This window comes from Bradyrhizobium sp. LjRoot220 (assembly GCF_964252915.1).
In the GTDB taxonomy this organism is placed as follows: domain Bacteria; phylum Pseudomonadota; class Alphaproteobacteria; order Rhizobiales; family Xanthobacteraceae; genus Bradyrhizobium.
In genome coordinates this window covers 52,780-110,450 of record NZ_CAXUPS020000010.1, presented here as the reverse complement: position 1 = coordinate 110,450, position 57,671 = coordinate 52,780, and the positions used below count along the sequence as shown (strand labels likewise).

Annotated in this window: 43 protein-coding genes, 1 tRNA gene and 2 pseudogenes (1 of these 46 running past the window's edge); 14 read left to right on the top strand and 32 right to left on the bottom strand. The window is 63.0% G+C overall.

Annotation, left to right across the window (positions count from 1 at the left end):
- Nucleotides 1-446 carry the 3' portion of a molybdenum cofactor guanylyltransferase MobA gene (gene mobA / locus ACSQ84_RS30895; protein WP_436215512.1) on the top strand. Its footprint begins 199 nt before the window's first position, so 446 of the gene's 645 nt are visible here — the last part of the coding sequence; its start codon lies beyond the left edge, outside the window; it ends in the stop codon at nt 444-446.
- 192 nt (nt 447-638) lie between these two features.
- The gene (locus ACSQ84_RS30890; protein WP_436215511.1) at nt 639-875 is read left to right on the top strand and encodes a hypothetical protein; all 237 of its coding nucleotides are present in this window, start codon (nt 639-641) and stop codon (nt 873-875) included.
- 39 nt (nt 876-914) lie between these two features.
- Here the strand turns inward: ACSQ84_RS30890 and ACSQ84_RS30885 are convergent, their stop codons facing one another.
- Both ACSQ84_RS30885 and ACSQ84_RS30880 read right to left on the bottom strand, forming a co-directional pair.
- Nucleotides 915-2,864, bottom strand: a complete 1,950-nt coding sequence (locus ACSQ84_RS30885) for a molybdopterin biosynthesis protein (protein WP_436215510.1) — start codon at nt 2,862-2,864, stop codon at nt 915-917.
- A 13-nt stretch (nt 2,865-2,877) separates the two neighbouring features.
- Nucleotides 2,878-3,984 carry a molybdopterin-binding protein gene (locus tag ACSQ84_RS30880; protein WP_436215621.1) on the bottom strand — a complete coding sequence of 369 codons (1,107 nt, stop codon included), beginning with the start codon at nt 3,982-3,984 and terminating at the stop codon, nt 2,878-2,880.
- A 210-nt stretch (nt 3,985-4,194) separates the two neighbouring features.
- Here ACSQ84_RS30880 and ACSQ84_RS30875 point away from each other — a divergent pair, with 210 nt between their 5' ends.
- Complete coding sequence (locus ACSQ84_RS30875; protein WP_436215509.1) at nt 4,195-5,397, top strand: ABC transporter substrate-binding protein; 1,203 nt, start codon at nt 4,195-4,197, stop codon at nt 5,395-5,397.
- Nucleotides 5,398-5,523: 126 nt separating this feature from the next.
- On the opposite strand, the gene ACSQ84_RS30870 is transcribed toward ACSQ84_RS30875, so the two are convergent.
- A complete protein-coding gene (locus ACSQ84_RS30870) occupies nt 5,524-6,489 on the bottom strand; it encodes a TAXI family TRAP transporter solute-binding subunit (RefSeq protein ID WP_436215508.1) in 966 nt (321 codons plus the stop codon).
- Between the two features lie 258 nt (nt 6,490-6,747).
- Between ACSQ84_RS30870 and ACSQ84_RS30865 the strand changes: the two genes are divergently transcribed.
- The 3 genes and pseudogenes from ACSQ84_RS30865 to ACSQ84_RS30855 form a co-directional block, all read left to right on the top strand.
- Nucleotides 6,748-6,823: transfer RNA gene (locus tag ACSQ84_RS30865), tRNA-Ile, on the top strand.
- 396 nt (nt 6,824-7,219) lie between these two features.
- A complete protein-coding gene (locus tag ACSQ84_RS30860) occupies nt 7,220-7,915 on the top strand; it encodes a hypothetical protein (RefSeq protein WP_436215507.1) in 696 nt (231 codons plus the stop codon).
- A gap of 334 nt (nt 7,916-8,249) precedes the next feature.
- Nucleotides 8,250-8,343 (top strand): annotated as a pseudogene (locus ACSQ84_RS30855) (cytochrome c); the annotation flags it as partial.
- Between the two features lie 198 nt (nt 8,344-8,541).
- Here the strand turns inward: ACSQ84_RS30855 and ACSQ84_RS30850 are convergent.
- The gene (locus ACSQ84_RS30850; protein ID WP_436215506.1) at nt 8,542-8,988 is read right to left on the bottom strand and encodes a hypothetical protein; all 447 of its coding nucleotides are present in this window, start codon (nt 8,986-8,988) and stop codon (nt 8,542-8,544) included.
- A gap of 154 nt (nt 8,989-9,142) precedes the next feature.
- On the opposite strand from ACSQ84_RS30850, the gene ACSQ84_RS30845 reads away from it, so the two are divergent.
- On the top strand, nt 9,143-10,921 hold the full coding sequence (locus ACSQ84_RS30845; protein WP_436215505.1) for a hypothetical protein: 1,779 nt from the start codon (nt 9,143-9,145) through the stop codon (nt 10,919-10,921).
- A gap of 66 nt (nt 10,922-10,987) precedes the next feature.
- Entirely contained in the window at nt 10,988-15,454 is a 4,467-nt protein-coding gene (locus ACSQ84_RS30840) for a cytochrome P450 (RefSeq protein WP_436215504.1), read from the top strand.
- Nucleotides 15,455-15,956: 502 nt separating this feature from the next.
- Here ACSQ84_RS30840 and ACSQ84_RS30835 read toward each other — a convergent pair.
- Entirely contained in the window at nt 15,957-17,159 is a 1,203-nt protein-coding gene (locus tag ACSQ84_RS30835; RefSeq protein ID WP_436215503.1) for an aspartate kinase, read from the bottom strand.
- Nucleotides 17,160-18,341, bottom strand: a complete 1,182-nt coding sequence (nagA, locus tag ACSQ84_RS30830; protein WP_436215502.1) for an N-acetylglucosamine-6-phosphate deacetylase — start codon at nt 18,339-18,341, stop codon at nt 17,160-17,162.
- Nucleotides 18,342-18,458: 117 nt separating this feature from the next.
- On the opposite strand from nagA, the gene ACSQ84_RS30825 reads away from it, so the two are divergent.
- Genes ACSQ84_RS30825 through ACSQ84_RS30815 form a run of 3 tightly spaced genes read left to right on the top strand, consistent with a single transcriptional unit; the run spans nt 18,459 to nt 21,356 of the window.
- Complete coding sequence (locus ACSQ84_RS30825; RefSeq protein ID WP_436215501.1) at nt 18,459-19,382, top strand: BadF/BadG/BcrA/BcrD ATPase family protein; 924 nt, start codon at nt 18,459-18,461, stop codon at nt 19,380-19,382.
- Between the two features lie 19 nt (nt 19,383-19,401).
- Nucleotides 19,402-20,346 carry an N-acetylmuramic acid 6-phosphate etherase gene (locus ACSQ84_RS30820; protein WP_436215620.1) on the top strand — a complete coding sequence of 315 codons (945 nt, stop codon included), beginning with the start codon at nt 19,402-19,404 and terminating at the stop codon, nt 20,344-20,346.
- A gap of 11 nt (nt 20,347-20,357) precedes the next feature.
- A complete protein-coding gene (locus ACSQ84_RS30815) occupies nt 20,358-21,356 on the top strand; it encodes an SIS domain-containing protein (RefSeq protein WP_436215500.1) in 999 nt (332 codons plus the stop codon).
- Between the two features lie 113 nt (nt 21,357-21,469).
- Here the strand turns inward: ACSQ84_RS30815 and ACSQ84_RS30810 are convergent, their stop codons facing one another.
- The 10 genes from ACSQ84_RS30810 to ald all read right to left on the bottom strand — a co-directional run bounded on the left by ACSQ84_RS30810 (nt 21,470) and on the right by ald (nt 35,128).
- Nucleotides 21,470-21,988 carry a PaaI family thioesterase gene (locus ACSQ84_RS30810; protein WP_436215499.1) on the bottom strand — a complete coding sequence of 173 codons (519 nt, stop codon included), beginning with the start codon at nt 21,986-21,988 and terminating at the stop codon, nt 21,470-21,472.
- 52 nt (nt 21,989-22,040) lie between these two features.
- Nucleotides 22,041-23,036, bottom strand: a complete 996-nt coding sequence (locus ACSQ84_RS30805; protein WP_436215498.1) for a heterodisulfide reductase-related iron-sulfur binding cluster — start codon at nt 23,034-23,036, stop codon at nt 22,041-22,043.
- Between the two features lie 55 nt (nt 23,037-23,091).
- The gene (locus ACSQ84_RS30800) at nt 23,092-23,418 is read right to left on the bottom strand and encodes a 4Fe-4S dicluster domain-containing protein (protein WP_436215497.1); all 327 of its coding nucleotides are present in this window, start codon (nt 23,416-23,418) and stop codon (nt 23,092-23,094) included.
- Nucleotides 23,419-23,754: 336 nt separating this feature from the next.
- Nucleotides 23,755-25,410 carry a long-chain-fatty-acid--CoA ligase gene (locus ACSQ84_RS30795; protein WP_436215496.1) on the bottom strand — a complete coding sequence of 552 codons (1,656 nt, stop codon included), beginning with the start codon at nt 25,408-25,410 and terminating at the stop codon, nt 23,755-23,757.
- 32 nt (nt 25,411-25,442) lie between these two features.
- A complete protein-coding gene (locus ACSQ84_RS30790) occupies nt 25,443-26,765 on the bottom strand; it encodes an aminotransferase class III-fold pyridoxal phosphate-dependent enzyme (RefSeq protein WP_436215495.1) in 1,323 nt (440 codons plus the stop codon).
- The gene (locus tag ACSQ84_RS30785; RefSeq protein WP_436215494.1) at nt 26,762-28,348 is read right to left on the bottom strand and encodes a hydantoinase B/oxoprolinase family protein; all 1,587 of its coding nucleotides are present in this window, start codon (nt 28,346-28,348) and stop codon (nt 26,762-26,764) included. The genes ACSQ84_RS30790 and ACSQ84_RS30785 overlap by 4 nt, the downstream gene beginning before the upstream one ends.
- A complete protein-coding gene (locus tag ACSQ84_RS30780) occupies nt 28,345-30,354 on the bottom strand; it encodes a hydantoinase/oxoprolinase family protein (protein WP_436215493.1) in 2,010 nt (669 codons plus the stop codon). Before ACSQ84_RS30780 ends, ACSQ84_RS30785 begins: the two co-directional genes overlap by 4 nt.
- Nucleotides 30,355-30,424: 70 nt before the next feature.
- The gene (locus ACSQ84_RS30775; protein WP_436215492.1) at nt 30,425-32,029 is read right to left on the bottom strand and encodes an ABC transporter substrate-binding protein; all 1,605 of its coding nucleotides are present in this window, start codon (nt 32,027-32,029) and stop codon (nt 30,425-30,427) included.
- Nucleotides 32,030-32,255: 226 nt separating this feature from the next.
- Nucleotides 32,256-33,764 carry a PLP-dependent aminotransferase family protein gene (locus ACSQ84_RS30770; RefSeq protein WP_436215491.1) on the bottom strand — a complete coding sequence of 503 codons (1,509 nt, stop codon included), beginning with the start codon at nt 33,762-33,764 and terminating at the stop codon, nt 32,256-32,258.
- A 251-nt stretch (nt 33,765-34,015) separates the two neighbouring features.
- Nucleotides 34,016-35,128, bottom strand: a complete 1,113-nt coding sequence (gene ald / locus ACSQ84_RS30765; RefSeq protein WP_436215490.1) for an alanine dehydrogenase — start codon at nt 35,126-35,128, stop codon at nt 34,016-34,018.
- 133 nt (nt 35,129-35,261) lie between these two features.
- Here ald and ACSQ84_RS30760 point away from each other — a divergent pair, with 133 nt between their 5' ends.
- Nucleotides 35,262-35,756: an Lrp/AsnC family transcriptional regulator gene (locus ACSQ84_RS30760; protein WP_436215619.1), complete on the top strand. Its 495-nt coding sequence runs from the start codon at nt 35,262-35,264 to the stop codon at nt 35,754-35,756.
- A gap of 141 nt (nt 35,757-35,897) precedes the next feature.
- Here the strand turns inward: ACSQ84_RS30760 and ACSQ84_RS30755 are convergent, their stop codons facing one another.
- The 10 genes from ACSQ84_RS30755 to ACSQ84_RS30710 all read right to left on the bottom strand — a co-directional run bounded on the left by ACSQ84_RS30755 (nt 35,898) and on the right by ACSQ84_RS30710 (nt 46,271).
- The gene (locus ACSQ84_RS30755; RefSeq protein ID WP_436215489.1) at nt 35,898-37,505 is read right to left on the bottom strand and encodes an MFS transporter; all 1,608 of its coding nucleotides are present in this window, start codon (nt 37,503-37,505) and stop codon (nt 35,898-35,900) included.
- A complete protein-coding gene (locus ACSQ84_RS30750) occupies nt 37,502-38,572 on the bottom strand; it encodes an HlyD family secretion protein (protein ID WP_436215488.1) in 1,071 nt (356 codons plus the stop codon). The genes ACSQ84_RS30755 and ACSQ84_RS30750 overlap by 4 nt, the downstream gene beginning before the upstream one ends.
- Nucleotides 38,550-39,332, bottom strand: a complete 783-nt coding sequence (locus tag ACSQ84_RS30745; RefSeq protein WP_436215487.1) for a 3-hydroxybutyrate dehydrogenase — start codon at nt 39,330-39,332, stop codon at nt 38,550-38,552. The genes ACSQ84_RS30750 and ACSQ84_RS30745 overlap by 23 nt, the downstream gene beginning before the upstream one ends.
- Before the next feature lie 43 nt (nt 39,333-39,375).
- Nucleotides 39,376-40,551, bottom strand: coding sequence for a DUF3734 domain-containing protein (locus ACSQ84_RS30740; protein ID WP_436215486.1), 1,176 nt, complete (start codon nt 40,549-40,551; stop codon nt 39,376-39,378).
- Between the two features lie 32 nt (nt 40,552-40,583).
- The gene (locus tag ACSQ84_RS30735) at nt 40,584-41,384 is read right to left on the bottom strand and encodes an acetoacetate decarboxylase (RefSeq protein ID WP_436215485.1); all 801 of its coding nucleotides are present in this window, start codon (nt 41,382-41,384) and stop codon (nt 40,584-40,586) included.
- A 101-nt stretch (nt 41,385-41,485) separates the two neighbouring features.
- Complete coding sequence (locus ACSQ84_RS30730) at nt 41,486-42,421, bottom strand: MBL fold metallo-hydrolase (protein WP_436215484.1); 936 nt, start codon at nt 42,419-42,421, stop codon at nt 41,486-41,488.
- Between the two features lie 126 nt (nt 42,422-42,547).
- On the bottom strand, nt 42,548-43,468 hold the full coding sequence (locus tag ACSQ84_RS30725; RefSeq protein ID WP_436215483.1) for an MBL fold metallo-hydrolase: 921 nt from the start codon (nt 43,466-43,468) through the stop codon (nt 42,548-42,550).
- A gap of 91 nt (nt 43,469-43,559) precedes the next feature.
- On the bottom strand, nt 43,560-44,777 hold the full coding sequence (locus ACSQ84_RS30720) for an NAD(P)/FAD-dependent oxidoreductase (protein WP_436215482.1): 1,218 nt from the start codon (nt 44,775-44,777) through the stop codon (nt 43,560-43,562).
- A 114-nt stretch (nt 44,778-44,891) separates the two neighbouring features.
- Nucleotides 44,892-45,212 carry a hypothetical protein gene (locus ACSQ84_RS30715; RefSeq protein WP_436215481.1) on the bottom strand — a complete coding sequence of 107 codons (321 nt, stop codon included), beginning with the start codon at nt 45,210-45,212 and terminating at the stop codon, nt 44,892-44,894.
- A gap of 105 nt (nt 45,213-45,317) precedes the next feature.
- Nucleotides 45,318-46,271 carry a helix-turn-helix domain-containing protein gene (locus ACSQ84_RS30710; RefSeq protein ID WP_436215480.1) on the bottom strand — a complete coding sequence of 318 codons (954 nt, stop codon included), beginning with the start codon at nt 46,269-46,271 and terminating at the stop codon, nt 45,318-45,320.
- A gap of 418 nt (nt 46,272-46,689) precedes the next feature.
- On the opposite strand from ACSQ84_RS30710, the gene ACSQ84_RS30705 reads away from it, so the two are divergent.
- Entirely contained in the window at nt 46,690-47,616 is a 927-nt protein-coding gene (locus tag ACSQ84_RS30705; RefSeq protein WP_436215479.1) for a helix-turn-helix domain-containing protein, read from the top strand.
- A gap of 14 nt (nt 47,617-47,630) precedes the next feature.
- Here ACSQ84_RS30705 and ACSQ84_RS30700 read toward each other — a convergent pair whose 3' ends face one another.
- Nucleotides 47,631-48,557, bottom strand: coding sequence for a catalase family peroxidase (locus ACSQ84_RS30700; protein WP_436215478.1), 927 nt, complete (start codon nt 48,555-48,557; stop codon nt 47,631-47,633).
- 610 nt (nt 48,558-49,167) lie between these two features.
- Here ACSQ84_RS30700 and ACSQ84_RS30695 point away from each other — a divergent pair.
- A pseudogene (locus ACSQ84_RS30695) lies at nt 49,168-49,281 on the top strand (helix-turn-helix domain-containing protein); the annotation flags it as partial.
- Nucleotides 49,282-49,397: 116 nt separating this feature from the next.
- On the opposite strand, the gene ACSQ84_RS30690 reads toward ACSQ84_RS30695, so the two are convergent.
- Genes ACSQ84_RS30690 through ACSQ84_RS30670 form a run of 5 tightly spaced genes read right to left on the bottom strand, consistent with a single transcriptional unit; the run spans nt 49,398 to nt 57,308 of the window.
- Nucleotides 49,398-50,765: a serpin family protein gene (locus tag ACSQ84_RS30690; RefSeq protein WP_436215477.1), complete on the bottom strand. Its 1,368-nt coding sequence runs from the start codon at nt 50,763-50,765 to the stop codon at nt 49,398-49,400.
- Nucleotides 50,762-52,285 carry a trypsin-like serine protease gene (locus ACSQ84_RS30685; protein ID WP_436215476.1) on the bottom strand — a complete coding sequence of 508 codons (1,524 nt, stop codon included), beginning with the start codon at nt 52,283-52,285 and terminating at the stop codon, nt 50,762-50,764. Before ACSQ84_RS30685 ends, ACSQ84_RS30690 begins: the two co-directional genes overlap by 4 nt.
- Before the next feature lie 23 nt (nt 52,286-52,308).
- A complete protein-coding gene (locus ACSQ84_RS30680) occupies nt 52,309-53,946 on the bottom strand; it encodes a caspase family protein (protein WP_436215475.1) in 1,638 nt (545 codons plus the stop codon).
- 34 nt (nt 53,947-53,980) lie between these two features.
- On the bottom strand, nt 53,981-54,982 hold the full coding sequence (locus tag ACSQ84_RS30675) for an OmpA family protein (RefSeq protein ID WP_436215474.1): 1,002 nt from the start codon (nt 54,980-54,982) through the stop codon (nt 53,981-53,983).
- Between the two features lie 34 nt (nt 54,983-55,016).
- Nucleotides 55,017-57,308 (bottom strand): DUF4384 domain-containing protein, encoded by a 2,292-nt coding sequence (locus ACSQ84_RS30670; RefSeq protein WP_436215473.1) that lies wholly within the window; start codon nt 57,306-57,308, stop codon nt 55,017-55,019.
- Nucleotides 57,309-57,671: the final 363 nt, after the last annotated feature.

The window sequence follows — 57,671 nt, the reverse complement described above, 5'->3', positions numbered from 1 at the left end:
TCGCGGCATTCGGGCTGCCTGTCATCGCCGACGGGGTCGCCGATTTTCCCGGACCGCTGGCCGGCATCCTGGCGGCGCTGGAGTGGGCCGCGGCCAACCGTCCGGAGGTCAGATGGGTGCTGAGCGCCGCGGCGGACTGCCCGTTCCTGCCGCGCGATCTCGTGGCGCGTCTCGTTGCGGCATTGCGCGACGAGAATGCGGAGCTTGCGGTCGCGGCCTCCGGCGGCCAGTCGCATCCGGTGATCGGGCTGTGGAGCGTGGCGTTGCGCGAACAACTCCGCCACGCGCTGGTCGTCGAGGACGTCAGGAAGATCGACCGCTTGACCGCGCGCTACCGCCTCGCCACCGTGACCTGGCCGGTCGGGCCGATCGACCCGTTCTTCAATGCCAACACCATGGATGATATTGCCGAGGCGGACCGTCTGGCCGCGCTGGATGGCGGGTAAACTCTCTCAGTTCGTCATTTCCGGGATGCGCCCCTTGGCGCAGGCCCGGAATCCATAACCACGATCGGGAGTATGGATTCCGGGCTCGCGCTCCGCGCGCCCCGGAATGACGGAGGGAGCCTTGAACCGGGTCGCCACCCACAACGACCACTGAACGCCAGGGGCCTGCCCGCATGGCGTTGAGACGCGGTCATGATTGAGCTTCTTTGGGGTACTTTTGTCTTCATCCTCCGGGCGATATATGTCGTCCTGGAAATCGTGGTGTTTGTCTCGGATATTCGCCAGCTTTGGCGATGGATGACCGGCAACTCGAGCACGGTCGAAGTACCGCCGGAACCGAAGATCATCTCCCCTGCGGCGCAGCGGGCGCTCGACGAAGCCAAGCAGCGCCGAAATCACGCCGCCAGCGGCACGGTCCAGGCGTCGTAGCCACAGACCCAGTCGGCATCGGTCTTTCCGCTGAGCATGTCAGGCCGGGCGAAATCCGGCTCGTTCCAACGCCGCGCGGCCCTCTTGCGACGCCAGCGCCTCGAGAAAGGCCTGCACCGCCGCCCGCTGTTTGCGCGCAGTCACCAGCGCGAAATCATAATGCTCTTCGGCAAAGGGAATGAAACCGAGGTCGGAGGCATGGGCCACCGGCGCGATGGTCATGCCCCAATCGGCGCGGTGCTGCGCCACGGCGGCCGCGACCGCGTTGTGCGAGCGCGGTTGATTCCAGTAACCGTCGGGCCTCGCGCCTGCGAGCAGCCGGTCGATCAGGATCCGCGTGCCGGCGCCCTGGTTGCGGTTGACCATGATGCAGGCGGGATCGGCGAGTGCCGCGCGCACCGCGGCCTCGGCGCTCAGGCCTTCGAAGCGCGTATCGCCCTTGCGGAACACGATGCCCTGCATCCGCCGCCAGCCCGGCACCAGTTCCAGTCCGGCGGTGAGATAGGGCGTGTTGTAAGTCTCGGTCTTGTCGTCGAACAGATGGATCGGCGCGAAATCGCATTCGCCGCGCTTCGCCGCGGCCAAGCCGCCGAGGCTGCCGATCGCGATCGACCGCACCGAAAGCCCCGCGCGCACCAGCGGCGCGGTGACCAGATCGAGCCCGGTGCAGTGGCTGCCGACGATGACCAAATCTGGCACCCGCACATGTGGCGTGAACAGCGTCACTTCGGTATCCGTGCCTGCCGGCATCTGGTCGGCCAGCGCGTCGATGCGCAGGAAACCGTCGGCCTGCGCGAACGAGGTGATCGCGCCCGAACCTTTGCCGGTGGGATAGGCGACCAGGCCGTCAACCCCCTCAATCAGCGACACCATCACGAATTCGGTGCGGCCAAGCTCGGAGGCAATCCGCACCGGGATTTTGGCGCTGACCTTGGCGTCCGAACGCGGCGGCAGGCCGGCCATGCGCCGCAGCACCGGCACGATCATGTCGTGGAAGGTGAACATCGCCGAGGTCGGGAATCCCGGCAGGATCACCACCGGCTTGCCGTAGCAGACCGCGAGGCACAGCGGCTTGCCCGGTTTGAGCGCGACGCCGTGCGCGATGATGCCAGGCTTGCCCAGTCGCGCGATGATGCGATGCGACACATCGCCGGCGCCTTTGGAAGTGCCGCCCGACAGCACCAGCATGTCGCTCGTTTCAAGCGCGTCGCGCATCGCGGCTTCGAGTTGGGCTTCATCATCGGGAATGGCGCCGAGAAACGCGGCCTCGCCGCCATTCTCCGTGATGGCCGCGGTGACGATGGCGCCATTGGTGTCGTAGATCGCGGCGGGGCGCAGCGGCGAACCCGGCTGCACAAGTTCGTCGCCGGTCGAGAGGATGGCAACGCGCGGCCGGCGCGCGACCGTGATCTGCGCGATGCCGCAGGCCGCCAGCATGCCGATCTCGCGCGAGCCGATAAGGGTGCCGGCGCGCAGCAGCGCCTCGCCGCGCGCGATGTCGGAGCCGGCGTAGGAGACGAATTGCCCGGGAGAGGCGGCGCGGCGGATTTCGATCGCGCGCGGTCCCGCCGGCTGGGTGTGCTCGACCATCACGATGGCATCGGCGCCGCGCGGCACCGGGCCTCCGGTCGCAATCGAAGTCGCGGTTCCCGACAGCACCGGCCGCATCGGCGCGGTGCCGCAGGCGATTACTTCATCATTCAGGATCACGCGCACCGGCGACGCTTCACCGGCGGACGCGAGATCGGCGGAGCGCACCGCAAAACCATCGACATTGGAACGGTCGAACGGCGGCACGTCGATCGGCGCGATCACGTCCTCGGCAAGTGCGCAGCCGAGTGCATTGGCGAGCGCGCGCGGCTCGCTTGGTACCGCGCGCGGGAACAGCGCGGCTTCAAACCGCACCAGCGCGTCCTCGCGCGACAGTATCGTCAGGAACTGGTCCTGATCGAGGGCGTCGCGGTTGTTTGGCGAGGGCGTCGAATTCATGCGGAGATCCCTGTCATTCCCGCAACATATAGCCATCGACCGCCGCGCCTGCAGCAAATCCTTCCGCGCCGCCGGGCACGGTTAACCAGGCCTCCGCGCGGGCGATCGCATCGAGCGACAGTTCCCCGACCGCCAGCGTCACCCAGGCGCCTTCTTGTCGCTCCAGCAGCACGACTTCCGCAATGCCAACGGCGGAGGCGATCTTCCGCGCCAGCGCCAGGGTGAGCGTCTTGCGCGGCCGGCGGCCCGACAGCCGATCCAGCACGGGCAGTGCCAGCGTCCACCACGCCGCGAACGCCTGATCCGGGGCGCCCGGCAGCACGACCACGGGGGTGTTGACGATGCGGCCCACTGCCGAGGTGCGGCCGGGCTGCACGGCAATGCCATGGACGAGCACCTCACCGCACCCGGCCAGCGCCGTCACCGCAGCATCAGTGCGGCCGACGCCACTGCCGCCGACCAGCAACAACAGGTCGCACGCGCCAGCATCGATCGCCGCGACAATCGACGCGGCGTCGCGCCCCGAGGCAGTAACGGACACCACATCGGCGCCGGCGGTGCGCGCGCTTTCCGCGATCAGGTCCGACGTCACCGAACCGCCGGGAATGTTGACGATGCGCAGGCGCGGCCGCCGCACGCGCAATCGTGTGATTCCCGCCGCCCGCGCGATCATGAGGTCACGCGCCAGCACGCGCCGCCCTGCCTCGACCACGCGGCTGCCCGCGGCGATGTCACCACCGGCCCGGCGAACGCCCTGCCCCGGAATCGCTTCCGCCAGCACCTGCGGCATCGGGTCCGATAGCTCGACGGAATCGGCATCGAGCACGCAATCGAAGCCATCCGGCATGGCGTCACCGGCTTCGACCCAGACCGGCAACCTCGCCAGCGGCAATGGCGAATAGGACGACGCGCCGACGAGATCGCGGGCACATAACGCAAAGCCATCACTGGCGGCGATGTCGTGCGGCGGCAGCGCACCTGATGGCGGCATGTCCGCGGCGATGCAACGCAGCGCATCGGCGAGCGGCAGTTCCGACGGCGTTACCGGCTCGACACCCTTCAACAGGGCGGCGAGCGCCACATCCAACGGCGTCAGCGAGGCCGGCAAGCGCTGGTTCAAGATCATCGGTCGCGTATGCCCTGAATCGAGCCGGAAATAAACAGAACCCGATACCGGCAGCGGCCGCCCCCTCTTTCGACCAAGTTGACGCCGGCCCAAATTAGTTGCAAATGGGACCAATTGGCGGAAGCAACCGCCTGCCGACACAACGGCCAATGTGCCGATCCACAAGGGAGAAACGGGATGTTCCCAGGGAATACGCAGTTATCCATGCATCTATCATTCCTCGGTGCGCTTGCGGCCGCGATGCTGGCGTCGTCGGCGGCGCTCGCACAAGTTTCCGATGATCTCGTCAAGATCGGCGTTCTCACCGACATGAACGGCCCGGCGGCGACGCCGACCGGCCAGGGCTCGGTCACGGCCGCGCAAATGGCGATCGACGATTTCGGCGGCAAGGTGCTGGGCAAGCCGATCAGCCTGATCGTCGGCGACCATCAGCTGAAGCCGGATATCGGCGGCAGCATCGCGCGGCGCTGGTACGATGTTGACCAGGTCGATCTGATCGTCGACGTGCCGGTATCGGCGGTCGGGCTGGCGGTGCAGAACATGGCCAACGAGAAGAAGAAGCTGTTCATCACGCATTCAACCCTCGCCGCGGATTTTCACGGCAAATTCTGCTCGCCTTACGCGATGCAGTGGGTGATCGACACCCGCTCGCTCGCGGCCGGCACCGCGCAGGCGGTGGTGAAGCGCGGCGGCGACAGCTGGTTCTTCATCACCGACGATTACGCGTTCGGCCACGCGCTCGAACGCGACGCCTCCGCCGTGGTCACGGCCAATGGCGGCAAGGTGCTGGGCTCGGTGCGGCCGCCGCTTGCGACCTCCGATCTGTCGTCCTTTGTGCTGCAGGCACAGGCGTCCAAGGCAAAGATCATCGGCATCGCCGCCGGTCCGCCGAACAACATGAACGAGATCAAGACCGCCTCGGAGTTCGGCGTCCTCAAGGGCGGCCAGCAGATGGCGGCCTTGCTGGCGCTGATCACCGACATTCATTCGCTTGGGTTGCCGGCGGCGCAGGGCCTGCTTTTGACGACGTCGTTCTACTGGGACATGGACGACAAGACCCGCGAATGGTCGAAGCGCTATTTCGCCAAGATGAACCGGATGCCGACGATGTGGCAGGCCGGCGTCTATTCATCGGTGATGTACTATCTCAACGCCATCAAGGAGACCGGCACCGACGAGCCGCTGAAAGTGGCGGCCAAGATGCGCGAAAAACCGATCGAGGATTTCTTCTCCCGCAACGGCAAGCTCCGCGAGGACAATCTGATGGTGCATGACCTCTGGCTGGTCGAGGTCAAGAAGCCGGAAGAATCGAAGTATCCGTGGGACTACTACAAGATTCTGGCCAAGATCCCCGGCGATGAAGCGTTCGGCCCGCCGGATAAGGCATGCTCGCTGGTGAAGAAGTGACTGCGTAGCAGTCATTCCGGGGCGCGAAGCGAACCCGCAATCTCGAGATTCCGGGTTCGCTTCGCGCCCCGGAATGACTCGTCACCTTGGAGACGCGCGCCGAGCGGCGCGCTGCTCAGGTGTGGGTCACTTCACCACCCCAACCTCGCGGAAATATTTCAGCACGCCCGGATGGATCAACTGCGGGTTGGGCGCGGCCGCGACCGTGTTCGCTGCCGTCGTCTCGCACGCCTGCGGCAACTTCTTGCACAACGCACCCTCCGCGCCGTGCAACGTCTTCGCCAGCCGGTACGCGACATCGTCGGGCAGGCTTTCGCGCGCGAGGACAAAACTCCACGAGCCGATCGAATCGATTGCCGCGGGCTGGTTCGGATAGCTGTTGGCGGGCACCGTCAGCGGCTTGAGAAAGCTGTGCTTGGCGCGAACTTTGGCGATCTCGCCGGCGTCGGGTGCAATAAAGCGCGCGCCGCCAGGGCTTTCAACCATGCTCTTGAATCCGGGCCAGCCGACGCCCGCGCCCCACAGCGCCGCGGCGCGGCCGTCCTGCACCATGGCCGGGCCGTCACCAGCGCGGTCGAGATAGATCGACTTGAAATCCTCGTCCTGCTTCAGCCCGATGCCGTCGAGCATGTAGCGCGACAGGATCGGCAGGCCCGATCCCCTGGCGCCGAACGCCACCGGCTGGCCGACGAGATCGCGAATCGTCTTGTAAGGGCTGTCCGCGCGCACCACGAACATGCCCGGGCTGGAATACATCGCGGTCAATATCTTCAGCTTGGTCGGCGCCCGCCCGATGCCCATGAAGGCCTCGTAGGAAGGCTCCCCCGCCACCAGCGCGATATCGAGCCCGCCTGTTTCGAGCAGCGGGATGTTCTCGTTGCTGCCCTTGGTGTTGCGCGGCTCGATCGACAGGGCCGGATCGGCGGCATTCATGATTTCCGCGAACGCATTGCCATAGACCGGGAAGCCGCCGCCCGGCGTCGCGGTTCCAAGGCTGACGGTTGTTTTGGGTATGGCCTTGCCTCCATCTTGCGCCGCAGCGCCGCCAGCAAACAGCAGAACGCCGGCGCAGACAATATGAGCGAGTTTCATGTTGGGCCTCAAGCGCTGCTCCGGGGAGCCGGTGTGCTCCGCGAAGGATGGCTAATCAACGCGTAGCGGAGGTTGTAGGCAAGCGTTGACTTTCATGAAATCTGGCAAGCTCGTCGCTGATGGGACCCGGGAAACGGTGTAAACTGGCGAGATCTGCTGGCGTTTCGGAGGATTAAGCTCGGCATTGCGGGATTGCGATCACCACTGTAAACGATGCCCGCACCGTTGCCGGCCGCCTCAAAACGGTCGCTCGCGGCGGGGCCTGTAGCTCAATGGTTAGAGCCGGCCGCTCATAACGGTCTGGTTGCAGGTTCGAGTCCTGCCGGGCCCACCACACGGATCAATGGCTTAGCTGCTTTCATTTCATAGCCTGTTGATCACCGCACCAGAAATGCCTCGCTTCGCTGCTCCAACCGACGCTTCAGCGGCTCGCAAGCTATTTCGCCAGCTTCGATCTGGCTACGGTTGCTCCGCATGATCGTAGATTCGGCGGCAATTTCGCATTAGGACTAAAGAGCAATCGGCTACATTCCCTGATCTGAACGGCCCTTCGACAGGTTGAGAGCCTTCGAACGGAACGTGCAGAACTGATCGCAAAAATTGCGCGCGCCGAATTTCCAAAGTTGAGACTAGACAAGTAGTCGCACTCCTAGAGGTTGCACCTAATGGCCGGCCAGTCTAGATTCACGAGTTCATTTCGGTCATCCATTCTTGTTTGAGAGAGTTTGCAATGAAGTTTGCAGTCTTGGTTCTCACTTTGATCGCCGCTACAACGGTTTCGTATTCGGCTCATTCGCAATCGACAACATCAGCGTTGACAGATCTGGAAATAGAAATGGTGCCGACTCAGCGCGACCCTTCGATCAACGCGGTCTATTTGAAGAATAAGAACACCGGGTCCAGCGTCATAGGCGCGCTTAGCGCGACTGGCGATAAGAATTTTCGCGTCGAAACGCTTCAGCGTGCAACATCGCGCAATGTCTTTCCTCAACAGTTCGAAGTCAGGGTTCCGCCAGGTCAAAAACAGTACATCGGCACCGATCGTATAAAGCACGCACTGCCGCAGCTCGGCATCGAACAAATCAAGGTCACCTACAACCTCGATGGGGCTAGATACGTAGCTACTGAGCCTTATCCGGTGCCCGCGCCAGGAGCGCTTTTTGATAACGTCTTCGCTTACGAAATCGCTTACAGCAACGGATATGTCACCATCCTTATTAATTTGAATCATGTTTTCGGCGTAGAGTATGATCTCGACCCCCTCCCGGGAAGCGTGCCGGACGCCGGGGTAAGACAGGGACTCATGCCGATGGAAAGCAAATTAGCCTATCAGGGGGGCGGTGAAATGCGACACCCCGCCTGGCGCGTGATCAATGCTCGCTTCTTTCTGGTCGATGATGCGAAGCTGCGCTTGCACGATTGGTAAAAACTTCGTTTGGGTCTGCGCCCCGCCAGCCCGCGCTGTGCAAACCGAGCCGAAACGGAATCGCGCGCGACGCCGACGCGCTTTATCCAAAACTCGCTGTCCGACCGTAAGGATCAAGCCAAAGGCGCGCGTCAAGTGCACGGCCCGCACGCCAGCTGGTACGTCATTCGGTGATGGTCTGGAGTGGAGCGGAGGCGAAGCTTCGCGAAGCCAACAGGCTGGAGAACAAGTGGAAAGTGGGGAGGACGACCAATGAGGATTGCCACCTGGCAGCCTCTTCGTAGTCAGGGTGCCCTCCAATTAGATAGAGCAAAAGCAAGACAGACCGAGATAGCTTCCAGGTCCTTCAAACCCAGAGAGAAAAGGTTTCGACCGTCATGCTCCGGATTGTGCCACCGGGCGAAACCGCGGCCGCTGCGACCAAGTAGTCTGGTCTGATCCAAAACAATACGCCGCATTGTCTAGCGTAAGTGGACGCCCGCGGGTGAACGATCAAATTGTTTGAAGGCTTCGACGCCCGGCCGCCACTTTCTGCCGGTCTACAGCGGAATGCCGTAGCTACTCAAACAAAAGGCAGGCGGAAAATCCGCCTGCCAAATGTCATCATAGCGTGTGCGGTACGAGCTTCAGGTTTTGGTGCAAGGGTAGATGAACTGCAGCGCTTCCAGGTTGGGTTCTGTGACCCCGATTACGTAACCTGGGCCCTCCCCATAATCTACCTGCGTCTTCGAGAAGAAGAATTTCAGCTCACGTTCGCCGGGACAGTTAAATTCCTTGAACGTATAGATGTAACAATCAACGGGGCATCCGATGTTCATCGGAAAGACTTTGGCATCCTTCTCGTAGTCAAGTTCAATCGTGACGACTTCCGGCGGGTCCGTGCCGTAAACTACCGTCTGAGTAACGATCGCCTTCTTTGGCGTCAGATCTGCAGCAATTTTCAAATGAAAGTCACCGTCGTCGATTTTGTAAATGTACTGCGCCGTCACACCGCCGAGTGCCTTTAGCTTTGTTTCCTTCGCCGCAGTAGCGACATACGAAATCATTTGCGCAAAAGTAGTATCGTGTTTCATGATCCCTCCAGATTGATCAACTTGACAGCAACATTCGCACCACCAAACCTGGCACGGCGCCCGTTCCCCAACCGCGACCCCAGCGTTCAGAAATCGAAAAAAAAGCGTGAAAGTTGCGTTTTGTCAGCTATCATCGGGAGGGGGATGGCTGCGAATGTTGACTTGGACGTCGAAATTCAAACTTCGCCTTCTTGGTCCGTTCAGTCTCGTGGACCCGGAAGGACGAAGGATCGCGATTCCGAGCCGTAAAGGCGCGGCGCTGCTTGCGCTGCTTGCGCTTTCCAAGGATGGCGAGCGGGCCCGGGGCTGGCTGCAGACCCAATTGTGGGGCAGCCGCGAGGCGAAAGAGGCCAATGGCAGCCTGCGGCGCGAATTGTCGGATCTGCGCAAGCGGCTCAACCGCCCGTCCTGGACGCCGCTCATCTGCGAGCGGGACCGGGTGCGGCTCGACCTCGACATCGTCAGCGTCGATATCCTCGAGCCGGACCAAGACATGCGCACGAGCGACTCCGGCCAGCCCGGCGAATTTCTCGAGGGCTTCGACATTCCCGGCGAGGAAGCCTTTGAAGAGTGGCTGCGTGACCAGCGCAGTCGCCTGGCCAGATCCGCGGTGAATCACGCCCTGACCGAAACAGCGCCGCCCCCGATCTCCGGTGCCGTTCCGGCTTCCGGTGCCGTCCCGGCCGCCGAACCCGGGTTCATGTGGCCGGTGGGCTCGAGCGATGGCCCCTCGCTGGCGGTCCTGCATTTTGCAAATCTGACAGGCAACCCCGACGAGGCCTATTTTGCCGAAGGCTTCAAGCAGGAATTGATCAACCGGCTGTCGCGCCTGCGATGGCTGGCGGTTGTCGCCGGCAACTCCGGCGGTCCGCGAGGCTCGACGATCTCCAGTCAGGAGGCCCGCGGGCTGGGTGCCAAGTATCTCGTCGACGGAACCGTCCGGACGGCCGGAGAGCTGACGCTGATCGATGTAACCCTTTACGAAGCGGTACGCCTCCAGGCGGCATGGTCCAAGCGACTGGAGATCCCGCGATCGGTGATCGGGACCGCTCTCGACGAATGCCTGCGAGAGCTGGTCGCCCATCTGGGCGCCAAGATCGACCATGGAGAACAGTCGAGCGCGCGGGAAAAGCGCGCATCGGACGCGAATGTCACCGATCTTCTTTGGCGGGGTCGCTGGCACCTGAACCGCCTGCAGCATGCCGATTCGGATCGGGCCCAAGAGCTGTTCGCCAGGGCCCTCGCGCTCGATCCGCACTCCCCTGAAGCCTTGATCAACGTCACCCACGGACTGGCCTGGGCGATCTGGACCGGACGGCAGCCGGCACAGCGGGTGCACGAAATGCGACGCCTGGCGCAGCAATCGATGCGCGCCGATCCATCCGATGGCCGGGCCTACTGGCTTGCGGGCACGGCGGAGACCTGGTTGCGGCACACGCAGCCCGCGCTCGACCTTCTGTTCCAGGCGGTAGACTTGACGCCAAGCCTGGCCATTGCGCATGCGCAGATCGGGTGCACCCTGAATCTGTCAGGCAGGCCCGAGCAGGCAGCCAAGCCGCTTCAGCTGGCCAGACGGCTCAGCCCGTTCGACGTGCATCTCTTCTTCGTCCTTGGCGAACTGGCGATGATGTGCAGCCTGCTTGGCGAGTACCGGGAGGCCATCGCCTACGCGGATCTGGCCATCGTGCGCCGGGAGCAATACTGGTACGCGCACATGATCAAGATCGATGCCCTTTTGCAGCTTGGCGACAGGCGGCAGGCGGCCGTGGCCTTTGAAGAGCTCAGAGCCATCAAGCCGGGCTTCGTCACCAGCTATATTGACTGGATACCATTTGAAGACGGCTCGCTGAACCGCCGGTTCGCCGAGTCGATTTCTGCGGCTGCGGCGGACCATTCCGGTACGGCAACTGCAGACGGTTTTTCACATCACTGATTGCGCTGGGGAACGATTTTAGAACGAGGGGAAATTATGCGAGACGCGAAGGCGCGAGGGGGGAACTTGGCCGGGTGGCCGCTCAGATACTTCAAAAAGATCAAAGCGGCCTGGACGCTCAAATATTTCGACAAGATCACCGCAGCCAAGGCCAGGCACAAGGACGACGATACGTCCGCGGAAGGGGCGTTCGATTTCAACGATCTCGGACCTGATCGATTTTGGTCGCCGCTTGCAAGACGCGTTTGGTTGCGGGTCGCACGGGTCGCCTTCGCGTTCTTTCGCGTATGCTGGCCGACTCCGAAATTCGGGCGGCTGGTCATTGTTACCCGCGACAAGGATGTACGCGACGTTCTTTGCAAGCCGCTTAGCTTCATCGTGCCGTACGGTCCGGAGATGGAGGAGCTTGGCGGAGGCAAATCAATATTCGTCCTCGGCCTCGAAGGCGACGAGCAGAAGAAGCAGCACGAACTCATTCGCGGCCTCATCCGCCCCGGCGACGCGGAATGGCTGATCCAGCGATCGCGGGAAATCGCCGATACGCTGCTCGATGCGTCGGAAGGGCGCATCGACGTCATGAAGGATCTCATTACGCGGGTCGCGTCCGAGACCTGCGTCGAATATTTCGGGCTCAGTGTCGACGATCCCGACGCTTTCGCCGAATGGGCGATGGCGATCTCGGCGTTGCTGTTCGCCGATCCGTTCGGCAAACCCGAGACCCGCAGGCTTGGTGTGGCCGGAGCGGCGCGCGTGCGCTCCGTGATCGATGCTGCCCGGGCCCGCCTCAGGGCGAAGCAACCAGTTGCGAAGCCAGAAGGCCTCGACACCACGATACTTGAAAGGCTGGTCGCCACCGGAACTTCAGACGAAGAAATTCGCGCGATCATGGTGGGCATGATCACGGGATTCATCCCGACGACGACCCTGGCAGCCGGCAACATCGTCGAGGAGCTGCTGCGTACAGGCGACGGACTTGGCAAGGCGATCGAGGCTGCGAAGGGAGCACGGGAGGATGAGGCGGCGCGCAAACGACTCGAGTCTCTGCTGTTCGAGGCGGCGCGGCTGAATCCGGCGCTCAATCCGGGGCAATGGCGCCACGCTTGCCGGCAAGATACCGCCGGGGTGGGATGGGGCGCGCGCGTCGTCCCCAAAGGCTCGGTCCTGATGGTTGCGACAGCCTCGGCTATGCGCGACCGCGGTCCTCCCAACTATGAACTCGTGTTCGGATCGGGCGTGCACGCCTGTCTCGGACAGGCGCTGGCGATGGCGCAGATCACCGAGATCTTCGCGGCCCTGTTCGCGAGGGAGCAGGTTCGCGTCAGTCGCCGCAAAGAGGGAAGCATCTTCAGAGCAAGCATCTTCAGGGTCGGCGTGTTTCCCCGCCGGCTCGACATGGAGTTCAATCCAGTCTCCGGACGTCGGACCCAGGGCATGGTCACGGTTCTGGCACCGCTCGGGGTGGATGCCGACCTGAAAGATTGGCGCGAGAAGATCACCGCGCTCGGCAATCCCGGCACGGCGACCGATCCTGACCTCAAAGCCCTGCTGATGAAGACGGGCGTAATCCATTTCGCTTCACTCAACGCCGTTGATCTCGGAGAGGCGGACGCACCCGACCCGCACCTGCTGCTGGAATTGAATGGCGACGGAGACGCCGATTCCCTCATCGAGGCGGTCCATCAACACGCAAGCGCGGCGTTGCTGCCGTTGTTTACGGCAGCGGCGGCGGGCAACAAAACTCTGGACCTGGGACGCCAAGGGCAATCGCTTGGCGCGCTCTTGCGAGACAGTGCGCGTGAGCTTCAGGCACGGCCATGGGGAACGACCGGACTGTGCTTCTACGGGCTGCCGGGACAATCCGCCGCCAGTATCGAACGGCAGGCCGACCTGGTAAACTTCTGCCGCGAAGCCATCGACGTCTTCGTCTCAAGTCACGCCGACTCCGGCAGCCGTGCCGCCGTCGTCCTGCAATTCGTTCGCCGCCTCATCCGTGGCGAGTACAAGGCTGGCGGCCCTGCAATGCAGGACCTCATGGATCGCGGTGCCAAGTTCCGCAAGGATCTGATGATCCCGAGCCGCCAGGAACCAGAGACAATCGCCTGGCAGGAACCGGCCAGTCGCATCTCCGCCATCCTCTCATCGCCGACGCTTTATCCGATCTACGGATGGCTGGCCCTGACTGCGTTGATCGTAAGCGTCCTGTGCTTCTATTGGTTCGGTTTTTCTCTTTCCTTCGCATGGGGCCATCTCGTAACGACCGTCGGACGGTGCCTCATCGCACTGGTGGCCGGATGCATCGGCACTGTTTCGCTGGTTGGTGTCGTCGTCGCCGGGTTCGCCGGACGCCTCTATCTGGCTGACAAACGCGACCGACCGGAGGATTTCGAACCTGACCTGGCCAAGGTTCGCGAGATTACGAAGCGCGAAAACAGCTCCGGCTTCGCCCAGAACCATTTCCTTTCGGTTTCGCAGCTCAAGCCAGGCGCTTTCCGGAAATTCACACTCGGTATCGCGCTATGGGGAATCGAACTCCTCGTCACCCGGGGCTTCCGTCCGGGCTTCATCCTCAACATGGGGACGATTCATTTCGCGCGCTGGTTCCGTCCACCTGGTTCGGACCGCCTCGTCTTTCTTTCCAACTATGATGGAAGTTGGGAAAGCTACCTCGAAGATTTCGTCACCAAGGCCCATTACGGGCAGAGCGCCGCCTGGAGCAACGCCATCGGCTTTCCCCGAACTCAATGGCTGGTCCAGGGCGGCGCGGAAGACGGCGATCGCTTCAAGCGTTGGGTGCGCCGCCAGCAGCAGCCGACCCAGTTCTGGTTCAACCGGTTTCCGCGCCTTACCGCAGAGCAGATGCGCAACAACGCGGTCACCTGCTGGGAGCTGGCACGGGCATCGACCGACTCGCAGGCGCGCGCATGGCTGAGCTATTTCGGCTCGATGCCAAAGACCGATGCGCAACTCGAAACCGAGGAGGCGCAAGCGATCGTGTTCCGCGGCTTCAAGCGTCTTCCATTCATGAAGTTCGTGGGTATCCACCTTCCCGACGACCTTGAAGCGTGTGCAGATTGGTTGGATTCGTTGGTGTCCAGATCTGTGTATGATCCTCCCACAGACAGTTTTGTGCCCAATCCTCTTGCAATCACTTTCGGCGACCGGCCGCTATCCGGCGATGAGGAGCAGTCAGCCAGCTGTGTCGCCTTCACTGCGGCGGGCTTGTCCCATCTTGGTCTTCCCAAAGCAGACCAGGGAAACTCGGTTGCAACGTTTCCCACCGTCTTCAATCTCGGAATGTCGTCCCGACAGCAAGCTCTCGGCGATTGCGGCAAATCCGCCCCATCGGAGTGGAGATGGTCGGACGCAGACGAGAGGAAGGCGATCCACGCCGTGCTGCTGCTCTACGGAGAAACCAAGGATCAATGCGACGCACTGCTCGAGAAGCATTACGCAACGTTGCAGAAGGCGGATTGTTCGGTTTGCGAACTCGACACGCAGCCCGCCCCCGACGGCATCGACTACGAGCACTTCGGTTTCCGCGATGGCATTTCGCAGCCGGTGATGCGCGGCACGCAGCGCTTTGCCCGGGGTGTCCAGCTTCGCGACATCGTGGAGCCAGGCGAAATCCTGCTGGGTTACAAGAGCAACCAGGGGTACTATCCACCAACTCCGGTGGTGCCCCGGGAATCCGATACCAAGAATCGGCTCGGCTCGGTTCCGGTTTCGGCGAAATCCCGCTTCTCGGCGTTTCAGGACCTTCGCCCCCAGGTGCGCGATTTCGGAAGAAACGGCAGCTTCCTCGCCATCCGACAATTCGAACAGCATGTCGATGCCTTCGATGAATACAGTGAGCGCTGTGCCGAACATCTGCGAGTCGAGGTGACGGGATTGCAGGGTTTGGTCGGCGGCGCCATCACGAGAAAATGGGTGCAAGCCAAAATGATGGGACGCTGGCATGACGGTACGCCGCTGATCGACCGCCCTGTCGCCAAAACAGAAGAAGCGGAAGGCTCGAGGGTCTGCAAAGCCGACCATGACGAGCCGAACAACGACATCGATTACGGGGTTGACGATCCCCAGGGTCTTTTTTGTCCCTTCGGCGCACATATCCGGCGGGTCAATCCCCGCGGCAGTCTGGCGCCAGGTGATGACTCGGAGCTGACCATCACCAACCGGCATCGGATTCTGCGGCGTGGCAGATCCTATCAGCGCGGCAACGAAAAGGGGCTTCTGTTTATCGGCCTGTGCGCGGACCTCGAGCGCCAGTTCGAATTCATCCAGCAGTCGTGGCTGGGCGCTCCCGGTTTCGCCGGACTTACCAGCGAGCCCGATCCAATCGTGTCGGTGAAGCCCACCGATTCATCCACGCGGTTCACGATCCCGACTTCCGCCGGAGCGCTTGCGCTGCCGGGCGGCGACAATTTCGTTACGGTTCACGGAGGAGGCTATTTCTTCCTTCCCAGCCGCTCTGCCTTGCTGTTCCTGTCCGAACTCACTCTGCGCCGGAGCGAGAACCGCCCGCCGCCGCTTTGACCGGGACTTCCATGCTTGCGAATTGCCGATGAAGCCGATCGTCAACTCAGCACAACCTGCCTCTGGATCAGTTTTGCGCGCCATCGGCAAATTGCGGTCATTGGCCGTTTGTCGAATACACGACGTTGGCAGCCGCCAAAACACACCCGAAGCCTCTGACGGTTTGGGTTGTACGATGCGGCTCCCCAACAAAAAATATCGAAAACAACCCCATGCACAGAAAGCAAGTGGTTGCCGGCGTTGATGTTTTGACGAGTCCGCGAGAAGAATTTGACACGTCGGGCAAATCAGTGGCACGAAACCATGATCACGCAATCTGCAAGGCCGCCCATGGCCCTGTTCGACGCAGGCCGCCGCGCTTCCATGGTCGCCGCTGCCGTCAGCTGCGCATCAAACCAGATTCGCGCCGTAACCATCCTTGGCAATTGCGCGCGAACCGGTTTCGACTTCGCTCGAAAACGCTCTAACGCAGGCGGAAGCGATACCTGACCGCGTCTCGAAGCTATGCTGGCTGGACGAGCGAATGCAACGCCTTAACCGCGGCCTCGCGATCCTCCACAGGTACAAACAGACTGACCGAATGCGACGACAACACGTAAGTGTCGGGGGCAATTCCGTGACGTCCGAGAATCTGCAGCGCCCTGAACGGCAATTCCGACGAAACGCCGCCGAAGCAGGTCAGACTGACCGAGCTCGAGGCCGCGCGCTGCCGGCGCAGATCCTCGCTTTGTTCCAGCGTGCGCAACAGGGCGTCGAGCCACTCTGAATCACAGGCCACGGTCATGCTGGTTTTTCCAACGGCGAAGCTGGAGGCGAGCAGTTGCGGCCACGACAGGCTGTTTTGCTTGAGATGCTGCGCGAACTTCTCGAAGCCCTGATTGAGATCTTTGGAGTCGATTTCCACATGCTCAATGCGCGCCAGCGAGTTGACGGCCAGAACTTTTCCGTTTTCCATACCTGCAACCTCTTTCATCACTTGCGTGCTGTTTTCAGTGCTGCCCCACTGCTTGAGAACCAGAGGCACATCCTGACTTTGCGCCAGCTCCAGGCTGCGAAAATGCAGGACCTTTGCACCCCAGAAGCACATTTCGGACAGCGATGCGAAGTCCACCTGCCGCAGCGGCTTTGCCTCCGGCACGATACGCGGATCGGCCGAACAAATTCCGTCGACATCCTTGATAATTTCACAGCGTTCGGCCTTCAGCGCCGCGGCCATCGCAACCGCCGTGGTGTCGCTGCCGCCGCGGCCGAGCGTGGTGATTTCCCTGGTCGCCGGGTTGACGCCCTGAAATCCTGCCAGCACCACGACGCGCCCGCGATCGAGTTCCTCACGCACGCGAATCGGCCTTACATCCAGAATGCGCGCGGAGGAATGCGAGTCGTCGGTCATCACGCCGGCTTGGCTGCCGGTGAAGCTGATCGCGGGCACGCCGAGATCGGCAAGCGCCATGCTCAACAGCGACATGCTGATGCGCTCACCGGTCGTCAGCAGCATGTCGAGTTCACGGCGATTGGGAGCCGGGCTTACCTCATAAGCCATCTGGATCAATTGGTCGGTGGTCTTGCCCATGGCGGAGACGATCGCCACCACGCGATGACCACGGCCATGCAGATCGGCGAGACTGCGCGCAACCGCGCGAATTTTCGCCGGCGTTTCAAGGCAGACACCGCCATATTTTTGCACGATGATGGGATGGTTGCGCATCTAACCCCGGTGAGAAGCCTCGCTCATCTCGTCCATCGAGCCGACACCGCCTATCCAGGTGCCGACGACTTCAAAGTTCGGATTAAAGGCGACAAGGTCCGCACGGTATCCGGGCGCGATCCGTCCAAGCTCGGACTCAAGGCCCAGAAATGCCGCCGGTGTCCGCGAGGCCATGATGAGGGCATCGACCAGCGAGCTTCCGAGCAGCGCAACAGCGTTGCGCACTGCCTCGATCATGGTGAGGTGAGCGCCCGCGAGCGTGCCATCGGGGCCGGTCAGGCGATTTTCGCGCAACGTGATCTGCCTTCCTTGCAGCACGAACTGCCGGTCGTTGGTTCCAACCAGTGGCATGGCATCGGTGACCAGCATCAATCGATCGCGTCCCTTGCAGCGGAAGGCAACACGCAAACCGGCGCGATCGACGTGAATGCCGTCGCAAATAATTCCCGCAAACAGCCGGTCATCGTCAAGGGCGGCGCCCACCAGGCCCGGCTCCCGGGCGTTCAATTGCGACATGGCGTTGAACAGATGGGTCACCCCCGAGACACCGCGATCGGCCGCCTGCCCGATTTCGACCGCGGTGGCATCGCTGTGGCCGGCCGCGATCCGCAATCCGGCACCGATCAATTCATCGATCATGGCTGCAGGCACGCATTCCGGGGCCAAGGTCACAATGGAGCGGCCGCGGTCGCCAAAACTTTTGATCGCGGCGAGATCGCGCCGATCGGGCACGCGTATCTCGGCTTCCGGATGAATGCCCTTGCGCGACCGGTTGAGGGCCGGCCCTTCCAGATGAAAGCCGAGAACGCCGGGAATCTGCAGACACGCCTGGGCGACTGCCGCCAATCGCTCGATGACGTCGCTACGATCGGTGATGATGGTCGGCAAGCAGCCCGTGGTGCCCGCCTTGCGGTGCGCCTCGACGATGCATCTTACGCCAGCCTCGCTTGGTTGGTCGTTGAGAAGAACGCCCCCGCCGCCGTTGACCTGAATGTCGATGAACCCGGGTGCGAGGATCGCGCCGGCCGGCACGTGGATTGAGGCGCGCGCCTCCGCCTGGCCGAAGGCGATGCTTTCAATCCGCCCCTGCGAGATCCTGACCGATCCCGGCCCGCGCATCTGGGCACCGTCAAAGATGTGCTGGGCGGCAATCGTGAGAGAGGAGGAACTGGCGTGGCCCATCAGTACCGATCCGAGAGTGGCAGTCACGAACTCGTGAGGCGATTGCCGAACAAGGCTTCATATCTACACCGGGGGTCTTTGGGAGGGACCCGGAGCGAAACCTTCACGTTAACTTCCATGGGAACAAAAGGTACCATGTATCTCGGCATTGATGGCGGCGGAACCCGCTGCCGCGCCCGGATCGAGGACGAAAACGGCGGGATTCTCGGTGCCGGACGCGCAGGGCCTGCGACAACGCGAATTGGCTTCGAGAAGGCCTGGCGGTCCATCATGGAGGCCACTGAAGCGGCAGCTGCACAGGCCGGACTGACGGGCGAGGATTTCGCGCGGATGCACGCCGGAATTGGCCTTGCCGGTTTTGGCCGCCGGGGCGCCGAAGCGGCGCTCAACAAGATCGCGCACCCCTTTGCGTCCGTCATCTTCATCAGCGACGGTCTGGCGGCCTGTCTCGGCGCCCATAGCGGCGCAAACGGGGCCATCGTGGTAGCCGGCACAGGCTCGGTCGGTGTCGGCCTGCTCGACGGCCGCGAAATCCGTTTCGCCGGTTACGGCTTTCCGCTGTCGGACGAAGGCAGCGGTGCCGACATCGGCCTGCAGGTTGTTCGATTGGCGCTGCGGGCCGCGGATCGCCGCGGCGAGCTGTCCCCATTGCTTTCAGAGGTGCTGGGCGCGTTCGATCATGATCCGTATCAGGCGGTGGCCTGGTCCGAGGAAGCCAGGGCCACCGACTACGCTGCGTTCGCGCCGGTCGTGATGCGGCACGCCAATCAGGGCGATCCGGTCGGCCGTCGCATTGTCGAACGCGCGGCCGACGCCATCGGCGATCTGCTCGATCTGTTTCTGGCGAAAGGAATTGACCGGCTCTCGCTGGTAGGCGGGCTCGCGGATGCCCTTACGCCCTGGCTGACGCCTGACCTGCGCACCCGCCTGAGGCGTCCCGATGCCGATGCGGCAGCCGGCGCGTTGCTGCTGGCGCGAGGGCGGCTTGACCTGCCCAAGAGGGAAACCGGCCATGAGCAGCCTTCAGAGTTCCGCGTTTGAAGACGCATGGATCAACGAGATGGCCACCGAAGAAGTCGACCCCCGTTTTGCCGATCTTGATGCATGGTCGGTGACGGCAGCGATGGAAGCCATGTGGGAGGGCCAGCTTGCGGCAGTCGCGGCGATCGCCCATGCCCTTCCCGCAATCGCTGCGGCGACCGAAGCGGCCACCGCGGCGCTGGGTGATCATGGACGTATTGTGTATATCGGCGCCGGCACCTCGGGCCGCGTGGCCGTCCAGGACGGCGCCGAGCTGATGCCGACCTTCGCCTGGCCCGGCGAGCGCGTCCGCTTCATCGTCGCCGGCGGACCCAACGCGTTCGTCACCAGCATCGAGGGTGCGGAGGACGATGTCGACGATGCGGTCAGACAGATCGACGCCACGCAGCTCACACCGCACGACGTGGTGATCGCGGTAGCCGCCAGCGGGACAACGCCATTCACGGTCGCCGCCCTGCAGCAGGCCGGCGCTTTCGGTGCCGTGACGATCGGCGTCGCCAACAATCCCGGCACCGCACTGCTGGCGTCGGCCAAGTTTCCGATTCTGATCGAAACCGGCCGCGAGCTGATCGCCGGCTCCACGCGGATGAAGGCGGGCACCGCGCAGAAGGTTGTGCTCAACCTGATCTCCTCAGGGATCATGCTGCGCCTTGGCCGGGTGTACCGCGGCATGATGGTGAACATGCAGCCGACCAATGCCAAGCTGAAGCGGCGCGCCGAGGCCATGGTGGCGCAAATCGCGCACTGTGACCCGTCGCAGGCGGCACGCTGGCTCGAGGAGGCCGAGGGAGACATCAAGACGGCGGGCCTTCTGGCGCTGGGTGTCGACAGGACTGATGCCGAGGCCATTTTAGAAAAATGTGACGGCAACCTTCGGCGCGTGTTTGCCGAGCTCGCCGGGGATCGTGACCGGCATCCCAAGGGAGCGGCGAAGCGCAAGCAAGGCGGAGCGGTTGAGCCGTGACGAATTCCGCGATGGCGACCGAAATCGGGGAAAGCGCGGATGTTGTCGCCAAAATTGTTGGTAACCGCTCCGCGACGCGTGACATCGCACGGCGAATTGGGATTGGCTCAGCCCCGCTGTGCGTCGTGTGCGGCCGGGGCAGCTCCGGGCATGCCGGGGTTTTCCTAAGATATCTCGTCGAGACGCGGCTTCGCCTGCCCGTTTCAGCCAGCGCTCCTTCGGTGATTACGGCATTTCGCACGCCGTTGATGCTGCGGCATGCGCTGTTCATCGTGATCTCGCAATCCGGGCGCAGCCCGGATCTTGTCGCGGCGACCAGGTCGGCGCGCGCCGCGGGCGCCCGCACCATCGCCATCGTCAATGCGACGTCCTCGCCGGTGGCCGACGAAGCGGAGTTCGTCATCCCGATCGAGGCCGGCCAGGAACACTCCGTGGCGGCGACCAAAACCGTGATCGGCTCGATGGCTGCGGGCGCCGGACTTGTTGCCGAACTGGCGGAAGATCAAGCGCTGCGGTCGGCCCTCGACCGGCTGCCCGGGCGCCTGCACCGCGCACTGCCGCTCGACTGGTCCGGGATGGCCGATGATCTCGTCAAGGCGTCAGCCGTGTTTGTGGCGGCGCGAGGCCTGGGCCTGGGCTCGGCGCGGGAGATCGCCCTGAAACTTTCGGAAATCCTGCGCCTGCCTTCCATCGGCCTGAGCGCCGCCGAGTTGCAGCATGGACCACGCGCCGCGTTATCATCGCGCACGCCGGTTGTCATGATGCGCCTCATGGATGAAACGGCGGCCACGGTGGACGCCCTGGCAGTAGAGCTGCGCGAGCAAAAGATCGCGCTGCATCTGTGCGGCGGACCGCATGGCTCGCTGCCCTGGCTGGCCGGGGATGATCCTGCCACTGACCCGATCACCATGCTCGTTCCGGCCTATCGGATGATCGAGCAGACGGCGCGCGCCTGCGGATTTGACCCGGATCGTCCCCCTCGCCTGAGCAAGATTACCGAGACGTTTTGACCGGCTGGGACGCTGCCCGCCTCCCACAACCGGTATCTATTGAGAGGTCGGAGACGGTACAAAAAGCGCGCCCGAGGAGGTCGAGAAATTCCGCAAGCTGCTGGCAAAATAAATCAGTCAGGTTTTCGCGGCGCGTTGACGCGCTTGATGGTGCCGGAGAAGGTCAGCACCGGCCGCCCGGCTGTGGTCAGTGTGCCGCGCAGGAACAGGATCGAGCGGCCGGCGCGCACCACCTCGCCATGGCCGTCGATCAGTTCGCCCTCATAAGCCGCGTCGATGAATTCCGAGGTGAACGACAACGTGACGCCGCGACCGTCCAGCAGCACCTTGTTGCTGATCGCAAACAGGCAGTAGTCGGCGAACGCCAGCAGGCAGCCGCCGTGCGCAGCGCCGGAGCCGTTGATATGCTTCTTTTCCAGCCGGAACGCACAGCGAATCGTCCCGTTGTCTTCCTCGCGGTGCCAGAACGGGCCGTTGTGGACCTCAAAGTTGTCGCGGGTCCACGTCCACCAGCCGGCGAACTCGCCCGACGTCGCCTGGACGGCGCCGTCATGGCGGGGCGTGGCATTGTTGGGAACGAAATTCACCAGGCTCTCCAGTTGGGTCGGCAGGGAATGGCTCAACAGAACCATGCTATTATTGTTCGCGCATGCCGCAACGGTGCCGACGGGAGACGCCAGGCTCCTACGATGGCGCCACAAGCCGCCCGCGCTGCTCCGGGAGTATGCCGCCCTTCAGGGGAAGCGGCTGATCGCCAAGCAGCACTTTTACCACCACGTCACGCGCATGGCCGGGATCAAGCGCGTGCTTTGCGATCAGGTCGCCACAGTCAGCGACGATCTGGTCGGCGTCCTGCATGATCTTGAGCTCCTTGTAGCGATCGCGCCGATGCAGGCCCATGCTTTCGCCGACGATCTCGAGGATGTTCAGGATGCGGAACGGCCAGTCGCGCTCGTGCGCGCACAGTTCGCGATGATCGGAATGATATACCGCCACCAGCGCATCGACACCTGCATCGTGCGCCGCCTCAAGTTCCCTAAGCTGCAATTCGCGCTTGAACTTTGGAAGGGCGCCAACATTCACGCTCTGCAAACCAACCGCCGGCTGGTTCAGATCGACGAGTTCGATACCGGGGACCATCGTCAGGATTTCAGTGGCGGCTTCCACGACGCCGGCCACGCCGGGATGCTTGTGCAGCGCGACACGCATTTCGACCCTGCGCTGAAGGTGCGGCTTTAGCTGCGCCAGCCGCTCGCCAAGAAAGCGCATGAACGGGTTCATCTCGAACGGGCGGGAGCCACGCTGTCGCTGCACGGTCGGCAGGATGGTTTCGGTATACTGGACGTAGCATGTCGGGCACCAGGAAATCACCTGACCCGAGTTGGAGTGCGACAGCTTTTCCATGGTGTTCGAGCCCATGCGGCCGGCCATCTCCGCGTCGCCGGATTTGAGTTGCGCGATGCCGCAACAATGGCTGGGTCCGCCCATCACCTGGTAACTGACGCCGAGCGCATCCATGATATCGAGCGCAAGCAAGGCAATGTGCGGGGTCTTGAGCACATTGCAGCCGGTGTAAAACACGAAGTCCGGCGCCTCGACGGGCGCGAAAACCGACGCCGATTTTTGACCCAGTCGTTCCAGCACCTCCGTATCGAGTTGCAGGCGCGAAAGCACCGTCACTCCGCGACTGCCGTCGCGGTATCTCTCCACGCCTTGTCGGCGACGTTCGGCAAGTTCATTGTCGGACTTCGGACTTCGCAATGCCAAGCCGCGCCATGCTAAGCAGGAAACGCGGATTGACGCCGTAGTCGCACGCCTTGATGCATTCCCCGCTCTGCATGCAGGACTGCGCCCATTTGCGCGATGCTTCCGGACCATTACCGGTGCGTACCAGTTCGAGGATGCCGCCAATGACGTCTTCAGACTTCGTATCCGAGATGCCGGCCGGTTCAACGCTCGGACAAACCTCGACGCACTTGCCACATTGCGTGCAGGCGTCGAGCATTTTCTCGACACGTTCGGCTAGAGCCGTTTCGAAAGGGGCCTCGCTCATCGGCTGCATCATCAGCTCCGGGCGTGCTGCGCTGCTACGTGTGGCACATGATAAGGTTCGGAACCTACCCGACAAATGGCAAGCTGTACATCATCAAGCCGCAACCGGGATCTGTCCGCTTCGGGTCGCCGGGCGCAAGCGAATTCAGGCCTTGTTGGCTGACGCGCGGAAGTCGCTGCAAGCGATGAAGTGATTTTTCTCGAAGTAATCCTAAACACTCGCGTCAAATCCATGGTCGGAGCGACGGAGGGAGCTGCACATGCGCGGTGATTACACCCAATTGGCATCGGGGAACTGACGCGTCCAGGAAACGATCCGGGTTGATGGCGACAGAGCCAGCCTCCGTCACCGACTCCACTCCGCGTCCTGCAGCAGCCGCCAGTTGATCTTGTTGCTCTCGGTGCGCGGCAGGCTGTCGACCAGCACCACTGAACGGGGCGCCTTGTAGCTCGCCATCCTGTCGCGTGACCAGGACAGGATATCCTCGGGGCGAATGGTCGACTTTGCGGCTTCGTGGATCGCCACCAACGCCTTCACGGTTTCTCCGCGATAGCCGTCCGGCGCGGAAATGATACAGCATTCCCGGATCGCGGGATGCTCGTACATCATCGCCTCCACCTCGGCCGGCCAGACCTTGAAGCCGCTCACATTGATCATCCGCTTCAACCGGTCGACCGCGAAGAAATAACCCTCAGCGTCGCGGTAACCGAGATCGCCGGTCCGCAGAAAGCGTTTCCCGTCGCGCTGGATAAAGGCGCTGACGTCGGCGTCGGGCTTGTTCCAATAACCCTTTAGCAGCTGCGGCCCGTGCACGATGATTTCGCCCACCGCGCCGTCACCCAGTTCCTCCAGCGTATCGGGATCGATCACCCGCGCATCGGTCTCGTGCACGGCAATGCCGAGACACTGGCGCTTCGGCGCGGCGAGCGGATTGAGATGGGTCGGCGACATCGTCTCCGTCATGCCGTATCCCTCGATGTAATCCAGGTTGAAACGGACCTTCAGCCGTTCGGCAACCGCGGCAGGCATCGCCGCGCCGCCGCCGGTGAGAATCTTCAACCGCGCAAAGCTGCTGTCACGGAATCCTGGACCGGCCAGAACATCGACGATCATGGTCGGCGCCGCGTTCCAGAACGTCACGCCATGCGCCTCGAACAGATCCGGGATCAGGTCCTTGTCCCATCGCGCCATCAGCACGAGGCTCGCGCCCGCGACGATGGCGGCATTCATGGACCCCTGCATTCCGGCGACATGGAACAGCGGCATGAAGCCGGACATGACATCGTCGTGGCTGAGCCCATACCAGCGCGCCTGCAGGACTGCCGTGAACAACGCACTGCGATGGCTGTGCATGCAGGCCTTCGGCCTGCCGGTGGTGCCGGAGGTGTAAGGCATGATCGCGAGATCGTCCGGCGCCGCGGTCATTGGCGTCGGCAATCGCGCCTGCGCGATTGCCTGCTGCCAGCGGAACCATCCCGGTGACTCCGGCGCTTCGTTCGGCTGTGTAACACATGCCGGCAAGGCATAGGGCGTGTCGGCTGGCACCTCATCGCGGTAATTTGCGACCACGGCATGGGAGAGCGTAGCTCCCAGCAGCGGCGCGAACATTTCGCACAGCTCGCTGCCGACGATCGCCACCATCGCCCCGCTGTCGGCGGCGAGATAGGCGATTTCCTCAGTCTTGTTCATCGGATTGACCGGCACGATCACCGCGTCCGCGCGCATCACCGCGTAATAGGCGATCACATATTGCGGCGAGTTCTGCAGCGCGATCAAAACGCGATCACCACGTTTGACGCCGCAGCTATGTTGCAGAAATCCCGCCATCGCATCGACGCGGCGCTGCAACTCGCAGTAGCCCAGTTTCGCGCCATAGAAGGCGGTCGCCGGATGATCGGGGTTGCGATGCGCGGCGCGCGCCAGCGCATGGTAGAGCGTGCCGTCAGGCATCGGCAGGTGCCAGGGTTCGCCAACCGGCCAGAGCGGAGAAACGCTGTGCATTGGCGGCCCTGGATGACTGAGGCCTAGCCCTTCTATCGGCCGTGGCTCGCCGCGGCATGGCGTTCATACTCTTCATCCGCAACCTGCAGGCCGTGATCAAGAGCATCGAGAAGCTGGTGGGATTCATCCGCGGAGATCACCAAAGGCGGCGCAAGGAACAGCGAGGTCTGTTCGCCGCTGGTGCCGATGACTGCGCCCGCCTCCAGCGCGCGCAGCGCCACGCGCGAAGCGACGGGATCCTCAAGCGTATCGGCGCGCCAGGTCCGCCAGTCCGGTCCGTGCAGCTCGATGGTCCAGTGCAGACCCTGCCCCGCCACACGGCTTACGCTCGGGTGTCGCCGGGCGATCTCGAGCAGACGCTTTGCGAATAATCCTTCGAGCTGGCGCACCCGGGACAGGATATCCTCGCTGGTGACCACGCCGAGGTAGGCGCTGATGGCGGCCATGCTGATCGGATGACCACGCAACGTTCCATAATTCTGCCAGCTCTTGCCCTTGAGTTGCTCGACGATGGCCTTCGATACCACGACCGCCGCGACCGCCGCGGCGCCGCCGCCCAGCGATTTGCCGAGCGTCACGATGTCCGGACGGCTCTCGCCACCTTGAAACGCGAACCATCGCCCCGCCCGTCCCACGCCGGTCACCACTTCGTCAGCGATCCAGATCGATCCAGCCTCGCGGGCGCGCAGCGCCAGTTGGTCCTGATATTCGGCGTCGTGGTAGATGCCGCCCTGGGTATAGTCGATGATGGTTGCGGCGGCGTCCGACAGGGTGCTTGCGGCGTCGGCGAGATACTGCTTCGCCGATGGATTGTTCGGCGGTGCGCCGTAGATCGCGCCATCGGGCGCGGGCAGAATGCAGACCGGCGCCATCGCGGCAGGGAGTTGCGAGCCACCGGCATGGACCGCAAGGCCGCCATGCCATTGCGGCTGCACGGTCATGCTGCGGGACAGACCGACAAGGCCGTGATAGGCGCGTTCGCGGGTCGCGAGCGCGGTGCGCTGCGTGAGCGCCTGGCAAAGCGAGAGCGCCATGTCATTCGCTTCGCTGCCGCTGATGCAAAAGCGAACGGCGCCAACCCAATCCTCCTCACCCTCGAAGGCAATCCGGATCAGATCGTCCGCGGCTTGCTCGCGCCCGATCCAGGTCCAGCCCTCGTTCACGACCGGCGTATCCGCGGCGCGACGGATCGCTTCCACCATCGCCGGATGACGATGGCCAAGGCCACCGCCGGTATTGCTGCCGTCGATCAGGCGACGGCCATCTTCGAGATCGAAATAGACCCCCTCACCGCCGACGACGGTAAGCGGCGCGCTGTCGCCCGCGTTCAGGCCGGTTCGCAAAAGCCTACTCATCGAGAAACCTCATTCGCCGCCCCATAACCACCGCCGCCGCAGCTTTCGATGGTGACGAGATCGTCTCGCTGCAGCACCAGATTCGATTTGCCGTCGATTTCGACATTCGCGCCGTTTCTGACCAGAGATATCCGGCAGGTCTCGCCGGGCTGGCCGCCCTGCATGCCGAACGGCGGGATCACCATGCGCTCGACACAGGTGGTCAGATGCATCGACGGCGCCAGGATCCGATAGGAACGCACCACGCCGTCGCCGCCGCGATATTGGCCGGCGCCACCGGACTGGCGGCGAATCGACTGCTGCTCGACCCGGATTTTGTAGTTGGCCTCGATCACTTCGGCCGGCGTGTTCGACGTGTTGGCCAGGTGCACGCGCGTCGCCGAAACGCCGTCGCGATCATGGCGCGCGCCCTCGCCGCCGCCATGGACCTCGTACAGCATCTTCCAGGAGCCGTCCGGGCGCGGCTCGGCGAAGAACAGCACACTGGCGGTCGTGGTGCCGCCTGCGGACAGGCGCTCCGGAATGGCGTCCTGCATCGCGCGGAAGATGGCATCGACGATGCGCATCGAGGTTTCGTGATTTCCTGCCGCGACGGCCGCCGTCCATCCCGGCTCCAGGATCGAACCCTGGCGCGTGATGATCGTGAGCGGCCGCAAGGCGCCGGCATTTTGCTGCATCTCGCGCCCGCTCATGATGCGTGCCGAATAGGCTACGGCGGAACGCGCAATGAACGGCGTCGTGTTGCAGAAATTGGAGGCCCGGTCGGCGCTGCCGGACAGATCGAAGGTCGCTTCATCGCCCGCGATGATGATCTTGACGTGAATGCGGGCGGGCTCACCGCCCGCGCCACCATCGTCGAGGTAATCTTCCCCTTCATAGACCCCATCCGGCAATTCGCGGATGGCCTCCCGCATCTCGATCTCCGACAGATCGTGCAGACGCGCCAGCGCGGCGGTGAACACCTCCCTGCCGTGGTGCCGGCAAAGCTCGACGATGCGCTTTTCGCCGGCCTTGGTCGCTGCGATCTGTCCGAGCAGATCGCCCTCGCAGGCCTCGGGATCGCGTACGTTGGCCTTCAGCAGCTGCATGATCGGCGTACTCACTCCCGCCGCTGTCGCAATCAGAACCGGGGGAATGCGCATCGCCTCCTGAAAGGTATCGATGGCCTTGGCGAAGTAGCTGCCCGGCCATGTCCCGCCGATGTCGGGCCAATGCGCGAGGCTGATCGCGAATGCGACGAGGTCGCCGTCGACAAAGACCGGCCGAACCACTTTGACGTCGTTCAGATGATTGCCGCCGAGCGCGCCAAGATTATAGATCAGAACGTCGCCGTCGTTCAGGCTGCCTACAGGCAGGACTTTCAACAATTCCGGAACGGTGTAAGCCATGGCACCCAGATGGATCGGGATGTCGCGGCCCTGACCGACCAGATCGCCCTTGGCATCGGTGATCGCAGATGACAGATCGCCGGCTTCGCGCAACAACGGCGAACGCGCCGAACGCGTCATCACCAAGCTCATCTCCTCGGCCGCCGCCGACAGGCCATGCCGTATCACTTCGACGGTAAACGGATCGAGCGTCATGGCGTCACCTTCGTCAAAAAGAGATGACCGATCGTGTCCGGTTTGGCCTGCCAGCCCGGGGGAACTACAATGGTGGACCACGCATCTTCAATGACCGCGGGCCCGAACACCGTTTCCTTCATCGAGGCGCGGTCCACGATCATTGTAGCCACGTCATGGCGCCCATCGAACGTGCATCGACGCGAAGCTGCGTGCAACTTGCGGACGGCGGTCGTGGCACGATCGACGATGGTGGTGGATGGCCGCCGCGCCTGCACGCGCACCGATTCGATGACGCAACTCTCCGCCGTCGCGTAGCCGAACAGCGCGTGGTGACGCGCGAGAAAATCTTCGCGCAACCGCGTGGTAATCAGTGGCAGGGAGAATGGAACGGCAATGGCGTCGTTCTGCGCGGCATAGCGCATCAAGGCGACCAGCTCGACGTCGATCTCTGCGCGCGCAACGCCGCTCGCGATCAACGGTTCCGACGCCTGCCCGATCAGGGTCTCGATCCGCTCCAGCAACCGCGCGAGATCGATACCATCCAGCGCGACACGGAAGGTCTGCTGCTGCAGAAAACTGAAATCGGCCGTGAGACAGCCAAGCGCGGAAAACGCGCTCGACGCGTTGGGCACCACGATCGAGCCGATGCCGTAGAGGTCAGCCATTCCCGCCGCATGCATCGGCCCGCCACCGCCGAAGGCCAGCAGCGTGCAGTCGCGGCCGTCGATGCCGCGTTCCACCGTGACCCGGCGCAGCGCCCGCGCCATGGTCGCATTCGCGACCTTGACGATGCCGCGCGCGGTCTCCTCGAGGCCCAGCTTCAGCGCTTGCGCAATGGGCGAGATGGCGCGCCGGGCAGCCTCGATGTCGAGGCTGATGCGGTCCCCGAGCCGTGTCTCCGGATTGAGATAGCCGAGCACCGCATTGGCATCGGTGATCGTCGGCGCCATGCCGCCGCGGCCATAGCAGGCCGGGCCCGGCTCCGATCCCGCGCTCTGCGGTCCCACGGTCAAGCCACCCGGCCCGTTGCGCACGATCGAGCCGCCTCCCGCCCCGATCGAGTCAACCGCCAGCATCGGCTGGCGCAGCGGTCGATCCCCGAGCATTCGGCCGTCCGCCATCTCGGCCTGCCCGTCGACGATCAGACAGACGTCGGTCGTGGTGCCGCCCATGTCGAAGGTGAGCATTCTCGGCGTGCCGAGCTGGCGCGCAATGCTGACCGACGCCGACACACCGGCCGCCGGGCCGGACATCGCCATGACCAGGGGACGCCGCTTGACCGCCGCGATCGGCACCATGGCGCCGGCGGAATGAAACACCTGCAGGCCGGGTCCAATCGGCAAGCGCCGTTCCAGCTCAGTCAAATATTCGACGGCAATAGGCATCGCCGCCGCGTTGAACACCGTCGACGACGTGCGCTCGTATTCTCGCGCTTCCGGATTGACCTCGTGTGACAGCGAGACATGCGGCACGATCGCCCTGAGCCGCTCGGCCAGCATCCTCTCATGCGCCGGATTGGCGTAGGCATGCAGCAAGGCCACCGCTACGCTTTGCACGCCCGTCTGCTTCAGCCAGGTCACCAGCCGGTCGATCTCACGATCCTGCAACGGCTGCAGTACATTGCCTTCGTGATCGAGCCGCTCAACCAGACCGAAGCAGAGCTCGCGCGGCACCAAAGAGGGAGATTTCGGCGGGATATCGAGGCGGTACAGATCACGGCGCCGGTAGCGGCCGATATCCAGCACATCCTCGAATCCCGCGGTGGCGATCAGCGCAACCTTTGGGAGGCGGTCCTCGACGATCGCATTGGTTACCCGTGTGGTGCCATGGACGAAGCGCTTGACCTGATCCTTTTGCAGCCCGACGGCCTCGATGGCTTCGAGCATCGCATCGACCGGCGCATGCGGACGCGACGGAACCTTGGCGATGCGGGTTTCGGCGGGGTCACGCCGGATGGCAATGATGTCCGTGAAGGTGCCCCCGATATCGGTGCCGACTTCCCATTCCCTGCTCAGGCCGCTCATTTCATTCCTTGTCAACCATTGCCTTCTTTCGCACCGAACAAGGTCGGTAGCGACGAGCGAAGCCACGGCACTACTTGCGGCTCAAATCGCGAAAGTCGAGCTGGCGATGAAACCAGTAGGTATAGCCGTCGAGGTTCGGCGCCATCACGGCATCCTGGTTCGCCTGCCAAAGCATAACCAGCGGCATCTCCTTGACGTATTGGGCGATCATCTGCTTGCTCATCTCCTCGTACTTGGCCGGATCGAGCTCGAAGCGCGCCCTGGCGCCCAATTCGGTGACCACAGCGTCGTTCCACGAACTGTAGTTCCAGCGCTGTTCGCCGGTAAAGAAGTTACGGAAGAAATAGTCGGTGGTCGGAAGCCATGCCGTCGACCCTTCGGTAAAGAACGGCAACCGCTTGTCGCTGATAGCGGTGCTCATCTGGGCGTCGGGCAGCTTCTGAATGTCCACTTCGATAGCGATCTTCGCCAGCGCCTCCTTGATGAGCGCCGCCATCGGTTCGGTGATTGCTGCCGAGCCGACATTGATGCTGAACGTGGTCTTGAAACCGGCGGCCATGCCCGCCTCGGCAAGCAGTTGCCTGGCCTTGGCCAGATCGGTCCTGGTCGGCATCGGCTGCGGGAAATCTCCGGTCGGAGGCGCGCTCCAGGATGCTCCGAACAGGGCAAAGCCGCGCTTGAAAATCGCCGCTTCCAGCATGGAGTCATAAGGCAGCGCCGCGGCGATGGCCTGCCTCACCTTGACGTTGTCGAACGGCGCCATCCTTGTATTGAACGCGATCATCGTGAAGCCGTTGCTCTGCGGTGTCGAATCCACCCTGAGCTTGCCGCGGGACTGCAGCGCCAGCACGTCGCTCGCCTGAAGATCGGTGGCAATGTCGGCATCGCCTTTTTCGATCAGGTTGGCGCGGGTCGCAGGTTCCGGAACGGTCTGTTCGATGATGCGCTTGAAGAACGGCAGCTGGCCGTCGCGACCGCTCTTCCAATTATCATTCCGCCGCAGCACCACCTGCTCGCCCGGCCTGAAGGTCTCGATCGTGTAGGCACCGCTGCCGGCCGTATTGGTCTTCAGCCAGTCCTGCGCCCAGGGATCTTCCGGCGTCGCATGCTGCCTGGCCAGTTTGCTGTTGAAGATCGGCGCAAGGGGCGTGGCAAGATTGGAAAGCGCAAGCCGATCCGGCTTGGGCAACGTCACCGTGACGGTGCGCGCGTCGACGACGGCAAACTGATCGGGCGCCGTTAGCGAACCGGTCCCCAATTGGCCCTTTGAGAGCGACTTTGCACTGACAGCCCGGTCGAGCGACCATTTGACATCGTCGGCCGTGACGGGCGTACCGTCGTGCCACTTGGCGTCTCTCAGCTTGAACGTGATCTTGAGGCCGTCCGGGCTGATCTCGTAGCTCTCGGCAAGCTCGCCGCGGATTTTCGTACGATCGAACACCCAGACGCCGGCTTCGCGCTTGCGGTCGAACGCCACGAGGCGATCATAGGTGCTGGTCGAGACGCCGAATGCCTCCCGCGTGGCCCCGGGCATTGAAGGATCCAGCGTATTGATGCTGTTGCCGGTTACCTGACGAAGCGTCTCTGCGCGCGTTTGTGCCTGTACCACGGCCGGCGCCGACAAAAGATACGCCACGCCGATCAATAGCTTCAACGAGACTCCACGATCCGTCATCATCGCCCTGCTTCCCCTGTGAAGGCCACCCGGATAAATGTGTGACAGACTGGGCGAGCCGTCGCATAGAGCCAGAGTTGCCGCAAACAGGTGGGCCAGCCAGCCGAACCTGGCGCTGCTGTTGCTGCAGGGAATCCTTGCACTTATCCGTGCATCGCTGCCCACGAAACATGCAGAGCTGCCGCGCCGGAGGCGCGATTGCGATGTCTCCAACCGGTTGTTGCAGCTAGGAGGCCTGGCCGCGGAGGCACGCGGCCATTTTGGATATCAGCCGGCGTGCATCCTCTGTCTGCAGCCGCCCATATCCAAACACCAATCCCTGCCGCGTAGGTACGCCGAGATAGTTCTGCGACAGCGGCTGCACGTGAATGCCGGTTTGCAGCAGCAGCTTTACCGCCTCCGTGTCGCTCATTCGCGCCCGCATTCGTTCGGTAAAGAAGGCGACCAGATGCAGCCCGGTCGCCGCCGATGACACGGTGAGATCGTTCGGCATCAACGTGGCGATCGCGTCGATCAAGGCAGCCCGCCGCGCGGCGTAAACCTTCCGCATTCGTCGCAGGTGCCTCAGCAGGTGTCCTTCGCGCATGAATTCCGCCAGTGCGAGCTGCCCGATTCCCGACGTGTGGACATCGATCCGGGCGCGACCTTTCGAGAACGCCCGGATGAGGCGTTCGTCGGCGATCATGTAGCCGATACGCAAGCTAGGCATCATCAGCTTCGAGAATGTCCCAAGATAGACCACGCGTCCGTCACGATCGAGCGACCGCAGCGAGGCGATCATGCTGTCCTGATGCCTGAACTCCGAATTGTAATCATCCTCGATGATCCAGGCATCATTCTTGTTCGCCCAGTCCAAAAGCTCGAGCCGCCGCTCCAGCCCCATGCTGACGCCGATCGGATATTGATGCGAGGGCGTCACGACCACGAGCTTGGCAGTCGGCGCCAGCCGAATTCCCTCGGATATGCAGAGGCCCTTGTCGTCGACAGGCACCGGAATGAGTTTCGCGCCGGCCGCGGTCAGCGTCCACCGGGCTTCGACGAACCCGGGCTCCTCGACCCACACTTCATCGCGGTGATCGAGCATCATGCGGCTGCAAAAATCCAGCGCACCCGAAGTGCCTGATGTCACGGCCACATTGCCCGGCGCGCAGACCAGACCGCGCACCGATCCGAGGAAATTGGCGATTTCGCTCCGCAGCGCCGGATGCCCCTCGGGCGGAAGGTCCAGACAGTCGGAGTTTTTGGGATTCTGCCAGGCCTGCCGCAACAGCCTCGCCCATTCCTTGAACGGAAAGCTGGAAACATCCGGCGCACCGGGACTGAATTCGGACTTCCAGTTGGTGTCGTATTCGAATGCCAGCAGGGACCGCCAGCGATCGGAGACCGGGCCAATCTCGCTAGCAGTTGAATCCCGCCCTGAGGACGACGCCGCCACCGCCGGGCTCACTTGCGCCTGCTTGACCGACGCCACGGTGACGCCTCCGCGCGGGGTCGATTCCAAGTAACCTTCGGCGTAGAGCAAATCCCACGCCGTCAGAATCACCGTTCGCGAACAGCCCAATTCGCGCGCGATCAGCCGCGAACCGAGAAACTGCGTGCCGGCCGGAAGCACCCCCTGCAGGATACCGTTCCGGAGATGCGCGGCGATCTGCAGGTGAATCGGAACCGCTGAGGCACGATCGATATGCATTCCGGCGATCGACACGCGCTGCTTCTGGGGGCGGGATTTTTCCATAGACGAAGGATTTAACCCGGAGCGCGGCCAACCAGCAAACCCCGGTCTTCATATACCCGTTCTGAAACGATCGCCCCGGCAACGATAGCGCAGCACCTTTCAGTTCGGCTTGCGCGCGTTCGTTGTTGCTGGATTTTCTTTGATCTCTCGGTGCCCGCACCACCTTTGACGCGTTGAGAAAATTGAGCCCTCGCATCCATGATGGGGGCGACCGAAGCCCATACATTTCAATTGGTTACATCACGCCGGCCTCAGATCGCCGTCCTCTCGATCGGCGAGAACGGCATGCCGAGACTCCTGGCCACCGGTTCGCAGGTCAGCCGGCCCCGGTAGACGTTCAGACCAGCGCGCAAATGCGGATTCTCGAGCACGGCTGCAAATCCCTTGTTGGCAAGCGCCAGGCCGAAGGGCAGCGTCGCGTTATTCAGCGCCTGGCTGGAGGTCAGCGGAACAGCGCCCGGCATGTTGGCGACGCAGTAGTGGATGACGCCCGCCACCTCATAGGTGGGATCATCATGGGTGGTCGGGTGCGACGTTTCAAAGCAGCCACCCTGGTCGATCGCAACGTCCACGATCACCGATCCCTTGCGCATCGAATTCAACATGTCTCGCGTGACCAGCTTCGGCGCACTCGCTCCCGGAACAAGCACCGCACCGATGACGACATCGGCGGCAAACACCTCTTCCTCGATGCTGTCGATGGTCGAGAATTTCGTACGGACACGCCCCAGAAACAGGTCGTCCAACTGGCGCAGACGGCTTAGCGAACGGTCGAGAATGGTGACCTCGGCGCCGAGGCCAGCCGCCATGCGCGCCGCGTGCGTTCCGACGACGCCGCCTCCGATCACCACGATACGGGCCGGCTGGACACCCGGCACGCCCCCGATCAAAAGACCCCGGCCTCCCGCATGCCGCCGCAACGCGGCGCCGGCCGCTTCGATCGCAAGCCGGCCCGCCACTTCGCTCATCGGCGCCAGCAGCGGCAGGCCGCCATGGGCATCGGTCACGGTCTCATAGGCGATCGCGGTGCATCCGGACGCCAGCAGGCCTTTGGCCTGGTCCGGATCGGGCGCCAGGTGCAGATAGGTGAAGAGAATCTGGTCTTGCCGCAGCTGCGACCATTCGGAGGCTTGCGGCTCCTTGACCTTGACGATCATCTGGCTCGACGCGAACACCTCGCGGGCGGAGTCCAGCACGCTAGCGCCGGCCTTGCGATAGAGGTCGTCCGTTGCGCCGATGCCGGCGCCGGCATTGGTCTCGACCGCGACGCTGTGCCCGGCCGCCACGTATTCGCGAACGGCCCCCGGCGTGAGACCGACACGGTATTCGTGCGTCTTGATCTCCCTGGGTACCCCGATCTTCATTGCAACCTCCCATGTATGCCCTCCCTGTTCTAAGCAGGAAGCCGGTTTGTTTCCCGGCGAAACTTGCGCAATGACCAGTAGATGGTGCAGAAATTCAACGAGAATTGGCCCAATTGCGCAGGATTATAAACATATGGACCACGACAAGATCGATATGACGATTCTCGCCGAACTCAGCGCCAACGCGCGGGTGAGTCAGACCGAGCTGGCGGACCGGGTGGGGCTTTCGAGCACCGCGATCGCGCGCCGGCAGCGCGCGCTGGAAGACGAAGGCTACATCAGGGGGTATCAGGCCATCCTTGATCCGAGCCGGTTTGGCCTCAACACGACCGTGCTGGTCAGAATCGCGCTCAACAGCCAAAGTGACGACGCGCTGAAATCGTTCGAAGCCGCCGTCATCAACTGCCCGTCAGTGATCCGCACCTTTCTGATGTCGGGAAGCGACGACTATCTCCTGATCGTGCTGGCGCGCGATATCGAAGACTTCGAGAGAATTCATCGGACTGAACTGTCCCGCCTACCGCTCGTTTCGCGCATCCAGTCGAACTTCGCGCTTCGCGAGATCATCAATCGTGCGGTCCCCCCGGCGATCTTTGGAAAACCGGGGCGTCCAGCACGCAAGCGATAAACGATTCAACGCAGATAATCCCATGCCCGCTGGCCAGCCACCGGCAATGGCCCGCCATCGCTGATCGCTGAGACGATGTCAGAGCGGGCTTCTTGCTTCGGTTCGGCATTGTCCGCTCGAGCGGACGCGGGACGTCTCATGTTACGGCTCCTCCTTCCGGGATGACTGCGCCGCGTGCGCTTTCGCGTATCGGTGGAATCCGATCTTGATGGTCACCAGCACCGGCGCGGCGATCACGAAAAGCAAAGCGACTGCATTGAACGCGGTGTCGAAGGCGATCACGGTGGACTGACCCGTGACGGCTCTGCCCAGCAGGCTCGTGGCCGCCCGGCTGGCGGCCATGGCGTCCATTCCTCTTGCAACCAGCATGGCCGTCGTCGCCGCCAGCCGCTCGCTGACCGCGGGAACGCCCGCGGCGACGTGGGCGCCGAGCACCGCAACATTGGCGGCAACGTTATGGTCGATCAGTGTCTGCAGTCCGGCGACCCCCATCAGGCCGCCAAGCTGGCGGCCCGCATTGAACAGACCGATGCCAGATGCACGGTTGCGGTCATTGAGATTGCTGAACGCGATCAGCGTGATCGACAGGAACAGGAAGCCAAGGCCCAAGCCGCGCAACAGAATGGCTGCCATCATGTCGCGCGCGCCGCTTTCGCTGGTCGAGCCGGACAGCATCCACATCGCAACCATGATCATCAGGATTCCAAACGGCACTGTGGCGACCGGAGGAACGCGGCGGACTTGCATGAGGAAAGCGGCGATGAGCAGCGTGCCGACAAAAAATGCGCCGCTTGGCAACAAGAGCAGACCGGCGTCGGTCGGCCTGAAGGCAAGGACGGATACGGCAAACGACGGGATCAGGAATGCACTGCCGAACAGCGCGGCGCCGGCGACAAAGCTGACAATGAAGGCGAAGGAAAAATCTTCCGACCGGAACAGGGTGAAATCGAGCAGACCACGGCCTTTGGCGAGCACCTGCTGGCCGAGAAATAGCAACAGGGTGGCGGCGCCCAGGACGGTGAGCCACAGGATGCGAGGTTCCTCGAACCAGCGCCATCGGTTGCCCTGACTGAATACATAGGTGAGGCAGAAAAAAGCAGCTGACATCAGTGAGAAGCCGATCCAATCGAACGGACGGCGCACGACCGCCGCAGGCCTCGGGCCGTCCGCGATCAACAGAACGCCGGCAGCCGCCAGCGCCACCGGAACAACGCTGACAAAAATCCATGTCCATGACTGGCTGTCGAGCAACCATCCCTGGAGAGCCGGGGCAATGGTCCCGGGAGCGACGACCGATCCCATCGCAAACAAGGCTTGAAGGATCGGTTGGTGGGCGCGCGGATAAGCGAAAAAAAGGAGCGCCTGGCCGCCGACAAGCAAGGTGCCTCCGGAGAAGCCCTGTATCATGCGCAGTGCGACCAACAGGTCCAGCCGGGCTGTGATGACGGCAATGCCACACGCCGCACCCATGACCAGCGTCGAGCCGATGATCAGTTTGTGCGGATTGATGCGGGTCAGCAGCCAGGGGGTGGTCATGAACCCGATGAGCTTCATCGCGGTGTATCCGATGTCCAGCCACGCGGCCTCATCGGGAGTTGCGTAGGTGTCGCCGATAATGTAGCCGCGCCCGAGCGACAGCACGGTACCTGCGATCGCCTCCGTCAACGTCGCAATCACGACACCCACGACAAGAAGAACTCCTGCCACAGATCCGGCGCGGCCCGGCGTATCGGCGACGGCGATGGTCATGAGCCGCTTCTCCGGTCAACCTCGACACGCGCGGACAGGCCGGGCACCAGACGGCCGGGCAATGGGTTGCTGTCAAACCGGATCTTCACCGGTACGCGTTGAACGACGCGAATGAAGTTTCCCGTCGCATTGTCGGCGGGGAACAGACTGAAGGCAGAGCCGCTGCCGGGCGCGAAGCTGTCTACCAGGCCTTCGATCGTCTCATTCGGGTAGCCGTCGACCGTGATGCGGACGCGCTGACCGGGCCGGATATGTTCGATCTGGGTTTCCTTGAAGTTCGCCACGACCCACACGTCCTTGACCGGCACGATGTCAAGCAAGGAGGCGCCCGGCGCGACAAGCCGGCCGATGCGGACCTGGCGGTTGCCGATCACGCCGTCGACCGGCGCATGTACCACCGTGTTATCGAGGTCGATCTGGGCAAGATCGCGTGCGGCCTGTGCCTGCGCCACGGCCGCAACGGCAGCCTCGCGCTGGGTGGCAAGCACGGCAATGCGCTGCTGCTGCGCCTCCACCACAGCCGACGCCGCCGACACGCCCGCCTCGGCCCTCGACAGCGCCGCGTCGCTTTCATCGACCGCGGCCTGGCTGACGGCATTGGTGCGGATCAGTTCGCGGCGGCGATCCGAGGCCTTGGCCGCCAGATTCCTCTCGGCCACGGCCGAACGTCGTTGCGCCTCGGCCTGCCGAACCAGGGCATGCTGAAGCTGAGTGTCGGCATCGACGTTGGTAAGGCGGGCCTGCGCAGCCTCGACATTGGCCGCCGCCTGCGCAAGCTTTGCGCGATAGTCACGGTCGTCGATCCGGAACAGGACGTCGCCCGCCCGGACGTTCTGATTGTCCTCAACCTCCACGGTCGTGACGTAGCCCGCAACCTTTGGGGCGAGCGAGGTCACGTCACCGCGGACATAGGCGTTGTCGGTCGACGTCTCGCCGTTCGAACGAGCCTTCCATCCCGTAGCCACCATCACCACGGCGCCAAGGACCAGCAGCAAGCCGACCATCTTTTTCTTGCTGGATGAATGATTGCTCATTTGCGCCTCGCTACCGTGCGGTCCAGCCGCCATCGACGGAGATGGTCGTGCCGGTGATCTGCTCTGCCGCCGCGGAGCACAGGAACGCGACGGTGCCGCCGAGCTGCTCCGGAGAGGCAAACTCCAGCGACGGTTGCTTCTCGGACAAGAGTTCTTCGGAGGCTTGCTTCTGGCTGATGCGGCGGTCCGCGGCGATGTCGCTGATCTGCTTTTCGACCAGCGGCGTGCGCACCCAGCCGGGACAGACCGCATTGCAGGTGACACCGCTGCCGGCGGTCTCCAGGCCGACCACCTTGGTCAGGCCGACCATCCCGTGCTTGGCCGCGACATAGGCGGCCTTGTGCGTCGAGGCGACGAGGCCGTGCGCGGAGGCGATATTGACGATCCGTCCCCAGCGCTGCTTCTTCATCTGGGGCACCGCCGCTGCAATGCCGTGGAACGCTGCCGACAGGTTGATCGCGAGGATCGCATCCCATTTCGCCGCCGGAAACTCGTCGACCGGCGCGGTGAACTGGATGCCGGCGTTGTTGACGAGGATGTCGAGGCGGTCGAATTTCCCGATCGTCGCGGCAATCAATCCGCGCACGGCGTCGCCCTTGGACATGTCGGCGCCGTCATAGACGACGCGCACGCCGTGGTCGCGTTCGATTCTCCTGCGGATCGTCTCGATCTCGCCGGCGTCGCCGAAGCCGTTCAAGACGATGTCGGCGCCGGCCTTCGCCAGCTCTCGGGCGATGCCGAGGCCGATGCCGCTGGTCGATCCGGTTACGATGGCTGCCTTGCCTTTCAACATTGGAATTCCTTTCGAGATCTTGAGAAATGAAATCGTCGCGATCTCAGTCGCGGCGATGCACGTCGTGTGTGACGATGCCGAGCTCAGGAGCCGGCGGTTCGAGGCGCGACGGATCAGCCAGCGTGCGGCGAATGTCGTCGAGCCCGCTCTGCCAATGCGTGCGCATCGCGCTGAGCCCGAACTCATAGTCCCTCGAATGGCCTTCGTAGATCTTGGACTGGTAGATCAGGTGCACGATGTTGTAGGAGCGATGGCGGGCCATATCGGCGATGGCGCGGATTTCCGGCTTCGCCTTTGCGCTTTCCGGCAGCTCCTCCATGGTTCGCTGCAAGGCCTGACGCATCTTCTGCATCCGCAGCACCTGGTCGGTGACGGCGCGTGTGCGGCTGGAATACTGGATGTCCTTCTGCCGGCTCGACACCTCCATCAGGTCCTGGGGGACGCGGCCCCGCGCCGACCAGAGATCGATCTGGAATGTCAGCGTGTCGCATGGCTCGCCGGACAGCACCCGGGACAGCGGTGTGTTCGAAACCACGCCGCCATCCCAATAATGCTCGCCTTCGATTTCGACGGCGGGGAATCCTGGCGGCAGCGCACCGGAAGCCATGAAATGCTTCGGTCCGAGGCGCCGTTCGGCGGTGTCGAAGTAGGTCAAATTGCCGGTGCGAACGTTGACCGCGCCGACGCTGACGCGCACTTCGCCCGAGTTGAGCCGGTCGAAGTCGACGAGCCGCTCCAGCGTCTGATGCAACGGCGCCGTGTCATAGAAGCTGGTCGCGGCATCGCCCGTGAAGGGCGACCAGAGCGGCGACGGGAAGCGCGGCTTGAAGAAGCCGGGCTGACCCTGGACCAGGGCCCTGGTCGCCGCCATCCTGTTGCGCACCGAGGTGATGTCGAATGCAAAGGGCAAGGCATTGGCCAGCCCTTCGCCGGCGGGCCACTCGATCGAAAATGCACAGATCGTCTCCCAGAACTCGCGCAGCCGCTGCACGCGCTCGCCTTCGGGCGAGCCGGCGATGATGGCGGCGTTGAGCGCGCCGATCGAAATACCGGCCAGCCAGTTCGGCCGGATGCCGGCTTCGTGCAGGCCCTCATAGACACCGGCCTGATAGGCGCCAAGCGCGCCGCCGCCTTGCAGCACCAGAGCGACGACATCGTACGGCAGCGGCCTGGTTTGCTGCAGCACCGGACCGGTTGGTTCACGCATCACGTTCAACATTGCCAAAACTCCCTGCATGGTGGCTGACCCGATCAGCCGGCGTTTGCTTCGATCAAGATTTCGGACCCGGTGCCGCGACGGCGTAACGTCGCGCCAGGTGCCAGATAGTCGTGGACCACGGTGCCAAGCCCGAGTGTGAGGTCGGCAACAACGTGCTTGGCCGACAACACCTGAAGCACCGGCAGTTCGGCGACGGGGGCGAGCGCATGCGAGCACAGGTCGAGCGCCGCCGGCCCGGTCCATGCACCCTTCACGGTGATGTCCTCGAGGTGGAAGCGCACCAGCTCGCAAATACGGGCCGTGCCGTCGACATGCGGGATGATCTTGAGCAGGAAGTTGGGTGCGGCGAGTTTTCTGGCTTCCACTGAGGTATCGAGCGCGCGGTGCTTGTAGCCCATGGTGCCGGTGGCGATACGGACCGAGCCGTAGTTCAAGGTGCCGACCAGCGTGTCGGTCTCGACGGCGAGTTTCGGCTGCGCCAGCTTCTTGGGAAAACCCCACAGCTCGCGCCCGCCGGCAATCGGCGGATGATCGTTGAGGAACATCTGGTGGACGAAGCTGCCGGTCTGGCCCTGGTAAGACACCGGGATAACCTGGCCGCTTTCGGTGTAGTCGCCGAAGCCGGTGGAGTCAGGCATCCGGATGAACTCGTAGTTCACCACCGGCTCGGTCAGTGCCAGCGGCTCCGGCACGATCCGGCGCAACGCTTCGGGATCGGTGCGGTACTGGATGATGAAGTATTCGCGGTTGATGAACCGGTAGGGTCCGGGTGGAAAGGCCGAGTTCGTCAGCGGCATGGCGAACGCTGTCGCGCGCACGGTGTCGTGTTTCATCGGTAACTCCAAAAGGATTTGGGGTGAGCGGGCCGCGCGCCAGTGCTGGAAACGCGGCCCGTATCGAATGAAGCGCTTGCGCTTTCGTTCAGACCGTGCGGTCAGAAGTCCCAGAACACCGGCACCCAGCGAAAGGCGTCGCCGTCGACCGCCACTCGCCCGACCGATGGAAACGGCAGGTGTGTGGCCACCAGCAGTCCGCCAGTCTCGGCCAGCTCCCGCAACAGATTGATACGAACGCGGGCCGACTCCTCGGGGTCGTGTTCGAAGCCGTTGTACCATTCGGGGTGTTCGAACCCGACCGCGAACACGAGGTCCCCGGCGAACGTCAGCCGGTCGCCGCCGGACGCCACGCGGACCACGCTGTGCCCGGGGGTATGGCCGCCGGTGCGATGGACGACCACCCCCGGCGCCACCTCGTGCTCCTCCTCGAACAACCGCAGCTGGCTGCGGTACTGTTTCACGAACTGCTTGGCGGCCGAGCGAAGCGCGTCCGGGAATCCGGGCGGCATCGAGACCTGGGAGAAATCGGGCGCCTCCCAGAACTTGACCTCGGCGGCCGCCACGTGGATGCGAAGGTCCGGACGCAGCCGCTCCTTCACGCCGTCGACCAGCAGCCCGCCAACGTGGTCCATGTGCATGTGGGTCAGCACCACGTCCGTCACGGACGCAAGGTCGATGCCGGCGGCCTCCAGTCGCTTGATCAGCTGCCCGGCCCGCGGCAAGTGCAAGTCCGGATCGCAGCCCAGTCCGGCGTCGACGAGGATGGTCTGGCTGCCGCTGCGCACCACGACCACGTTCAGCGCCCAATCGAAAGCGTCCGGCGGCAGGAACATCTCGTCCAGCCAGGCCGCCCGGGCGGCCGGCTCGACATTGTGTGCCAGCATTGCGGTTGGCAGCGGCAGCACGCCGTCGCTGACCACCAGCACGTCGATGTCGCCGACCCGCACCGCGTAGCGCGACGGAACCAAATCGTTGGGGCCCGGTGCACCGGGATGTGAGGCGTTGTCGAGGCTTATGTTTGTCTCATGCTTCATGGTGTTGTCTCCTGTTTCACGGTGAAGGGTTTTGGCTGGTCTTGCTGAGCAGGCCGCGCAGCCAGCGCGGAACGCGGCCCGTTTCGGATGACGCGCTTGCTGCGCGCCCTTGTTCGCGTATTGGGGTCAGTAGTCCCACCAGGTCGGCACCCAGCGAAAAACGTCGCCGGCGACCGCTACCCGTCCGATGGAGGGGAACGGCATGTGCGTCGACGCCAGCCACGAGCCGGTTGTCGCCAGCTCCCGCATGAGCCGGATGCGGACACGGGTCGCCTCCTCGGGGTCGTGTTCGAAACCGTTGTGCCATTCGGGATGGTCGAACGAGACCGGGAAGATGGCGTCACCGCCGAACATCAGCCGGTCGCCGCCGGACGCCAGCCGCACAACGCTGTGCCCGGGCGTGTGGCCCCCGGTGCGCGCGACGACCACCCCCGGCGCCACCTCGTATTCTTCCTCGAAGGTGCGCAGCTGGCTGCGGTACTCCTTCAAGAACCGCGTGGCGGCCGAACGAGCCACTTCCGCGAGCGCCGGCGGCATGCCGGTGCGGGAGAAATCGGGCGCCGCCCAGAACTTGACCTCGGCGGCGGCCACGTGGATCCGCAGGTCCGGACGCAACCGGTCCTTCACCCCGTCGACAAGCAGCCCGCCAACGTGGTCGAAGTGCATGTGGGTCAGCACCACGTCGGTCACCGATGTAAGATCGATGCCGGCGGCCTCCAGTCGATGGACCAAATGCCCGGCCCGCGGAAAGTCCGGGACCTCCACCCCTAGCCCGCTGTCGATGAGGATGGTCTGGCCGCCGCTGCGCACCACGACCTCGTTCAGCGCCCAATCGAACGCGTCCCGCGACAGGAACATGTCGTCCAGCCAGGCCGCCCGGACGGCCGGGTCGGCGTTTGTGGCCATTGACTCGGCTGGTGGCGTTACCACCCCATCGCTGATCACCATTACGTCAATCTCGCCGACCCGCAGCGCGTAGCGCGACGGAACCAACTCGTCGGGTCCCCGTCTCGCGAGGAGTGAGCTGTTGTTCAGGTTCACGTTCATGTGTGTCTCCTGCTTCATGGTAGAGCTGGCTGGTCTCGGTTGAGCAGGCCGCGCAGCCAGCGAGAAGCGCGGCCCGTTTCGCGTGAAGCGTCTAGAGGAAGCCGGTCACGTCAGTCACACGTTCCGGATCGGCCGAGGCCAGCGCCGCGGCACGCTCGGCCTGCGGCGGATAGATCCACACCGTGTTGATCTCCTGCTTGGTCTTCTTGCCGACGTCGCCGACCATCTTGACCTTGCGCTCCCAGCCGGTCGTGAACAGCGCACCGGCTTCACCGAGGTCGAGGCAGGTGACGTATGCCTTCTGGTGATACGGCTTGGTCGGCACATCAAGCAGTTCGGCGGCGGCATTGTTGCCGGCGAAGGCGCCCATCCGCGTGGCGTGCTGGCACGACATCAGCGCGTAGTTGCCGCTATCGTCGCACGCCGCGCGGGCGGCATCGCCGGTGGCGAAGACGCCGTCCACTCCCGGAACGCGCAAATCCCGGTCGACCAGCAGGCGGCCGAAATTATCGCGCTCGGCCGGGATTTGCTGGGTCAACGGCGCGGCGCGAATGCCGGCCGCCCAGATCACGGTCTCGGCTTCGATATGTTCGCCATTGGAAAGCGTGACGCCGGATTGATCGAGCGACGCAACACCAGCGCCGAGCCGGATTTCCACGCCGACTTTGCGCAGGGCCTCCTCGATGACAGGACGAGGGCCCTCGCCCATATCAGGTGCGATCGCCTTGTTGCGGTCGACGATGATGACGCGTGTCTTGGCGTCCTTGCCGAGGATCTCGCGCAGTCGCGAGGGCATCTCGGTGGCCGCCTCGATGCCGGTGAACCCGCCGCCGGCCACGACGACCGTGTCGCGCCCGTTCAGCGCCGGCCGTTTCGCCAGACCGTGCAAATGCTTGTCGAGGGCGATCGCATCATCGAGTGAGTCGACGCTAAATCCGTGTTCGGCAAGGCCCGGAATATTCGGGCGGAACAGCCGGCTGCCGGTGGCCACGACCAGACGGTCGTAGGAGAGCGTCTTTCGCGTGCCTTTGGCTGTTGCGATCTGCACCATGCCGGACTTTGTGTCGATGGTCTCGGCGCTGCCTTGCACGTAGGTAACGTCGATCGCCTTGAGCACATCCAGCAGTGGCGCCGTCAGCGTTTCGGGCTTCGGCTCGTAGAGCCGTGGGCGAACCACCAGCGTTGGCTCCGGTGCAACCAGTGCGATCTCGAGCTGTTCGGGTGAAGCACCCTGGATGTCGCGCAGGCGGGCAGCGGAAAGTGCGGCGTACATGCCGGCGAAGCCGGCGCCTATGATGACTATTCGCATGTGGTCTCTCCTGTGGTTTGATACTCTCGAAAATCCGCGCGCTACCGCCGCTGCTCCTCAACGGCAGCAGCGATCGACGACGACGCGAAGACGTGTAACGAAGGCGCCAGGCCCCTATGGAAGGGGGCAGTCCAGCATTGGCATGGGCCGTTCACATGCCGCGCGGCAGCTTCTCGAACTGAGAGGCCAGCCGCGTTGAAAGACGATCGAGTGCGCGGGCTTCGGTGCCCAGTTCTTGAAAATCTGGGCGCCGTCGTTGATCATGATGGAGTTCATCGGACTGCCGCCTTGAGCGGCCTGCGCCGGATTTTCGGCTTCTTCACCCGTCGGTGACGTGAAGCGAACCGTCAATGAAAGTCCGTACATGATGGCGCTTGCGACGACCCTCCGTCGTGAGGTGATCGCATATGGGCCGACGATGTTCTTCCAGGCCATAGTTTGTCTCCCTCGGTCGTTCGTGAGCAACTCGATGATCCTTATTTAGCGGACCAAACCAGTGACTGCCCCAGAGCGATTGCCGTAGCTATCGAGAGATTGCTGCTAACGCACCCGCCTTCGCCAATCGCTCGGGGTTTCGCCGGTCAGCTTCCTGAATGCGGCGGCGAAGGCGGTCTGGGAGGCGTAGCCAAGCGCGGCTGCGACCGAGACCACCGACGCGTCGGTGTCGCGCAGCATGTTCATGGCCTGCTCGAGCCGGTGTTGGCGTAGCCAGGCATGCGGTGACAGCCCGGTGCTTTCCTTGAAGGCGCGACAGAAGTGAAAGCGCGACAGGCCGGCATCGGACGCCAATGCTGCGAGCGAGACGTCCGCGTCGCTGTCCGAGCGCAGGCGCTCGATGCTGCGGAGCAGCACCTTCGGCGACAGCCCGCCCATGGTGGGCTGGAAGGTGGTTGGCGCGCCGGTGTGCGCCGCCAGCAGGCGCGTGGTCAGGAGGTCTATCAGCTGGTGCCTGAACAGCCTGTCCAGGGTATCATTGCTCTCCAGCACGTCGGTCGCGCTGAGGAGCAATCGAGATGTAATGGGGTCGGGATGTGCCGTTCGCTCCAGCAGATCGGTCGGTGCGGCGCCGTCGACTTCGTCGGCAACGCGCTTGAGCGTGTTGTGAGGAAGATAGAGCTGAACGACGTCAACTGGTTTCGGAATATCCCATCGGGAGCTTGATCCTTCCGGAATGATGATGATAACCCCGGGCCGAAACGTTCCAATCGCAACCGATCTTCCTGTCCGCCGCTCCATGCGCTGCATCGTGCCGTTGTAGGCCATGATGACGTGATCGGTCATGGGCTCGACGACGTCGTGCAATGGGTCATGCTTCCAGTGGGCGATCGCGCCACCGGAGTCGTCCAAAGCCATGCGGAGCGGTTGGGTGTGAAGCACGCGCGCCATTTCCACATCGGCGGGACGCCCATCGGCAGTCAGCGCGTTGCTCTGGCGCGCCTCGGGCGCGGACGTTGGATAGTTCGAAAGATCGTGTAAGTTCGGCTTGCTGCTCATGGACCTGTCCTCGCCGTTGAGGGGTATTTCGGCGCGCGTTCTAGGCGCTGTACAGGTCCGTCGTCTTTCTCAAAGCCGTCATGCTTTGCCCGATCCTGCCGTAAGCCTCCGTCAAGCACCCGCGTGCGACCAAAGTCGCAATCAACCCGGCGAACGGTTGCGGCTTGCTGCTTTCGAAAAAGGCAATCATCGCCCGCTGACGCTTTTGTAAGCGGCAATGAACGGACAAAGCCCTGATACTCTTGAGCAATTATCGAACTTGTGTCACGGAACTGACACGATGCAACTGCACGAGGGAAACTAGACGATCGCGCGCGGATGTCAGATAATGGTCCACGTCGCCTCGGGCGACGATGACCGGCCACGTCCAAGTCGGCTATATCCAAGTCCGCTATACCCAAGTGAAGAGATCGACCTGATGACACAGACGGGCGCCTTCGGCCAAAGGCTCGCGCAGGTCCTGCATCTAAAGGATGCGCCGCCGTCGCTGATCACGCGTTCTCTGCGCGGCATGGAACTCGCAGTCACCGAAACCCGGGATGACAACCCCGTGCCGGGTCTTTCCGGCTCGTTCAGCCTTGAGGATGCCTTTCTCGTCAGCCTGAAACTTCACAACTACCCGGACTGCGAACTCTGGGAGAACGGCAAGTGCGTGATGAGGGCGGATGTCCCGGCGGGCGCAACATATCTGTACGACCTCAAGCACGATCCGCGTTACGTGATCGACAAGCCGTTCCACTCCCTCTTTTTCTATTTGCCGCGCTCAGCGCTCGACGGTCTTACTGAGCAGTCCCGCACGCCGCGCGTCGGTCAGCTCGCCTGTCAGCTCGGTGTCGGCCATGACGATGCGATCATCCGTCATATCGGCGCGTCGCTGCAGCAAGGGCTGCGTCGGCCGGACGAGACTAACCAACTTTTCATCGATCACATGATGGTTGCGCTCACCGCACACGTCGCCCAAGCCTATGGCGGACTGCGCCCCGGCAGCGAGCCGACCCGCGGCGGTCTTGCGCCTTGGCAGGTTAAGCGCGCCTGCGAAAGACTCGATTCGGACCTCGGCGGAAAACTTTCATTGCAACAAATCGCGGCCGAGTTTGATCTTTCGGTGAGCCATTTTTCGCGCGCATTTCGAATCTCCACCGGGCTGCCGCCGCACCAGTGGCTGCTTCGCCAGCGCCTGAAGGCGGCCAAGCAGCTGATGACCGTCCGCGACCTGCCGCTTTCCGAGATTGCGATATCGGCCGGGTTCGCCAATCAAAGCCACTTTACGCGGGTGTTCTCAGCCGCGGTCGGCGTCAGCCCGGGAGCGTGGCGCCGCGAAACCCAAGGCGCCCGGGAAAGCTAGACCTGATCGTCCAATCAGCGCCGCTTCCCCAGCGAGATGATGTAGGCGGCGCGGCGCGCCGCAAAAATCTCGTCCGGCGGATGACCGATGCCTTCGGCGAGATTGGCCGGGTCGAAGATCGAAGCGTCGCACGCCTCTTTTGGCTCGACACCGGTGATGACGATCGTTCCGAGCCGCACCGCTTCGCGACGGTCCTCATCGGGCCATCGGATGGTCACGTCCATGGCGGGGTCGCCGGGGCGATCGAGCAGCGCCATTACGTTGAACCGGACGTCGCCTGTGTTAATCCGCTTCAGGAGATCGTCGTGCAGGAAGTCGGCAGTCTTCGTCCTCGCCTCGCCTTCGGTCAGCGGAACGTCCCAGCCGACCGGAACCAGCTTGAACTTGATGAGCCGCGTCTCGCCTTGCGAATTCGTCGCGGGAAAGCAATGCACGCCCCAATAGGTCGTGCCGGCAAAACTCCCGGGCAGCGGATGCGCGGTGATGTAGTCGGCCTGGTGCCGCGTTTCGGGATTTGCGACGGAGAATGCCCTGACTTTTTCCAAATCCGGCCTGCCATCCGGTCCCGGAATGCGCGCCTTCAGGAAAGCCAGCATCTGGTCGAGCGTCCTGGCAAAATGTACGGGAGCGCTCTGCACGAGAATATCCGAGCGATGCTCATCGCCGCCGAGCCTGAAACTGAAGCCGCGCAGTACGAGGTTGTCGGTATCCGCCACTTCGGGATTGCCGCCGCCCACCGAGAAGCGCGCCACTACGCGCGATGGCTTTATGAAACTCTGGGATAGCGTGATCTCCGCTGCCCGATCCGATGGGACATAGGTGCCGCGAACGCATCGGCCTTTGGCGAAGCTCGCGCGCACCTTTGGCGGATTACCGGCTACGGCTTTCAAGGCATCGACGATAGACGCGGGCGTGGCGGCGGCGATCGGGAACCGGGACACGGAGAACCTAGAGTGTGGCGTTGGCTGCGCGTTCTACGCGCAGCACAGGTCCACGGTCTTTCCCAAAGCGGCTATGCCTTGTCCGATCCTGTTCCAATCTTGTCCTCCCGCGATGCTTGGCGCGCCATTTCGGGCCGGGGCCACGCATGTAGTGCAGCTCGGGCCGGTAGCTATCGCGTACGTCCAGAACCAGGTTATGAACGATGCTGGCGAAGTCGGAGACTGTCTCAGCCGTCTTGCGAGCAAAACCAGATATTGCGGACCAGCGCGCAGAAGCCGGTGCGATCGCACGGGGTCTGACGATGCTTTTCCAGATCATCCTTTTTCTCCGTCCGTTGGATGTGGGCACCGTGATGATGTAGCGGATCGGAGCTGCGGCTGCGCCAGAACGATTGCTGTCCCTGTAGAGCGATTGCTGCTAACGCACCTGCGCCTCCGCCAATCGCTTGGGTTTCGCAGGTTCCGCAAATCGTTCATGCAAAACAAACCGACGGCCGCGCCCGGCGCAGCCTTGGCGAAGTCGGGGTAAATTACTTCTGCTATTCGGAAGTTATGTCAGGCCCGCCGTCCTACTCACCTGCCACGGGCAAGGCCGCCGCGCGCGGGCTCGATGACCGTCCGCGACCTGCCGTTGTCCGAGATCGCGATATCGGCGGGGTTTGCCAATCAAAGCCATTTTACGCGGGTATTTTCGGCGACGGTCGGCGTCAGCCCGGGCGCGTAGCGCCGCGAAGCGTGTGGCTCGCCGGAAAGCGGGACGTGATCCAGCCGCTTGATCCTGCCCTCCCGGGCTGATTTGGCCTGGACCAGGCGATTAGAAACACGGGCCCCTCGCAATTCCTAACGCGCCGCCGGCTTCGCCACATAGCCCTGCAACAGCACCAGACCGGCGCGCTTGTCGCGCAGCGCGAACATGAACGGCTTGTCGACAACCATCTTGACGTATTGCCGCGGCGCCGCCGAGCGAAGGGTCGTCACCGCCGTTGCGGCGGCAGCCTCGGTGCCTTCCTCGTTGACGCGAAGTTCGGTCTTCTGCACCACGCGTGCGATCGTTTGCGCCGTCGCGGTGAAGCCCTTCAGGGCGCCGGGCGCCTTTCGCGCCTTTGCAAGGCCGAGCGCATCGATGACGGGTAGCAGTTCCTCAGCGCCCGATGCGGAGAAGCGCGGCAATGCGATCTCGCCGTTGGACATCGCGAAGTCTTGACCGCCGCCGAGCCAGCTCGCGACGCCGGCAAATTCGTTGGCGCCGAGTGGGGCGTCCTTGCTGGTCAGAACGACGAGTTCGTAATCGCCGGACGCGTAGGATAGCGCCGCAGCGACGAACTTGCCGTCCTGGCGGAAAGCAAAGCGCCCCTCGGAATGCATCATCGGCACGTTGATGGACTGGCCCTGCGAAACCTGGAATTTCTCGTCGCGGGTCGCTGACGGGTCGAACGGCTGCTTCCAGCGGTCCTTGAAATAGAGCGCATTGACGGCCACCAGACCGGCCTCCTGCGGGGTTTCCTCGATCACCGCCGGTATCAGGCCCCGGGTCTGCGCCTTTACCCAATCGTTGATGCGCGAGATGGTTTCCGGCTTGCTGAGATCTTCGACCGAGGCCTCGGCTCCAGCGGCCGTCAATTCCTGCAGCGCCTGCGGATAGGGCTTCGACGCCGGATCGAATACGACCATGTTGGCGAGGGCGAGCGGACCTGCCTCGTGCGCCCGCTTCAGAACCACAGTCGCCAACGCGCGCAAGCCTTCGAGATCGCCTTTGGCGGCGCCCCTTGCGACGCGGAAACCCAGGGTCTTGCGGATCGCCGCGCGCATCTGTTCGTCGGCTCCCATGTCCAGCACGGCGAACACCATCGCAAGGCTCGCCGGCGAGACGATCACATTCGGCTGCTCGGCCTTCCGGCCCGACGCGAGCTTGTCGACCAGGTTATGGCCAAGGCGCAGCTGTGCGCCGAGCAAGGCCGGATCGTCCTTGGATGAGCCCTGCGGCGCGGTTGCGGCTGGCGGCGCGGATTTCGCGGCCACGCCGTCTGGTTTGGCAGTGACCCCGTCGGGCTTTGCTGCGGCACCGTCCGGTTTGGCCGTTACGGTCTCGGGCTTCGCCGCAACGCCGTCCTCTGCCGCGACGGCTGCCGACATCGTTGCCATCACCAGCGCGGCCGCAAAACCCGCAAATGCCCCCGGGAAACCGCACAGCCCAAGAAAATGTCTCATTGGACGATCCGATACGTCTTGGTGGCGAACGACCAATCGCGGGATTTGCCGGGGCCAGCGGCGGGGCCGACCGGGACGATCTCGATGGCCCGGCTGAGCTCATCGGTGATCTTTGTCAGGTATTCGAGCGCCTCGCTCTGGCTCAATTCCGTCGGTCCACTCGGCATCGCCACCGATTTCAACGGCTCGGCGCTCAGGATCGCAACCAGCAAGCCCTCGCCGGCCGGCGGATCGATGCTGAACTGAAAACCTTCGAACGGATTCTTTGGATCTGGAACCAGAACGACGCGTCCTGGCTCGATGTAGTTCGACCTGAGCTTGCCGCCAGTCGGCGACTTCAGCGACATTGCATTCGGATAGATCTGCAGCATTTTCCGATCCGGGGTCAGGTCGATCAACACCAGGTATCCCGGCTTTGCGCTCGTGACCTTGAACTGGACCACTTGCCCGGCCTTGACGGTGTCGCCCTGCGCGAAGCTGACCGCAACACCGGCGGCATTGGTCAGCGGATTCGGCGCGGAGGGCGCCAGCGCCGCAGGCAGCTGCGGCGGTAATCCCGGCGCCGTTGTCGAGGGGCGCGTCAGGTCGGTTGCCTGAGCGTTCGACGCTGCATCCTGCGCCAGCGCGATTTTCGTGTTCTGTTGCAGCCAAGGTTCAAATGCGGAGACCCTGGTGTAGACGCCGTAAGCCTCCTTCGCCGCACATTGCCGCCCGAAACTGACGACGCCGATTTGCCGGTAGCCGCCATCGGCGGCCTTTGTCACCAGCGGACCGCCGCTGTCGCCCTGACAGGAATCCTTGCCGCCTTCGGGCAGTCCGGCGCAGATCACGCGCCGGTCGATCTTGGCGCCCTTATAGGCTTGCTGGCAGGCTTCCTCGGTGACGACGGGAATTTCGACCTGCATCAGGTCGTTGGTGTAATATCTGGGATCGCCGAACTTGATGACTTCACCGGTCTTGACGTCTTTTCCGCCGGAGAGCGCCTGCAAGGTCCCCCATCCGGTCACGGTCGCCAGCGTGCCTGCGGCTTCCAGCGGGCTCCTTTCGGGAAAAGACAGACGTATCGGCTTGGCGCGCGCCGGCGTGGCGAGTTCGAGCAGCGCGACGTCATTCTCCTTGGTCTGCGGATTGTAGCCTTCGTGTCGCACGACCCGGCGAACAAGGACGGTGCGCCCGGGCCCCTTTTCCTTGAGGATGGGATCGACCCGGCTGGTTCCTTCGATGACGACATAGTTTTCAGGGGAGAGCGAATCGACGCAGTGAGCGGCGGTCAGGACCCAACCCGGATGAACGAGCGACCCGCCGCAGGACATCACAAAATCCCCGCGATCCCTCACATAGAGAACCACCTGCCACGGCCAAGCCGTGCTGTCAGCGCGCTCGCCGCCGACGATGCGGAATGAAATTTCTGAACGCAGCGCCGCTGCTCTTGGATCCCTGACGTTCTCGGCCGCGTTCGATGCCGGGACTTGCGACAACGCAAACGCGATGGACAAAGCAATCGACAAAATTCTGGTCATGCTGACCCTGCCATATCCCTGAGTTATCGAGCGGTGAACGCCGCAGACATCCCGATCCTGACGCTGCGATTGGACTGTTGAAGCGAGCGCAGAATGCCGACGAACTTGCCGGTGGCCTTCTGGTCGTCGATCGCGCGGATGGCTGCCTCGACCTGTTCAAGGCGTTGATCCGAAACAATCGCGATCACGTGATCCGAGCCAAACGGCTCATCGACCTTGAGCGGAAGGCTGAACGTCGGGTCGGCAACCTGCGCCGCATCGCCGGCCAGGCGGGGAAACAGGAATCGGACGCGTCCATTACCGGAAACATTGGCCAGGATCAGGTATTTCTCCCGCAGGCCATCGACTTCGAATCTGATGACTTCACCCGCGCGAAAGCGACGGTCACTGGGAAACAGCCGCATGCTTTGCGGACCGGTTTCCGACAATTTGGCGATCGCGCGGACGGCCGCGACACCGTCCACGATCGCCGGGATATCGGCTGCCTTGACGGCATCTGCGATGACGTCGCCATAGCCGTTCAGCACGTCGCCCTTGGCGGCATCCCAGACCACGTCCGCGTTTTCGCCAGCCGCCACAATGCGAAACGGGAATTGGCCCGGGCTGATTCCGGACAATGAATTGATCGCTCCCGCCGACATGCGCAGCTTGATCGCGTCATCGGTGGGAGCACCGACTGCGGGAGGCTCAGCACTGACCTTCAGGCGAAATACCACCTTGTCGAGCTTCGCTGCGCTGCTGGCCGGCTCAGTCGTGATCGTCTGTTTGGTTTGCGAATGGACGTAGGTGATCTGGCGGGCATATTCGAACAGCTCCTTGCGCGTCACCGCACCGCCTGGTCCGTTACCGATCGAGGCCGGCCCGTCCCCGCTCATCATGCGAGCCACCGCATAGCTGAGCGCGCCTCGCAGGGTATCGTTCTTGGGGATGCTCACCTCCGGAGCCTTCGACTGCTTGTTGACGGCCGCGAGAAAGGTCACGTCGGGCAGATCGTCGGGCGTTAATTTCGCGTCGGAAACCGTCGAGACCGGTTTCAGCTTGTCTCCCTCAGGCTCCATGTCGATCATTGCAACCCGGTAGCTCAGTTCGCCGGCACGAAAGTCCGGCGCTCGCATCATCCCGCCGCCATGGCAGGTGTCGGCGACATAGAGAACGTCGACCTTCTTCTTCTGCAATTGCAGGAGCCAGTGGTTCATCTCGTCATCGACAACGCGCTCTGCGGTTTTCGGTCCAACGCTCTCGAAGCCGCTGAGCAGAAAAACCTCATCCTTGTTGTCGAACTCCGAACCCTTGACCAGTTCGGGCGTTTGCGATCCATGGCCGGCGTACGAAATGATCGCCAGGTCTCCGCTCCTGGAGACTTCGACCAGACGATTCATCGCGCCCTCGAAACGCCGTCGATCGGCTTCGGCGTCGATCAGCACGGTCAGATCGCTGACTCCGGCCGCACGCAGCGTCTTCTCCAGATCGCGCGCGTCAGCGACGGCGCCCTTCAGGGTCGGAATCGATCGCGCGGTGTATTTGTTGATGCCAACGACCAAGGCACGCACCTGGCCGCCGCCGGGAGCAAGCAGCTGCACGGTTTTCGCCTCCGCCACGACGGAAGAGAGCTGGACCACGAGCCCGGTGGCGATCGCCAAGATCAAGCGACTGACTGTCATGCCCACTGCGCCCCTGTCGAATTCTCGAAACTTTTCACTGCCGCTTCCACTCGACGCGGCGATTCATCGCCCAGATATCTTCGCGGCTAAATTGAGATGCGTCAGTCGGCTTGAAGGGTTCGGTTTTTCCCTTGGCAATCGTGGTGATCCTTGCCGTGATGCCGTTCTGCTTGAGAAAGGCTGCAACGACCTTCACCCGTTCGTCCGACAGGCGCATGTTGTAATCCGCCTCACCGCGTTCGTCGGTGTGACCCACCAGGGTTATCTGCGCCGGCGATTGTTGCTGCAGGGCGAGCAGGAACTCCTTCGCGGCCTTCTCTCCGTTCGCGGAGAACCTGGCCGTCGCGGTTTCGAAGGCGATCGGGATCGGAACGGATGTTGGCGTAACACCGCGAATGTCCACGGACATCGTCCCGCCAATCGAGCCGTCACGATGGTCCTTTGCGGCAGGCACGTAGGTGGCGCGCCCGGAGCGGCCTTCTTCATTCGCCGCCAGCATCCGCGATTCCGCAGCGCTGTCGAAAATGGCCCGGATCATTTTCTTGTCCGGCGGCGCGGTGGTCACCGAAGGATTTTTCACCAGTTCGATCGCCCGTTCATAGGCAATCGTCGCCTCGACGAAGTCCCGCTGCTTGGATTTCTCGTTGCCGATCAGTACGGCCGCTTCCCACAGCAGGTCCGAGGCGGCAACGAGCAGTCCTTCATATTCGGACTGCGCTGCCCCCTTCTTGACCAGTCCCTTCACCACGTCAAACTGAAGCTTAGCCTTCGACAGACGGGTCCTTCGGATGTCAGGCTCGCTGCAACTGCCATCCTTGGCAATCTTGGCTTCAAGATCCGTCACTTGCGGGAGCGATCGATTGGAGAACGCCTCGTCAAATTGCTTGACGAGAGCGGCGCAGTCGGCCCTGGCCGTGGAAGCACCGATAGAGCAGACAAGCAGCAAGCAGCTCAAGAAGAGAAAAATGCGGTTCTGATCTGACATCGTGAGCAATCCCACATCTTCGTGCATGAATGACGTTTGATCGGACTGCATACAGTAATCCGGCAATGATGGTCGAAACGACGGTTCATCGCACGCGGACCTGGATTGCCGCGCGGGACGACGGACGAGGTGCGGTGGCTGGCGCCGAGCCCGCGGCCGGTTTTGCTCCCGGCGTGACCGGATCGATGGCAATGGCTTTGGCAAGCACATCGTTGTAATTCCTGATCGATGTAAACTGGTCCTTCTGGAAATCGTGCCTGATGCGGTCGCCGCCATTGGCTTGCGTTGCGCACACCGCCACGATGGTCTCGATCCCGGGGTCCTTCATCCGGAATTTGAAAGGCGCATTGGGGCCCGGAAACTGGATCGGAACGCCGGCCTTGATGCGATTGTCCTTTTGGTGGGCATTCGGCAACAGCACGGTTCCTTCGCCCTTTTGATCCAGATCGGTCAACGTGAGGAAACAGTCCTGCGCCGACACCACGGTAAACACCGGGCTATCGCCGACCTTGTAGCTGTCAGCATCCGATGTGAGCGACAGGTCGTCGCTGTGGCTCGGTTTCGCCGCATGTTGAGTCGGCTTGGAGCCAGGAATCTTGACCATCTTCAAGTCGGTCAGACTGGGAGCCAGTTCACGGAACGCAGCCTCGAACTGATCGCGCGGAACCGAGCTTTGCGACAGGCGCCGGATCATCGGGCGGAATTTGGCATCGACATCGCCTGACGATTGCTTGAAATCGGCCTTGTCGATTCCGAGTTCGGCGGCCGCCAGCGCAAGATCGACGTCATCGTCATAGCGCTTGGCAAGCGCATTGATCATTTCGACTCCGTTGAGCTTCAGGGCGGGCTCCAGACCGGCCTGGACCATGGCGCCCGTAAAGCGCTTCTGATCGCTTTCAATAAACGCGTCCATCTTCTCGCGCGGAGGATAAAGACCATCGACCGCATCGCGAACGTCGGCGGGAAATGTCCTGCGGCCGAGCACGAGCTCGCGGATCTCGTCCTTCGCCTTGCGCATGCCCTGGTCGTGGCAGCCCATGCACGAGATACCGTTGGTGACCGTGAAATCCTTGCGGGACTCATCGCGTACGATGGTGGTGGGACCTTTGTCGAGCCGCTCGCCGCTCGCCGTGTTCAGATAGTAGGCCTGAAATCCATTCGGAAGACTGAAGATGGTTTCACCGCCATCATGTTGAAAACCCTTGGCGCCGCTTGGCCCCAGCGGGAAATCGAACAGGCTCTGGCGATCGCGATTGCCGGCGAAATCATAGGAGGTCCAGAAGTACCCTTTGTTCGACGGATGCCGCTCGATCAGCCGGTTGTTCTGGCTCACGCCCGATTTCTGAAACCCGGCACGCTGCGCGACGAAATTGCGGATATGCGCTTCGACATTGACGCCCTGTTCCCTGGCGAGATCCTGAAACGTATTCGGAAGCTTCAGGAGCGCATCATAAAGCGGAGGCTCTGAAGCGGTGAACGCAAACCAGTCCGCGCGCACATAGGCCTGCGGCGTGCGTGTAGCGCTTGCCAGCGTCCGGCTGAATTCGGTCTGAGGCTGGACGTTGTAGGGATACATGGCAATCAGGCCGTCCCAATCGGCAGCACTCCACCCGAGATCGAGCAGATTGAAGCGCAGGATGGTGCCTTCCGGATCGATCGTCTCTAGTCTGATCACATCCGACGACCGGCCCAGCGAGTTGAGAAACTTGATGGCGGCCTGGCGGTACACCTTCATCGCCGCCGGATCGGTGCAGATGTTGGCGAGATGTGTCAGCGTCAGATATCGCGTCGTCGGCTGTCGCTGGCGCAACTGCTTGTCGAGGTCCGTCACCATGAAACGGACCATGTCGTCGGGCGAGATCAGCTTATGACTTTCGCAAGAGGCGACGGCCTTCGCGCCGAGCCCGTTGACCCAGGCTTCCAGCGCCCTGAGATCGGACTCGGTCGGAGTCGGATGCTGGTCCGAATACTCCTGATAGACGTCATACGGCATCTGCTTATCGAGAATCTGGCGGAGCAGATAGGAGTCAAGCGGATTGCCCGGCCGGATGAAATGCGGATTGGCTGCCATTTCGTCGAGCTTCAGGACATTGCCGAATCCCTTGGCCGGGCGTTCCCGCTTGACGAGCTTTCCCGACTGATGACAACGCGCGCAATGCTTGTCCAAAACATCGAAAGCGGTTTTGGCGACCGGGTCCGAAGGCGGAACAATGACCTCCGCCGGGCTGGCCGGCGCCGCTACAGCGGGCGGAGCGGCGGCAGCCGGGCCATCGGTCTTGGCATCCTGCGCATGGGCAGTCGCAACGACGGCCGTCGCAAACAACGTCGCTAGGAAAAATCGCGCCACCGGTGACCGTGAGATTGACGCACCGTGCATTGCAAACTCCTTAAAAATAGACTCTTCAAATCGTCACCTGCCCGGTCGTCGCCGTAAAAAAAACGACGTCCGAATCCCAACTTAGCGGCGCCTCAACCCGTTGCACAAGAGAAACAACACCGGGACCGTAGCTTTGCTGGCAAGCTGCGCGCGATCCGGCCGATCTGCCCCCTGAAGCCGCTTGCCCATCGCAGGCTGCGCTCCAACCAAACGTCCTCCGACGCTCCTCTGCCGCGACTGCAAGATAACATCTATCCTGGCTGGAAGAACCTCCAGCCCGTTCACCCGAATTGGTGGCCCCCAAAGATTTTGGAGCCCTTGCCGCCGATGGATTCTCGGTACCGCGACCGATATGCCGGCCTG

Coding starts and splice junctions, on each gene's coding strand:
- ACSQ84_RS30860 (WP_436215507.1), top strand. CDS start 7,220: ATGAAGTTTGCAGTCTTGGTTCTCACTTTGATCGCCGCTACAACGGTT.
- ACSQ84_RS30755 (WP_436215489.1), bottom strand. CDS start 37,505: ATGACCATCGCCGTCGCCGATACGCCGGGCCGCGCCGGATCTGTGGCA.
- ACSQ84_RS30850 (WP_436215506.1), bottom strand. CDS start 8,988: ATGAAACACGATACTACTTTTGCGCAAATGATTTCGTATGTCGCTACT.
- ACSQ84_RS30790 (WP_436215495.1), bottom strand. CDS start 26,765: ATGAGTAGGCTTTTGCGAACCGGCCTGAACGCGGGCGACAGCGCGCCG.
- ACSQ84_RS30670 (WP_436215473.1), bottom strand. CDS start 57,308: ATGCACGGTGCGTCAATCTCACGGTCACCGGTGGCGCGATTTTTCCTA.
- ACSQ84_RS30705 (WP_436215479.1), top strand. CDS start 46,690: ATGACACAGACGGGCGCCTTCGGCCAAAGGCTCGCGCAGGTCCTGCAT.
- ACSQ84_RS30690 (WP_436215477.1), bottom strand. CDS start 50,765: ATGAGACATTTTCTTGGGCTGTGCGGTTTCCCGGGGGCATTTGCGGGT.
- ACSQ84_RS30685 (WP_436215476.1), bottom strand. CDS start 52,285: ATGACCAGAATTTTGTCGATTGCTTTGTCCATCGCGTTTGCGTTGTCG.
- ACSQ84_RS30760 (WP_436215619.1), top strand. CDS start 35,262: ATGGACCACGACAAGATCGATATGACGATTCTCGCCGAACTCAGCGCC.
- ACSQ84_RS30890 (WP_436215511.1), top strand. CDS start 639: ATGATTGAGCTTCTTTGGGGTACTTTTGTCTTCATCCTCCGGGCGATA.
- ACSQ84_RS30810 (WP_436215499.1), bottom strand. CDS start 21,988: ATGGTTCTGTTGAGCCATTCCCTGCCGACCCAACTGGAGAGCCTGGTG.
- ACSQ84_RS30785 (WP_436215494.1), bottom strand. CDS start 28,348: ATGACGCTCGATCCGTTTACCGTCGAAGTGATACGGCATGGCCTGTCG.
- ACSQ84_RS30885 (WP_436215510.1), bottom strand. CDS start 2,864: ATGAATTCGACGCCCTCGCCAAACAACCGCGACGCCCTCGATCAGGAC.
- ACSQ84_RS30735 (WP_436215485.1), bottom strand. CDS start 41,384: ATGAAACACGACACCGTGCGCGCGACAGCGTTCGCCATGCCGCTGACG.
- nagA (WP_436215502.1), bottom strand. CDS start 18,341: ATGGGCCACGCCAGTTCCTCCTCTCTCACGATTGCCGCCCAGCACATC.
- ACSQ84_RS30815 (WP_436215500.1), top strand. CDS start 20,358: ATGGCGACCGAAATCGGGGAAAGCGCGGATGTTGTCGCCAAAATTGTT.
- ACSQ84_RS30675 (WP_436215474.1), bottom strand. CDS start 54,982: ATGCAGTCCGATCAAACGTCATTCATGCACGAAGATGTGGGATTGCTC.
- ACSQ84_RS30715 (WP_436215481.1), bottom strand. CDS start 45,212: ATGGCCTGGAAGAACATCGTCGGCCCATATGCGATCACCTCACGACGG.
- ald (WP_436215490.1), bottom strand. CDS start 35,128: ATGAAGATCGGGGTACCCAGGGAGATCAAGACGCACGAATACCGTGTC.
- ACSQ84_RS30750 (WP_436215488.1), bottom strand. CDS start 38,572: ATGGCGGCTGGACCGCACGGTAGCGAGGCGCAAATGAGCAATCATTCA.
- ACSQ84_RS30680 (WP_436215475.1), bottom strand. CDS start 53,946: ATGACAGTCAGTCGCTTGATCTTGGCGATCGCCACCGGGCTCGTGGTC.
- ACSQ84_RS30835 (WP_436215503.1), bottom strand. CDS start 17,159: ATGCGCAACCATCCCATCATCGTGCAAAAATATGGCGGTGTCTGCCTT.
- ACSQ84_RS30780 (WP_436215493.1), bottom strand. CDS start 30,354: ATGAGCGGCCTGAGCAGGGAATGGGAAGTCGGCACCGATATCGGGGGC.
- ACSQ84_RS30870 (WP_436215508.1), bottom strand. CDS start 6,489: ATGAAACTCGCTCATATTGTCTGCGCCGGCGTTCTGCTGTTTGCTGGC.
- ACSQ84_RS30845 (WP_436215505.1), top strand. CDS start 9,143: ATGTTGACTTGGACGTCGAAATTCAAACTTCGCCTTCTTGGTCCGTTC.
- ACSQ84_RS30775 (WP_436215492.1), bottom strand. CDS start 32,029: ATGACGGATCGTGGAGTCTCGTTGAAGCTATTGATCGGCGTGGCGTAT.
- ACSQ84_RS30795 (WP_436215496.1), bottom strand. CDS start 25,410: ATGCACAGCGTTTCTCCGCTCTGGCCGGTTGGCGAACCCTGGCACCTG.
- ACSQ84_RS30720 (WP_436215482.1), bottom strand. CDS start 44,777: ATGCGAATAGTCATCATAGGCGCCGGCTTCGCCGGCATGTACGCCGCA.
- ACSQ84_RS30740 (WP_436215486.1), bottom strand. CDS start 40,551: ATGTTGAACGTGATGCGTGAACCAACCGGTCCGGTGCTGCAGCAAACC.
- ACSQ84_RS30725 (WP_436215483.1), bottom strand. CDS start 43,468: ATGAACGTGAACCTGAACAACAGCTCACTCCTCGCGAGACGGGGACCC.
- ACSQ84_RS30800 (WP_436215497.1), bottom strand. CDS start 23,418: ATGCAGCCGATGAGCGAGGCCCCTTTCGAAACGGCTCTAGCCGAACGT.
- ACSQ84_RS30825 (WP_436215501.1), top strand. CDS start 18,459: ATGGGAACAAAAGGTACCATGTATCTCGGCATTGATGGCGGCGGAACC.
- ACSQ84_RS30730 (WP_436215484.1), bottom strand. CDS start 42,421: ATGAAGCATGAGACAAACATAAGCCTCGACAACGCCTCACATCCCGGT.
- ACSQ84_RS30875 (WP_436215509.1), top strand. CDS start 4,195: ATGCATCTATCATTCCTCGGTGCGCTTGCGGCCGCGATGCTGGCGTCG.
- ACSQ84_RS30745 (WP_436215487.1), bottom strand. CDS start 39,332: ATGTTGAAAGGCAAGGCAGCCATCGTAACCGGATCGACCAGCGGCATC.
- ACSQ84_RS30710 (WP_436215480.1), bottom strand. CDS start 46,271: ATGAGCAGCAAGCCGAACTTACACGATCTTTCGAACTATCCAACGTCC.
- ACSQ84_RS30770 (WP_436215491.1), bottom strand. CDS start 33,764: ATGGAAAAATCCCGCCCCCAGAAGCAGCGCGTGTCGATCGCCGGAATG.
- ACSQ84_RS30820 (WP_436215620.1), top strand. CDS start 19,402: ATGGCCACCGAAGAAGTCGACCCCCGTTTTGCCGATCTTGATGCATGG.